The sequence below is a fragment of the Chryseobacterium sp. RU37D genome (genome assembly GCF_900156075.1).
Taxonomy (GTDB): Bacteria; Bacteroidota; Bacteroidia; order Flavobacteriales; family Weeksellaceae; genus Chryseobacterium.
Window position 1 is genome coordinate 1 of record NZ_FTMM01000024.1, and the last position, 50,631, is coordinate 50,631.

At 35.3% G+C, this 50,631-nt stretch carries 40 protein-coding genes, 2 tRNA genes and 1 pseudogene; 24 read left to right on the plus strand and 19 right to left on the minus strand.

What is annotated here, in order from left to right; translation table 11 throughout:
- Positions 1-414: 414 nt before the first annotated feature.
- Entirely contained in the window at positions 415-1,647 is a 1,233-nt protein-coding gene (locus BW926_RS11335) for an ABC transporter permease (RefSeq protein ID WP_076447233.1), read from the minus strand.
- A 4-nt stretch (positions 1,648-1,651) separates the two neighbouring features.
- Here BW926_RS11335 and BW926_RS11340 point away from each other — a divergent pair, with 4 nt between their 5' ends.
- The gene (locus tag BW926_RS11340) at positions 1,652-2,848 is read left to right on the plus strand and encodes an exo-beta-N-acetylmuramidase NamZ family protein (protein ID WP_076447177.1); all 1,197 of its coding nucleotides are present in this window, start codon (positions 1,652-1,654) and stop codon (positions 2,846-2,848) included.
- 71 nt (positions 2,849-2,919) lie between these two features.
- Here the strand turns inward: BW926_RS11340 and BW926_RS11345 are convergent, their stop codons facing one another.
- The 4 genes from BW926_RS11345 to BW926_RS11360 all read right to left on the minus strand — a co-directional run bounded on the left by BW926_RS11345 (position 2,920) and on the right by BW926_RS11360 (position 5,835).
- Positions 2,920-3,123 carry a hypothetical protein gene (locus BW926_RS11345; RefSeq protein WP_076447178.1) on the minus strand — a complete coding sequence of 68 codons (204 nt, stop codon included), beginning with the start codon at positions 3,121-3,123 and terminating at the stop codon, positions 2,920-2,922.
- Positions 3,124-3,127: 4 nt separating this feature from the next.
- Positions 3,128-3,751 (minus strand): DUF3575 domain-containing protein, encoded by a 624-nt coding sequence (locus BW926_RS11350; protein ID WP_228403440.1) that lies wholly within the window; start codon positions 3,749-3,751, stop codon positions 3,128-3,130.
- Positions 3,752-3,756: 5 nt separating this feature from the next.
- A complete protein-coding gene (locus tag BW926_RS11355; protein WP_076447180.1) occupies positions 3,757-4,932 on the minus strand; it encodes a thioredoxin family protein in 1,176 nt (391 codons plus the stop codon).
- A gap of 240 nt (positions 4,933-5,172) precedes the next feature.
- Positions 5,173-5,835: a BON domain-containing protein gene (locus BW926_RS11360; RefSeq protein ID WP_076447181.1), complete on the minus strand. Its 663-nt coding sequence runs from the start codon at positions 5,833-5,835 to the stop codon at positions 5,173-5,175.
- Positions 5,836-6,184: 349 nt separating this feature from the next.
- Between BW926_RS11360 and BW926_RS11370 the strand changes: the two genes are divergently transcribed.
- The 8 genes from BW926_RS11370 to BW926_RS11410 all read left to right on the plus strand — a co-directional run bounded on the left by BW926_RS11370 (position 6,185) and on the right by BW926_RS11410 (position 17,991).
- The gene (locus BW926_RS11370; protein ID WP_076447184.1) at positions 6,185-7,567 is read left to right on the plus strand and encodes a L,D-transpeptidase family protein; all 1,383 of its coding nucleotides are present in this window, start codon (positions 6,185-6,187) and stop codon (positions 7,565-7,567) included.
- Between the two features lie 7 nt (positions 7,568-7,574).
- Positions 7,575-8,450, plus strand: a complete 876-nt coding sequence (locus BW926_RS11375) for a universal stress protein (RefSeq protein WP_076447186.1) — start codon at positions 7,575-7,577, stop codon at positions 8,448-8,450.
- 140 nt (positions 8,451-8,590) lie between these two features.
- Positions 8,591-9,799 carry a PAS domain-containing sensor histidine kinase gene (locus BW926_RS11380; protein WP_076447187.1) on the plus strand — a complete coding sequence of 403 codons (1,209 nt, stop codon included), beginning with the start codon at positions 8,591-8,593 and terminating at the stop codon, positions 9,797-9,799.
- A gap of 5 nt (positions 9,800-9,804) precedes the next feature.
- Positions 9,805-10,857 carry a response regulator gene (locus BW926_RS11385; RefSeq protein WP_076447189.1) on the plus strand — a complete coding sequence of 351 codons (1,053 nt, stop codon included), beginning with the start codon at positions 9,805-9,807 and terminating at the stop codon, positions 10,855-10,857.
- A 79-nt stretch (positions 10,858-10,936) separates the two neighbouring features.
- Positions 10,937-11,299 (plus strand): Rossmann-fold NAD(P)-binding domain-containing protein, encoded by a 363-nt coding sequence (locus tag BW926_RS11390; protein WP_228403441.1) that lies wholly within the window; start codon positions 10,937-10,939, stop codon positions 11,297-11,299.
- Positions 11,300-11,860: 561 nt separating this feature from the next.
- Positions 11,861-13,228 carry an MBL fold metallo-hydrolase RNA specificity domain-containing protein gene (locus BW926_RS11400; RefSeq protein ID WP_076447192.1) on the plus strand — a complete coding sequence of 456 codons (1,368 nt, stop codon included), beginning with the start codon at positions 11,861-11,863 and terminating at the stop codon, positions 13,226-13,228.
- A gap of 100 nt (positions 13,229-13,328) precedes the next feature.
- Positions 13,329-15,833, plus strand: coding sequence for a cation-translocating P-type ATPase (locus tag BW926_RS11405; RefSeq protein ID WP_076447193.1), 2,505 nt, complete (start codon positions 13,329-13,331; stop codon positions 15,831-15,833).
- 658 nt (positions 15,834-16,491) lie between these two features.
- Entirely contained in the window at positions 16,492-17,991 is a 1,500-nt protein-coding gene (locus BW926_RS11410) for a hypothetical protein (protein WP_076447195.1), read from the plus strand.
- 805 nt (positions 17,992-18,796) lie between these two features.
- Here the strand turns inward: BW926_RS11410 and BW926_RS11415 are convergent.
- From BW926_RS11415 to BW926_RS11430, 4 genes are all read right to left on the minus strand, one after another.
- Positions 18,797-18,869 (minus strand) — tRNA-Phe (locus BW926_RS11415).
- A 112-nt stretch (positions 18,870-18,981) separates the two neighbouring features.
- A tRNA-Phe gene (locus BW926_RS11420) sits at positions 18,982-19,054 on the minus strand.
- A 98-nt stretch (positions 19,055-19,152) separates the two neighbouring features.
- The gene (locus BW926_RS11425; protein ID WP_076447196.1) at positions 19,153-20,994 is read right to left on the minus strand and encodes a lysophospholipid acyltransferase family protein; all 1,842 of its coding nucleotides are present in this window, start codon (positions 20,992-20,994) and stop codon (positions 19,153-19,155) included.
- Between the two features lie 23 nt (positions 20,995-21,017).
- A complete protein-coding gene (locus BW926_RS11430; protein ID WP_076447198.1) occupies positions 21,018-22,256 on the minus strand; it encodes an aspartate kinase in 1,239 nt (412 codons plus the stop codon).
- Between the two features lie 315 nt (positions 22,257-22,571).
- Here BW926_RS11430 and fbp point away from each other — a divergent pair, with 315 nt between their 5' ends.
- From fbp to BW926_RS11450, 4 genes are all read left to right on the plus strand, one after another.
- Positions 22,572-23,588, plus strand: coding sequence for a class 1 fructose-bisphosphatase (fbp, locus tag BW926_RS11435; RefSeq protein WP_076447200.1), 1,017 nt, complete (start codon positions 22,572-22,574; stop codon positions 23,586-23,588).
- On the plus strand, positions 23,589-24,593 hold the full coding sequence (locus BW926_RS11440) for an o-succinylbenzoate synthase (protein WP_076447201.1): 1,005 nt from the start codon (positions 23,589-23,591) through the stop codon (positions 24,591-24,593).
- A 587-nt stretch (positions 24,594-25,180) separates the two neighbouring features.
- Positions 25,181-26,854, plus strand: coding sequence for a glutamine--tRNA ligase/YqeY domain fusion protein (locus BW926_RS11445; protein ID WP_076447203.1), 1,674 nt, complete (start codon positions 25,181-25,183; stop codon positions 26,852-26,854).
- Between the two features lie 187 nt (positions 26,855-27,041).
- The gene (locus BW926_RS11450; RefSeq protein WP_076447204.1) at positions 27,042-28,268 is read left to right on the plus strand and encodes an MFS transporter; all 1,227 of its coding nucleotides are present in this window, start codon (positions 27,042-27,044) and stop codon (positions 28,266-28,268) included.
- 397 nt (positions 28,269-28,665) lie between these two features.
- On the opposite strand, the gene BW926_RS14760 is transcribed toward BW926_RS11450, so the two are convergent.
- The gene (locus tag BW926_RS14760; protein ID WP_143756543.1) at positions 28,666-28,869 is read right to left on the minus strand and encodes a transposase; all 204 of its coding nucleotides are present in this window, start codon (positions 28,867-28,869) and stop codon (positions 28,666-28,668) included.
- Positions 28,870-29,125: 256 nt separating this feature from the next.
- On the opposite strand from BW926_RS14760, the gene BW926_RS11460 reads away from it, so the two are divergent.
- The 8 genes from BW926_RS11460 (at position 29,126) to BW926_RS11495 (ending at position 37,067) form a co-directional block, all read left to right on the plus strand.
- On the plus strand, positions 29,126-29,689 hold the full coding sequence (locus BW926_RS11460; protein ID WP_076447206.1) for a hypothetical protein: 564 nt from the start codon (positions 29,126-29,128) through the stop codon (positions 29,687-29,689).
- A gap of 115 nt (positions 29,690-29,804) precedes the next feature.
- On the plus strand, positions 29,805-30,854 hold the full coding sequence (locus tag BW926_RS11465; protein ID WP_076447207.1) for a glucokinase: 1,050 nt from the start codon (positions 29,805-29,807) through the stop codon (positions 30,852-30,854).
- 148 nt (positions 30,855-31,002) lie between these two features.
- On the plus strand, positions 31,003-31,569 hold the full coding sequence (locus BW926_RS11470) for a YceI family protein (RefSeq protein WP_076447209.1): 567 nt from the start codon (positions 31,003-31,005) through the stop codon (positions 31,567-31,569).
- A gap of 78 nt (positions 31,570-31,647) precedes the next feature.
- Positions 31,648-32,283, plus strand: coding sequence for a YceI family protein (locus BW926_RS11475; protein ID WP_076447210.1), 636 nt, complete (start codon positions 31,648-31,650; stop codon positions 32,281-32,283).
- Positions 32,284-32,540: 257 nt separating this feature from the next.
- Positions 32,541-33,323, plus strand: a complete 783-nt coding sequence (locus tag BW926_RS11480) for a hypothetical protein (protein ID WP_076447212.1) — start codon at positions 32,541-32,543, stop codon at positions 33,321-33,323.
- A gap of 62 nt (positions 33,324-33,385) precedes the next feature.
- Positions 33,386-34,027 carry an alpha/beta hydrolase gene (locus BW926_RS11485; protein WP_076447213.1) on the plus strand — a complete coding sequence of 214 codons (642 nt, stop codon included), beginning with the start codon at positions 33,386-33,388 and terminating at the stop codon, positions 34,025-34,027.
- A gap of 107 nt (positions 34,028-34,134) precedes the next feature.
- The gene (locus tag BW926_RS11490; RefSeq protein WP_076447215.1) at positions 34,135-35,478 is read left to right on the plus strand and encodes an ammonium transporter; all 1,344 of its coding nucleotides are present in this window, start codon (positions 34,135-34,137) and stop codon (positions 35,476-35,478) included.
- 170 nt (positions 35,479-35,648) lie between these two features.
- A complete protein-coding gene (locus BW926_RS11495; RefSeq protein ID WP_076447216.1) occupies positions 35,649-37,067 on the plus strand; it encodes an L-serine ammonia-lyase in 1,419 nt (472 codons plus the stop codon).
- Between the two features lie 113 nt (positions 37,068-37,180).
- On the opposite strand, the gene BW926_RS11500 is transcribed toward BW926_RS11495, so the two are convergent.
- The 9 genes from BW926_RS11500 to BW926_RS11540 all read right to left on the minus strand — a co-directional run bounded on the left by BW926_RS11500 (position 37,181) and on the right by BW926_RS11540 (position 46,806).
- Positions 37,181-38,026 (minus strand): prephenate dehydrogenase, encoded by an 846-nt coding sequence (locus tag BW926_RS11500; RefSeq protein ID WP_076447218.1) that lies wholly within the window; start codon positions 38,024-38,026, stop codon positions 37,181-37,183.
- 186 nt (positions 38,027-38,212) lie between these two features.
- On the minus strand, positions 38,213-40,501 hold the full coding sequence (locus BW926_RS11505) for a cation:proton antiporter (protein ID WP_076447219.1): 2,289 nt from the start codon (positions 40,499-40,501) through the stop codon (positions 38,213-38,215).
- A 109-nt stretch (positions 40,502-40,610) separates the two neighbouring features.
- A complete protein-coding gene (locus BW926_RS11510) occupies positions 40,611-41,321 on the minus strand; it encodes a LytR/AlgR family response regulator transcription factor (RefSeq protein ID WP_076447221.1) in 711 nt (236 codons plus the stop codon).
- Entirely contained in the window at positions 41,299-42,069 is a 771-nt protein-coding gene (locus tag BW926_RS11515) for a histidine kinase (RefSeq protein WP_083672311.1), read from the minus strand. The genes BW926_RS11510 and BW926_RS11515 overlap by 23 nt, the downstream gene beginning before the upstream one ends.
- Before the next feature lie 185 nt (positions 42,070-42,254).
- Positions 42,255-42,626 (minus strand): hypothetical protein, encoded by a 372-nt coding sequence (locus tag BW926_RS11520; protein WP_076447222.1) that lies wholly within the window; start codon positions 42,624-42,626, stop codon positions 42,255-42,257.
- Positions 42,626-43,819 (minus strand): alanine dehydrogenase, encoded by a 1,194-nt coding sequence (locus BW926_RS11525; RefSeq protein WP_076447224.1) that lies wholly within the window; start codon positions 43,817-43,819, stop codon positions 42,626-42,628. Before BW926_RS11525 ends, BW926_RS11520 begins: the two co-directional genes overlap by 1 nt.
- Before the next feature lie 69 nt (positions 43,820-43,888).
- Positions 43,889-44,296, minus strand: a complete 408-nt coding sequence (gene tsaE / locus BW926_RS11530; protein WP_076447225.1) for a tRNA (adenosine(37)-N6)-threonylcarbamoyltransferase complex ATPase subunit type 1 TsaE — start codon at positions 44,294-44,296, stop codon at positions 43,889-43,891.
- A gap of 107 nt (positions 44,297-44,403) precedes the next feature.
- A complete protein-coding gene (locus tag BW926_RS11535; RefSeq protein WP_076447227.1) occupies positions 44,404-44,985 on the minus strand; it encodes a T9SS type A sorting domain-containing protein in 582 nt (193 codons plus the stop codon).
- 42 nt (positions 44,986-45,027) lie between these two features.
- Positions 45,028-46,806, minus strand: coding sequence for a zinc metalloprotease (locus BW926_RS11540; protein WP_076447229.1), 1,779 nt, complete (start codon positions 46,804-46,806; stop codon positions 45,028-45,030).
- A 347-nt stretch (positions 46,807-47,153) separates the two neighbouring features.
- Here BW926_RS11540 and dnaG point away from each other — a divergent pair, with 347 nt between their 5' ends.
- The 3 genes and pseudogenes from dnaG to BW926_RS11555 all read left to right on the plus strand — a co-directional run.
- Positions 47,154-49,130, plus strand: coding sequence for a DNA primase (gene dnaG, locus BW926_RS11545; RefSeq protein ID WP_076447230.1), 1,977 nt, complete (start codon positions 47,154-47,156; stop codon positions 49,128-49,130).
- Positions 49,131-49,241: 111 nt separating this feature from the next.
- The gene (clpP, locus tag BW926_RS11550) at positions 49,242-49,928 is read left to right on the plus strand and encodes an ATP-dependent Clp endopeptidase proteolytic subunit ClpP (RefSeq protein ID WP_076447232.1); all 687 of its coding nucleotides are present in this window, start codon (positions 49,242-49,244) and stop codon (positions 49,926-49,928) included.
- A 151-nt stretch (positions 49,929-50,079) separates the two neighbouring features.
- Positions 50,080-50,373 (plus strand): annotated as a pseudogene (locus tag BW926_RS11555) (DJ-1/PfpI family protein); the annotation flags it as partial.
- Positions 50,374-50,631: the final 258 nt, after the last annotated feature.

The window sequence follows — 50,631 nt, forward strand, 5'->3', positions numbered from 1 at the left end:
TTAAAAGCTGGATCATAGATTTTTCGCCCTTGTTTCATACGTTAAAATTAAGGTTTTATGCTTAACTCTAACTGGAAGCTAAATTAGTATATCCAAAATAAAGTTATACCTGAATATTAAAGCTGTTGAAAATAAATAAAAATCAAAACTTATTTTGCAACTGAAAAACTCCATGGGAGTTTTATCTGTGTAGAAAATATATTTAAAATAAAGTGCGTTCTAATTTTATAGCAATCCTACGGATTGCACGTGGCTTTATTTCGCATTCGCCACACAGATTCTGCTCCTAAAGGAGCATTTTGTGACTTTTGTGATAATTTTTTTTAACTTTAAACAACTTTATTCTTAAAGCTTTAATAATACTTAGATGGTTTAGATTTTAAAAAGCAGATAAATTGCATAGAATAATCATCATTAATTATACTTTATCGCCTTCACCGGAGAAATCTTACTGATCAGATAACTCGGAATAATCAAAGCCAAAGCCGAAATAATCAAAATCCCAACAGAAATAGAAATAATGGCAATGGGATTAAGGTCTACAGGAACCGTACTTACATAGTAATTTTCGGGATTTAACTTAATAATTCCAAAAAATTTCTGGATAAGAATAAGTCCAAGGCCGATTGCATTTCCGTACAGAAGCCCAGGAATCATTATGATCAGGGTATAGTTGATAAAGGTCGCCCTGATCTGGGAATTACTGGCTCCCAGTGTTTTTAATAACCCGATGGAATTAGTTCTTTCAATAATCAGAATGAGAAGAACCATAATAATATTGATGACCACCACAATAAGCATAATAATGATAATCAATGCAATATTGGTATCAAAGATACTGATCCAGTCGGTGATTTGAGGATATTTTTCCGTTGCTTTTTCGGCATAGTTTTTATAACCGATAAGTTTTTCAATTTCAGGGAAATCGCGATCAATATCGTTAACATTTTTAAGGAATATGTCCAGTCCGCCCACTTCATCAGGCTTCATATCCTGGATCTTTCTTACATGGTTGATTCCGCCGATCACAAACTGATCATCAATCATTTTTATGTCAGTTTTATAAATGCCGACGACTTCAAATTTTCTATAAACCGGCTGCTTCATATCTGACCTTGAAAAAACAGTAACAATGCTGTCTTTCAGTTTTAAATGAAGGTCACTGGCGATTTTTTGGGAGATTGTAACACCGTTATTGTATCCGATTTCTGTTACTTTAGGAGTTGTTCCGGCAATCAGGAATTTTTTAAATCTTAGGCTGTCAAAATCCTTCCCAATACCTTTATAAATGATTCCCGCGAAATTATGTTCATTACGCATAATCCCCGTCACTGTGGCATATTTCTGAACGGCTTCCACATCGGGAAGTTCCTGAATTTTTTTAATATTCAGTCCCTGATTATCAAGAACTGATGTATTGTAGGAAGAATTTGAGCGCGTAGATTTTACGGTAATATGCCCGCTGAAATCTGCCAGTCTCTCTTTAATAGCCTTCTTAGAGCCGAATCCGGTGGAGACGGTAATTAAAGAAACAATGATTCCCAACGCCACAGAGAGTCTGCCGATGAAGATGATAACCCTCGAAAGGTTATTTTTATTATCTTTGGAAAATGCTATTTTTCTAGAGAAATATAAAGGAAATTTCAAACCCATGAATTTAGATTTCAAAATTAAAAATTTACTTCTTATTTGCCTAATTTTTTTAGGAGTATTCACCCAATATTATTCTCAGACTAAAGATAAAGCCGATTTTAGAACAGGAGCTGATCAGCCTGAGCTTTATTTACCTTTATTAAAAGGAAAAACTATCGGGGTGGTGACCAATCAGACCGGACTGATGAGTGATAAAACCCATGTGGTGGATTTTCTGGTAAAAAACGGAATCAAAATCAAATCGATTTTTGCTCCGGAACATGGTTTCAGAGGCGATGCGGATGCGGGTGAGAAAGTAAAAAACGGAGTAGATGTGAAAACGGGAATTCCTATCGTTTCACTTTACGGAAATAATAAAAAGCCAAAACCTGAACAATTAAAGGGAATTGATATTGTTTTGTTTGACATTCAGGATGTTGGAGTGAGATTTTACACCTATATTTCAACTTTAACTTATCTGATGGAAGCCGGTGCAGAAAATAATGTAGAGATTATGGTCTTAGACAGGCCCAATCCGCATGACGGCTATACCGACGGCCCGGTTCTGAAGAAAAAGTGGTCAAGCTTTGTAGGAATGCACGAAGTTCCGGTAGTTTATGGTTTAACAATTGGGGAATACGGGAAAATGGTCAATGGAGAAAAATGGCTAAAAAATGGAGCTCAGGCAAAATATACTCTAATTCCCATGAAAAATTATCATAAAAAATCACGTTACCCCATTTTGGATAAACCTTCACCTAATTTACCCAATGATAAGTCAATAAATTTATACCCAAGTCTATGTTTTTTTGAAGGAACGCAGGTGTCTGTAGGAAGAGGCACAGATTTGCCTTTTCAGATTTATGGCTCACCATGGACGTCAGGTTTACCTTATCAGTTTACTCCAAAGCCTAACTTCGGTGCAAAAGATCCATTTTTAAATGGAAAGCTTTGTTATGGAGAAAATCTATCTAATTATCCGAATGATTTAAGGGAAATAAACTTAGAATGGGTAATTAAAGCTTATAAAAATTATAAAAACCCACAGCTTGATTTTTTCCTGAAAAATTTATGGTTTGATACATTAGCCGGAAATGATGAGCTGAGAAAACAGATTATCGCTGGAAAATCAATTCAGGAAATCAAAACATCATGGAAGTTGGATCTTGAAAAATTCGAAAAGATTAGGACAAAATATGCTGTCTATGAAAATTAATGATGTTGAATTGTGAATTGTGAATTTACGTATTATGTTTGTGGTTAAAAAATTGATAATTTACTTTAAAATCAATCAAAATTTTGTGGGGTTTTATCGTTTTTACCTTTATTCAAAATAAATAATCCTATAGACAGACCGATTACACCTGCACCTGCTGTCATTAAAGCCCTTTCCAGCTTGTCAGACTCGTGGCTGCCAATGTAATTCATTAAAAAAAGAATGACAAAAGTAATGGCCGAAATAATAAGATGGTTCTTCCCGAATATTTTCATTGAATTATTTTAATTTATAAGAGATCATCACACCTCCTCTGTAAGGAAGGATTTCTCCGCTTTTGTTGAAGCCTATGGCCTCATCATAACGTCTTCCGGTTCCTCTTTCATAGCCTTTATAAAAATCTTGAGAAGTTCCTACTGTTGCGTATAAATCAATATTCCATCTATCAGAAATTTTGAATTGATATCCTCCGGTAATTCCAAATATAATAGAGAATCCTTTCTGATAAACATTTGGATAATCAAAGCTTTCACCTTTTTCATTAGTAAAAGTACCTCCGCTCCAGTAATTCCATTTTTGTAATTTGAAAACTGCAGTAGAGATATTTGCACCCAGATACCAGTGTTTAAAAGCTTCGTCAAAATAATACCTGCCTTCAAAAGAAGCGGAATAATACTGAAATTCATGCCCTGCAAATAATTTCCAAGGAGAAATTAATACATCACCCTGCAGCGTATATTTTTTACTTAACTGATGCTCCAGACCTACATTGACAACAGCGATCGGTAATAATAAGGCATTTCCTTTGAGATAAATGCTTGTTTTGTGATCTTGTTCCTGAGCCTTTAGATTTCCTAGAAATAATAAGGTAAGGAAGCTTATAATAATTTTAATTTTCAACATATGTGTTATTTGATTTGCTTTAATAGTTCATCAGCCAAAGTGGTATTTTTCTGGGCCTGAGCTGCTATATTTTTAGACATTTCGGCATAGGTTTTAGCCATGTCTTTGTTTCCTGTTAAGAAATATAGTTTTGCCAGTATATAAGTGTTTTCGGATGTTTCGCCTCTCATTACAGACTTTTCTGCCCATTCGGCGGCTTTTTTTAAAGATGCTGGAGTTTTAACATGATCTGAGAATATCCACGCTGCTTTTAATAATTCATTGGGCTGAAAAGCGTCTGGATCCTTATAGTAGGCCAAAGCTGCTTTTTCATATTCCGGGAAATCAGCATTTTGTTCGTAATAGCTTAATTTTGTTTGGTTTAGCTTTGCCTCTGCATCATGTTTTCCGACCAACGGCTCGGCTGTTTTCATGAAATATTCTTCATTGATCTTTTTATTTTTCTGATCAATAGACTGTTCTACAACTTTAGCTAGCTTTAGCTGATTATCAAACTCTTTATATGTATCCTCAGGCAAAAACTTTATGATTTCCACTTTTCTTTCGGCAAAAACTTTATAATTTTTATCTTCTGTGGATTTTAAGAAGTAAAGCAATAATCCTACATCATCTTTAGAAAGTTCTTCTGTTTTCTTTTTGTTTTCAAAATATCTTTCTGAAGCTTTTTTAGCAAAATCAAAATCTGAAGAAGAATTCAGCTTCATAATATTGATAAGGAATTCTGGATCTTTTTCGCCGTTTGCAAAACGTTCCTTTAATGAACCTTTTTTGTTGTTGGGTGAATTAATATCCTGAGCCATAGAAAGAAAAAGACTTTCTTCCATATAGCCGAAGTTTTGTGAAACAAGCTCCCCGTCACCATTCAGGAATAGATAAGTGGGATAGGAACGTACTCCATATTTAGCCGCAATATCTCTTCCTTCACCTTTTTCCATATCAAATCTTGCATTCACAAAATTTGAATTATAATAATCTCCGACTGATTTTTTAATGAAAATATTTCTTTCCATCATTTTGCAGGGACCACACCAAGAGGCATAAGCATCAATAAAAATAATTTTATTTTCTTTTTTTGCTTTTGCGATAAGATCCTTAAATGGTAGATCCTGAAACTGTATTGCTTCTTGAGAAAATGCAACGATGCTGGAAAATAATAATAACCCGGAGATGATCTTCTTCATTTTTCAAATAAAATTTAAAAAGCGAATATACTTATTTTAAACGTAAATGAGTGCCGGATATTATTGAAATAAGATTGGTTTTAATAGGTTTAACAAGATTTAACATTGTATTGGTGAATGGAACGGAATTTTTTTTAAAGAATTTTTATTAATAGCCTAATCTTAAAACAGTAATTTTGCTTTGTAATAAGCTAAATTCATAATAGAAAAGACTACCTCCTATTGTGGGATATCGGATAATTATAGATTATACTCGTAATCTACCTTCAGCTCATTATTTACATGGCTAATTCCGGGAGTTTTCCATACAATACGACCAGCTTCTTCTTTCTGATGCCATGTATGTACGGTTCCTTTTAAGGTAACTGTTTTTCCGGATATGGATACTTCAATCTCACTGCTGTCAATAGAGCTTCTGTCCAAAGCTTTTTCGATATCTTTTTTTTCAGGAGTACCTGAAATTTCTGAATCAATGGTAATATTGTTGTAGATTCCTTTTACTCCGGGAAGATATTTTATAGAACTTTCTGTAATGTCCCTCAGATAATCCCAGGATACCTCACCCTCAAGGTTTACCCAGCCATTTTCAACTTTTACGATTATTTTTTTTTCAGGAATAAATGAGTTTGATTTAAATGCAGCAATAATTTCGTTGGCAATCTCTTCGTCAGTTTTTGGTCTCGATATGGGTAATTGTACATCTATATGTACGACCAGGACTTTCACCCCCGAAACATTTTTTGCGGCATGCTCGGCCTGCAGTTTTTTTGCATAATTGTCAACAGTACCCGTAAGAGAAACGACTCCGTTTTTTACAATAACCCCGATTTCCGCTGAATGGAGCTGGGGTTCCCATTTTAGAGCATCCTGAACGTCTTTTTGTAATTCTGCATTTGTTTTCATTGCTGTAAATTTTTATTCTTCAAAGTTCCACAACCCTTATAAAAGATACGATGACCCACATCACAATGAAAGATGATCTAGATCAGATCCTATGGGAGCTTCTTACTTATTTTAAAGCATATCTTTTTATTACTCCACAATATAAGAATGTAAAAACCAAACCATTTTCTGACCTGAGTTTAAAAGCCTGTTATAAAATTGCTGGTCACAATGTCATGAAATTCATTTTTACAGCTTGTAATATGTTCCGGAGGATAATTAATTCATTATGGTATCATTTTTTTTAGTGATGGGTATCATTGTTCGGACAGAGCGCAATTTTGAAATTTACATTATTAAATGACAAGTCATGAAAAAGTTTATAAACTTCGCTGTTCTTTTTTTCTGTACTGTCTACAGTAGTATAGTAAGCGGTCAGAATACAAAAACAAATCCTGAAATTACTTTGTTTCTTAAAGATAATGCCTGTCTTTCTACACTGCATTTTCCAAAATCTGTCATACGGTTTTATACCCGCAATGATACTGAATATGCCTGGGTAAATGTTGCAAATAAACCCGATCAGTCTGAAGCGGCGGTGCTTCTGCTGGAATACTCTTATCGGTTTGGATTATCCTTGTCTGATTATTACCGTGATGTCGTTTCACTGGAAAAATTAAGAAAACTCGGAAGTATTTCCGCAGGAGCAGATATGAAAGGTCAAGCGATGTTTGATATTCTGATGACAGATGCACTTATAACTTTTATTAATAATTTGCATTTTGGAAAATATAATCCGTCTTACAGCCCCTCTTATATTGATACGAACTATATTAATAAGTTCCGGTCAGACGATGTGTTGCAAAAAGCCAAGAATGATGGAGACTTTGTAAAATCAGTTCTTGAAGTTCAGCCTAAAATTAAAGCTTATAAAGATTTCCAGAACTATTTAAATATTTTTTATTCTGAGAGTCATTGTACAGAAACTCAGGCCGGACTTGAGAAAATTATTATGAATATGGAACGCCTGAGATGGATCAGTATCCAAAATACACCTTATATTTTAATCAATATACCATCTTATACATTAGAATTTCATCAGAAAGATAAGACTTATGACTTTAAGGTGATTATAGGAAAACCTTCAAGCAAGACTCCTTTATTGGAAAGCTCTGTTAATTATTTCACAACTGCACCCGACTGGAAAGTTCCCCAAGACATATTCGTAAAAGAAATGCTGCCTAAGATATTGAAAAACAGTAGATATCTGGCTGATCATCACTATACTATTTATGATGAATATGGAAATGAAGTGGTAACAGTCTTATCCAAACTCAGCGAAATCCGCCGAAATCCTTATAGATATAGTGTGAGACAGTCGTCCGGATATGACAATGCTTTGGGAGCGGTAGTTTTTAGGTTTCCCAATTCTTATGGAGTATATCTTCACGATACTTCTCAAAAACAATTGTTTAATAAAAATGAAAGAGCGTTTAGCCATGGGTGTATCCGGATAGAAAATGCCAAAGAACTTGCATCGCTTTTATTGAAAAATGATGGTGCAGAAAACAACATACCCGTTTTAGAAGCTGCAATGAAAGATTATAAAAGAAAAGATTTTGTACTGAAGCATCCCGTCCCTATCATCACCGTCTACCTTACTTGTTTAATAAAAGATGGAAAGCCATTCTTTTATGAAGATATCTATCATCTTGATCCTTCGCTGGAAAATAAATTTAGTTTAAATAAATAATCACATCATGAGAACAATTGTAGTACCTACAGATTTTTCGAAACCAGCAAGAAATGCTGCCTTTTATGCGCTTCGTCTTGCCAATGTTATGAAATCCAATATTCACCTTTGTCATGCATTTGGTCTGCCTGTTGAAAACCCTATGCTTGGGCAGACTGCCTGGGCTGTGTATGAATATCCGGCCTTGCAGAAGGAAAACAGTAAGGAATTAAAGGCCTTGAGAAAGGAATTGGAATTTAAATCAAAAATATTATGGGGCGAAGAGGCTTTTCCTTTTCATCCTTCGATATATTATGTCTGTGAAGGGCGTGATCCTATTCGGGTCATCAATGATACTGCAGATAGTAATAAAACATTGCTTATTGTAATGGGAATGAAGGGTGCCGGAATGCTGACTCGTTTTTTATTTGGAAGCAACAGTATTAAAATGATTAAAAAGACACATCATCCACTTCTTTTAGTTCCTCAAAAACATAAATATAATGGACTGAACAAAATTGCTTTTGCCACAGATCTTGATAAAAAGGATGTGAAAGTAGCACAGGCATTACTAAGGTTTGCCAAATACTTCAATGCTGAACTTCTGATTACCTACATCATTCAAAGTAATAATGATATAATAGAAGATGCGGAATATGAGCATAAAAAAAAGACATTCCTGAAAAACCTTGATGGCAAAATATGCTACAATTGTATTTACAGTGAGAATATTGATTACGGTTTGGATATCCTTAAAAGTAAAGATATTGATCTGTTGATCATGGGGCATCATTACCGGGGATTTTTCGAAAGCTTAGCAGGAAGCGGCCATGCCGTAAGGCAAGCCAACGAAATGGAAATCCCGCTATTGATCATCCCTGAAAATGAACATGTCTATTTTTAATTGTTTAAAATTTACATCTTTTAAATGTTTTTAATAAATATAATTAGCTAACGGTTAACTAATTTTGATATTTTTCTCTATTTAAATGCTCAGATTGCACTAAAATTCCTATCTTTAATATTGGGTAATATAAGCATTATATGGAAAGTGCCAAACTTTTGAAAGCTATTATAGAAACAGCTATCGATGGTATTATAACCATTGATGACAGAGGACGAATAGAAAGTATGAATCCTTCTGCATTGAAGATTTTTGGTTATGAAGAAGGAGAGCTTACCGGTAAAAATATTTCAATACTAATGCCAGAACTTGATAAAAGCAAACATGAGAGTTATATTATTAATTACCAGAATACCGGTGAAAAAAAAATAATAGGAAAGGGTAGGGAGGTAAAGGGATTAAAAAGAGATGGATCAATATTCCCTTTCAGGCTGGCCGTAAGTGAAGTACAATACCAAGATAGAATTATCTATACGGGTTTTATCCATGATCTTTCGAAAGAAAAGGAAGCCGAAGAACTTCTAAAAAAATATACCATTGAGCTCGAGCAGCTGGTGGAAGATCGGACCAAATCTCTGAGAAAAATGCTTCATGAGCTGGAAGAGGCGAAAGAAGAAGTTAACATTTCCTTAGAAAAAGAAAAAGAACTCAACCGCATGAAAAGCCGATTTGTGTCAATGGCTTCTCATGAATTTAGAACACCTCTAAGCTCCATACAGCTTTCCACAGTACTTATAGAAAAATATCTTCAGACTTCAGACACTCCCCAAATACTGAGACATCTTTATAAAATAAAAACAGCAATAAATAGTTTGATCGGCATTCTCAACGATTTTCTATCATTAGAAAAATTGGAAGCAGGAGTCGTATCGCCAAATGATGAAGTGTTCAACATTATCAAGTTTTCTGAAGAGCTTACGGAAGAAATGCAGCTTATGACCAAAGAAGACCAAATCATCATATACCAGCATACCGGATCCGAAAATGAGGTCTGTATTGATCAGAGTTTATTAAGGAATTGTTTAATAAATCTGATAAGCAATGCTATCAAATATTCCGGAGAGCGCACCCTCATAGAATTCTCTACCGAGATAAATGAAAAGGAATATTTTTTTACAGTGAAAGATAATGGAATAGGAATACCTGTGGAAGATCATGCTGCACTTTTTCAGCCTTTTTTCAGGGCACATAATACAGGGAATATTCCGGGAACGGGATTAGGGCTTAATATTGTGAGAAGATACATCAGCCTAATGGACGGAAAAATTCTTTTTGAGAGCAGTTCCGGCAAAGGTACCGGATTTACACTAATATTTGGAAAAAAAACTGATAATAATACTTCAATATAGTTCAGATGAACAAAGTTTGTATACTGATCATCGAGGATAACAACGATATCCGTGAAAGTACATCGGAAATTCTTGAGCTGGCCAAGTATGAAGTGCTTCAGGCCAGTAATGGTAAACAGGGCGTAGAGCTTGCCATCAAACATATTCCGGATATCATATTGTGTGATATCATGATGCCGAAGCTTGACGGGTATGGTGTACTGCATCTTTTAAACAAAAGAGAAGATACTGCGCTTATACCTTTTATTTTCATTACCGCAAAAACAGACCGGGTAGAAGTACGGAAAGGTATAGAAATGGGTGCAGATGATTATCTTACAAAACCATTTGATGATATTGAGCTTCTAAACGCAATAGAAAGCCGGCTGAAAAAGAAAGAACGTCAGGCGAGTATTTATAGCTCCAATCTTTCTAAGATGACCAGTTTATTTCAGGCTTCGAGTGGGCTTGATGAACTAAGAAAAGCATTTGATGAAAGAAAAATTAAATTCTATAAAAAAAAGCAGGTCATCTATTACGAAGGCGATGTGGCAAATGCGGTCTACCTTATTATTGCGGGATCAATAAAAACTACGAAGATAACGGAAAGTGGAAAAGAATTCATGACCGGGATTTACAGCAAGGAAGATTATTTTGGGATTACTTCATTGTTTACTGGGAAAGAATACAAAGAAACTGCTGAAGTGATGGAAGATGCCACACTATGCTCCGTTCCTAGAGATGTCATTGATCAGTTATTTTATAAATATCCTGATATTGCAGAAAAATTCGTCAAAATTCTTGCACACAATGTTCTCGCTCATGAAGAAAAATTACTACAGCTAGCCTATTTTTCTGTAAGAAAGAGAATGGCAGAAGTGCTTCTCAAGCTTCATACAAAACATCCTCATATAGAAGGCTTTGAAATTTCTAGAGAAAATCTTGCCTCTATGGCCGGAATGGCTATTGAAACCGTAAGTCGTATCCTCAGTGACTTCAAAGATGAAAATTTGATTGACAGAAATGCAGGAAAGATTACAATTCTGGACACTTTAAGGCTTCAAAAGATAAAAAACTAATATCTGTCACTTTTTATAATGATTTTATACACTGGCCAGTTCATTCAAGTTCAATACATTTGAATATTGAATTGCCATTATGAAAGTTATCGTTTATAATATAAATCAAAAAGATAAAGAATTTCTTGCATTAGCTAATCGTAAAAAGCACAAAATTACGATTATAGCATGTCCCTTACATGAAGGCACATTTCGTTTTGCAGATGAAAAGGATGCTGTCATTATCATTAATCAGGAAGATCAACTTTCCGATAACCTTATTCTAAAGCTTACTTCTTTCGGAATAAAGTATATCATATTCAGGATTCAAGAGAAACTTCCTATTGATACGTCAATTATGACGGATAAGGGAATAGGATATCTAATTGTTAGAGTCACAGATTCGCAACTAGCCGCTTCCCAAATGATTGATGCTCTTAATGTCTGGGAGAAAATTGATTAGGATCATACCAAAAACCAACCAAAGTCATTAGACAAAAATTATTTCCATATTACCTTTGATATATTAAACTCAAAATAATTTATTGCGAAAACTTTAAAACACTCTCACTAAAGAATGGAATAGAAGATTTTTTGGGATGAAGATGTATTGCTGGGTGAAACATTTAAAATGGAGCTCACTATTAGTATCATTGACAAAAATGGGTTCTACAAACTGAAAATTTCGGCTCTGGGGTTCAAGAAAAAGATTTAAAAAATATTAATAGGAGGATCATTAATCATCAATGCCGAAACCGGTACAAAGAAAAAATAAAAAATTATGTAAGACAAGAGTTTTCAGCTTCTTCTTTTTCCCGAGCTTCCATTTCCCAAAAAATATTGCGCTGGACCATCTAAAAGGCAATTACAAAAACGAATTATTAAATATCAATATCACCAAAACAAATCTTGATAAACAGGAAGTAAAAGAAATTAAAATCCGCTAAAAACATTATTGTGCATTTGGGAAGTACTCATTGCTATTAAACAACTCTTCCCATGCATACAAATTTATTATAAAAAAATGGAAACAATTACTCTAAAATCACTCGGAGGCGCAGGAACAGTTACAGGATCTAAGCATTACTTAAAAACACCTGAGCTTAATATACTCATAGATTGCGGATTGTTTCAGGGTATTAAAGCTTTACGTGAGCAAAATTGGGAGCCTTTAAATATTAATATTAAAGAAATAGACCTTATCATCCTTACCCATGCTCATCTCGACCACTGCGGATATATTCCTTTTCTTGTAAAAAGCGGCTTTAAAGGTAAAATTTATATGACAGAACCTACGAGGGAACTGGCAAAACTTATCTTACTTGATAGCGCCAAGCTACAGGAGGAGGATACTGAAAAGGCGAATTATCATCATTATACTAAACATCATCCTGCAAAGCCGCTCTATACAATAAATGATGCGGAAAGGGCATTTAAATATTTTTATATAATAAATGAAAATACGAATATCCAGTTAAGTGAACATATACAATTTAGGTTCAAACCTTGCGGGCATATTATCGGGGCGTGTTCTATAGAAATAGTATGTTTCGGGAAAACGATCATTTTTTCAGGAGATATAGGGCGTAATAAAAGCGCGATCTTACCTCCGCCGGATTTTTTCACTACAGCAGATATTATTGTAATGGAGTCTACATATGGTAACAGGCTCCATGACAATAGTAATTTATATGATAAATTAACATATTGGATCAATTCTACAATCAAAAATCACGGCAATATTATTATCCCCAGCTTTGCGGTAGGAAGAACGCAGGAGCTTATTTATATATTATATCAGCTGAAAGAACAAAATAAAATCCCCCGCAATCTTCCTATAGTAATCGACAGTCCTATGGCTGCCTTAGCTACAGATATTATGATAGATTTTGCAGAATATACTACTGTGAAGAAAGAAAAATGGCTGGAAATTATTCAACAAATTGATATCAACAGGGAATATTCTCGTACCGAAGAGATCGTCCGCAATAAAAAAAGTAAAATAATCATTGCCGGAAGCGGCATGGTAACCGGTGGCCGTGTACTCGAATATTTGAAACATGATGTAGGGAATAATAAAAATACAGTACTGATCGTCGGTTTTCAGGCAGAAGGAACCCGCGGAAGAGCATTACTAAACGATTCACACGAGCTGAAAATTCATGGGAAATATTATCCTGTAAAAGCTAATGTTGTAGAACTGACAGGCTTATCTGCTCATGCTGATCAGACTGAACTAATAGATTGGATCAGAAAATATGAAATTCCGCCACAGAAGATTATGCTTGTTCATGGTGAGCCATCTGCGTTGGAAGCATTGAGGGTAAAAATTCAGACAGAATTACAAATATCAGTCAAGATTTTAGTAAAGGATGAAGAAGTCATCTGCTAAATCGGATAGAAAAATTTATTAAAAAATTTTAAAAATAGAATTATAGGATTGTGTTAAATTCTAAACTCAATTCTTAACATTAAGGATGTATTTGTTTGTTATGGCATACAATATCCCAGATCACCTGAAAGGTCTTACAGAAGCAGAAGTTATTGCTTCCCGCAAACAATACGGATATAACCGGCTGGAACAGGCCCGAAAAAACACATGGCTGGAATTGCTTTTAAGTATTCTAAAAGAGCCTATGCTGATTCTCCTGATATCCGTAGCATTAATCTACATAATTATCGGCGATTATGGAGAAGCTTTATTTATGTTTTTAGCTATTATTACGGTTATAGCTATTTCCTTTTATCAGGATAACCGTAGCAGGAAGGCATTAGAAGAGCTTAAAAAGCTGAACGAACCGCTAAGTAAGGTGATCAGAAACTCAGAATTAATAAAAATACCAACATTTGAAATAGCTGTTGGAGATCTGTGCATCACAGAAGAAGGCAGTCTCATCAATGCTGACGGAAAGATTTTATACAGCAATGATTTTTCAGTAAATGAATCTTCGCTTACAGGTGAAAGCTTTTCAGTGTTTAAAGACAATACATCAGAAGATCATTCTGTATACAGCGGAACAATTACTGTTTCCGGGTTGGCTATTTTTAAAGTCGAGAACATAGGTGCAAAAACCCGTATAGGGAAAATAGGTGAGTCGATACTAAATATCAGGGAAGAGGTTTCCCCTTTACAGATACAGATTCGCAATTTTGTTAATGGAATGGCTGTGATTGGAGCTGTAATCTTTCTGACAATCTGTATTTTCAGTTTTATAGAAACAGGAGATATTATCAATAGTCTTCTAAATGGTCTTACATTGGTGATGTCTGTTCTGCCAGAGGAAATCCCTGTAGCTTTTACAACATTTATGGCCATTGGTTCTTGGAAGCTAATGAAAGACGGTATTATTGTTAAGCAAAGCAGCATTTTAGAAACATTGGGAAGTATTACAGTGATCTGCACTGATAAAACCGGGACAATTACTGAAAACTCCATGCGCCTGAAGTACTTGTATAATTATCGTTCCAACAGGATATACGGAGAGGTAGATTTCGGGATAGAAGAACTCCGTGAACTTATAAGCTATTCTATGTGGAGCAGTGAGCCGGTACCTTTTGATCCTATGGAAAAAAATTTGCATAAGGTGTACGAACGGGCTCAGATTAAAGATGAAAGAAAGGAATACAAACTAATCCATGAATATCCTCTTGAAGGCAAGCCTCCTATGATGACTCATCTTTTTGAAAATAAAAAAAAAGAAAGAATCATTGCGGCCAAAGGAGCTCCCGAAGCAATAATAAATATCTCTCAGCTTTCGGATGCTGAAAAAGAAAAGGTAAAAAAAGTAGTGGAAGAATTCGGACGGCAAGGATATCGAGTGCTTGGAGTTTCAAAATCATATTTCGAAGGAAATCTTTTTCCTGAAAAGCAACAGGATTTTGTATTTGAATTTTTAGGCTTGGTCGTATTTTATGATCCTCCTAAAAAAAATATCGAAAAAGTGTTTCAGCAGATTTATGACGCAGGAATTAAAGTAAAAGTGGTTACGGGAGACAATTCAGATACCACGAAGGCTATTGCTTTAGAATCGGGTATAAGAAATAACAGCCCGACCATTACGGGAAATGATATTACTGAAAGTTCAGAAAAAGAACTCATACAAATCACAAAGAATACAACATTATTTACCAGGATGTTTCCTGAAGCAAAGCTTAAAGTGGTGAATGCTCTGAAAGAGCAAGGGGAGATAGTGGTGATGATTGGCGATGGCGTAAATGACGGCCCTGCTTTAAAAGCAGCTCATATAGGCATAGCAATGGGCAATAAAGGTACGGAGATTGCAAAATCAGCGGCATCCCTGGTGATAACTAATGATGATCTGGAAAAGCTTGTCACTGGAATTGCAGCAGGAAGAAGAATTTATGCAAATGTTAAAAAAGCAATACAATATATTATTTCAATTCATATTCCAATAATATTAACGGTCTGCCTTCCTTTGTTTCTGGGGTGGATATTTCCCCAGATATTAACTCCGGTCCATGTTATCTTTCTTGAGCTTGTGATGGGACCTACATGCTCTATTGTGTACGAAAACGAGCCTATAGAGAAAAATGCAATGAAGAAGCCTCCCAGAGTGCTTACAGATACATTTTTGCAGTGGCGGGAATTGATAATAAGTATTATTCAGGGAGTTGCTATTACTATTGGAGTCTTATTTATTTACCAGCATTCTGTTCGGATTGGAAGTACCGAACAGGAAGCCAGGGCAATGGTTTTCAGTACCCTCATTTTTGCCAATATATTACTAAGCTTTGTCAACCGTTCTTTCTATTATAGTGTTTTGGAGACTTTTAAAAACCGTAATTTTTTACTTTTCGGGATTTCCGCATTGGTTATTATATTTTTGATTATGATTTTATATATAAATTCCGTTGCTCTATTTTTTAAGATTGCGCCTCTAAATCTTGGTGAGCTTAGCATTGCATTGCTTACAGCATCCATTTCTGTATTGTGGTTTGAATTTTATAAATTAATAAGAAGGAGCTTTTGCAAATGAAAAATTGCTTCCACCACTAACGAATAACCGCTTACTATTCAATTTTCTGTAGTTACAAGAGTTAGTATGCTTTCGTAGAAGCTTTAGAACAACAAATAGTGTGTGGTACCAGCGGGCAGGATAAGTACATTCGAAGTATTCAGAATAAGCAATTTTTTTAAGCTTGAGCTTGAAAAAGATTCCAGATAACTATTCAGTCAATTTTCTGCAAAATATTGTAAAATTAATTTTTACAATATTTTTTGTTTTATGCCTAATCCAAAAATGATTTATTTTAATCTTAAATAAAAGTTAATGCAAGTAAATTATTAACTAAAAATATTATTTATATTTTGCATGATTAAAACAATAACTCTAATATATAGATATATTGTATGAGATTTTGCTACTAAAATAAAAGAAGATTTTATAAAAATATAATATTGTTTATCAGTTACTTATATTAAAATAGTATGTATTTGGTATATGTTTTTTTTTGATTTTATAATGATTTTGTATTAGAATTGCACCGTCAAAATAAATTAGATAATTAGAGTTTTATATTTTAAACCAATTTACCTGTTTTGTATTAAAATTTTGTAAACTTAGTATTATCTGAAATTTGAAAAATTTATAATTTTTATAAACATTTTTAAACACAAAGAAGAATTTAAAACAAATGAAAAAAAATTTAATTATTACCGCAATGATGATTTCATCATTAGCCTTTTCCCAAGTTGGTATTAACACAGCCTCTCCAGCTGCTACCTTAGATGTAACTGCTAAGAATACTACGGGAAACAGCACAAGTGTAGACGGACTATTAGTTCCCAGAGTAAATAGACAAAGAGCTCAAAGCATGACAAATGTTCCTACCTCTACCTTAATCTATGTAAACAATGTTGCTACAGGGACGCAAGCTGGTACTGCTATAAACATAGACGCTCCTGGATATTATTATTTCGATGAGACAAATGTCTGGACAAAGCTTAGAACTCCTGCAAGTACTTCTCCTACAAATACTAATATTTATAATTCTGATGGCACACTAACAGGTAACAGAACTGTAACTCAGGCAGATAAAACATTGGCATTCACAGGTACTGCGACTAATGCATTTTCTGTAGATGGGAATACATTTTCAGCAGATGCAGCGAATCATAGAATAGGTATTGGTACAACCACCCCTAGTGACAAATTGAATGTATTTGGAGGTATTACAACTAGTGGAAGTACCACTAATAATAAAAACGCATCAGGAACCTTAGATTATGGCTTGTACCAAACCAGGCTTTTATCTTGGGGGCCAACTGCAACAGATAATGGTATTATATCATTTTGGACGGGACTAGGAGGGGCTCCTACATCTGAAAAGATGCGTATCCATTCTAATGGTAATGTGGGTATTGGTACAACAGCTCCTAGTGACAAGTTGCACGTACTTGGTGGAATTACTACTAATGGCAGGACTAGTATTGATAAGATGGCGTCGGGGACGTTGGATTATGGCTTGGACCAAACCAGGCTTCTATCTTGGGGACCAACTGCAACCAATAGTGGTGTTATATCATTTTGGACAGGACTAGGAGGGGCCTCTACATCTGAAAAAATGCGTATCCATTCTAATGGTAATGTGGGTATTGGTACAACTACTCCTACAAATTCCTTACATGTAAAAGCAGTTGCAGATCCTTTAAAACTGGAAGGATTGCAAAGCGGAAGTGGAGCAAATTTAGTTGTTGATGCCAATGGAGTAGTGAAAGCTGAAGCTAAATCTGTTCCTAAATTAGTTTTAGTAGTAAAACGTGGGACTGATTTTGTTGGATCTCCTGGAGGAGGCAATGTATTAACATGGGATGCTAAAGAATATGATCCAGAAAATGTTTTCACAACAGGATCAGACAACTATACTGTGACAAGAAGCGGATTACATCAAATTTTTGTGAATATTACATCAGCAGGCTCTTCATTTAATGTAGGAGATCCTTGGTTCGTAAGAATTTGGATTAATGGAGTAGTAGTAGCAGCTTCTGATGCAACAAAAGCAGCTGGTGCATCTACCACGGTTTTTTCAATCAATAATTGTAATGTGGGTGATAAGATTCAAGTTGATTTTGGGATCAAACCTGATACAGCTAAAGCTAATCTCACAAAACTGAGTATTTTTAGATTTGAATAATTAACTGGCTTATCATAGAATGAGGACGTTTCAAAAGTACCTTCTTAGCTCCATGCTTGACAACATATATTTAGGAGATTCCAAGATCAGTACTTTATCTTTTGGGACAGACTCATCTCTTTATTACTAAAGCCGTTATATTTTAGGTAGTGTTTCACTGACTTATAAAGTTAGTGAAACGCTGTCTTTTTATTGTATAGGATATAAGAAATGGTTTCTCTGCATTTTCCTTAATTCCTTTTCTCTTATTTATATAACTTCGATCTTTAAATCTACTTCAACCTTTTGGAAATTTCTTCTAATTGTAGCCTTTTGATTCGTAGCAGAATTTATTATAATTAACTATCTACCTGATATTTAGTGTTGATTATAAAATCATCTTTTACTTTAGAAACTAAAAGTAAACCAACCATCTCACATCCAAATTTGCAACCTCCTCAATACCAGATTTTCAATAATCTCCAAAAAGTTTAGTAAGCATATTTCTTTATACAACTCGTCTAAATTTATTATTTGTTTCGTTTTTATAATAGAATATACGAAATTATAAATTGTGATCTATGCAGGTTTATGGACTTTTTACTCATATAAAGCCCTTCGGAAGTACCTAAGATAAAAATATTTAGTGGAATTAGAAGAAATACTATAATCACAAGATTATTTTAATTTTATTTTCAGAAGTAAGTAGATTCAAACAAAGTCAATACAGGAGGGAGTTTCCGAGAAAGGTTGAGCATATAATTGAGCATTCGCGACTTTGAAAAGAAAAAAGCCCCTAAAATAGGAGCTTTACGACTGTTTGTTGTGGTTTCTCCAGGAATCGAACCAGGGACACATGGATTTTCAATCCATTGCTCTACCAACTGAGCTAAGAAACCATTGTTTACTTCTTTTTGAAGTGATGCAAAACTAATAATAAATATTAAATTTGACAATATGCTATAAAAACAATTTTGAAAAGAAAACCACCTTTTTACAGGTGGTTTTGTGTGGTTTCTCCAGGAATCGAACCAGGGACACATGGATTTTCAATCCATTGCTCTACCAACTGAGCTAAGAAACCATTCTTTTACTTCGTTGTTTTAAAGTGATGCAAAAGTAGTAAGTTTTTCCTATATGAAGCAAGCATTAATAATACTTTTTTTAACAAAACTTAAAAAGCTACTGATTTTCAGCCGAATTATTTTCCTGTTCTCTTCGGATCTGCTCGCTCATTTCCTCCAATACAGGCTTTATGGTGCTTTCAGGAAGGTCACTAATTCTGATGTACATTAACCCGTCAATTGCATCATTAAAGTTAGGGTCAACATTAAAGGCAATTACCTTTGCATTTTGCTTGATATATTTTTTGATTAAAACAGGTAATCTCAGTTCTGGCTCAAGATCGTCAATAATCTTATCTAGTTTATTAAGATCAGATTCCATTTCTTCGAAAAACAGATGCTTATCTCTGTCTCGAAGTTTTACCTTATATTCATTTCTTGGAGTAATGTATTGAGCAACGGCAGAATCATAATAATTTGAGCGCATAAATTCAATCATCAAAGATTTTGAAAACTCAGAAAATTTATTGGAAATGCTCACACCGCCCATCAAAAATTTATGATCCGGATTTCTAAGGCATACATGAACAATCCCCCTCCACAAAAGGAAAAGCGGAAGCGGCTTCTGCTGATATTCCTGGCAGATATATGCCCGTCCCATTTCGATTACTTTTTTAAAGAATGGGTGGATATCCTGTTCAAATTCAAATAGAGAACTGGTGTAAAAACCTTTGATGCCAAACTTTTTCATGACCTCCCTACCCAAAGCCATTCTGTAGGCTCCTACCAGCTTTTCTTCAGCATTATCCCAAAGGAAAAGATGATGGTAATGTTTATCATATTCATCCAGATCAAATGGTAGGTTGCTCCCTTCACCCACCGCACGGAAGGTGAGTTCTCTCTGACGTCCGATTTCCCTCATTATAGAAGGGATTTCTTCATAATTTGTAAAGTAGACCTCATAATTTCCGTTGCTGAAAAACATTTTATCCGTGCCTTTCAGCTTGCTGATATCTTTTAAAATATCCTCTTTCGGAGTTTCATCGATGATGTTCTGAACAATATTTTCTTCTTTAAGCAAAGGGAATTTTACCGATAAATTCTGAAGATTAATGCTTTGGGCTAATGACTTTCTTTTTTCATAGTAAGATTTCATCATATACACCTTACGTTTCAGGAATTCGCCCAATTCTTCAATGGTTTCCATATCATCCATTGCTTTTACGGCAATAGGCTTTCCGATCCTGATTCTGATAGGTTTTTCCCTTTCATTCATCATTTCCGCGGGGAGCATCAGGGTTTGTAAATTAGGATGAAGTTTGGCTACCTGATAAAAAAGTCTGCTGTTTTTGGCATGGAAATACATAGGAACTACCGGCACTTTTGCCATCCTGATCAACTTGAGCGCTGGTTTTTCCCATTCTTTATCTAAAATTTCGCCGTAAGGATTATTTTTATTGGAAACTTCTCCTGCCGGAAAAATTCCTACACAGCCTCCGTTTTGTAAATGTTTCAACGTTTCGCGCATTCCAGAAGAGCTGCTGTAAGCTTCTTTTCTGTTTTCAAAAGGGTTTACGGAAATTACATACGGTTCCATCGGTTTGATTTTTTCCAGAAGGAAATTACCCATTACTTTGAAATCCGGACGAACTTCAGATAAGACTTTGCACATCAAAATACCGTCTATAGCGCCAAGCGGATGATTGGAAACTAAAATAAACGGCCCCGTTTTCGGAATTTTTGCCAAATCTTCTTCAAAAGCTACATAGCTTAAGTTTCTCTCTCTCACAAATGAGTCGAAAAAGTCTTTACCTTCCTTGTCTTTTAGTTTGTCGTATAATTTATTTACTTCGTTTATTTTAGCAATGCTCATAACAGCAGATGCTACAGGATTCTTCAGAAATCCTATTTTGCTTAAGCCGGAAGCTTTTATTAAGTCGTTTTTCGAAATTAAACTCATATTGTGTTTAGTCGCAATTAGTTTTATTGTATTACCATTTGAAGTGTATTCTTCGAAATCTGCTCCAATAATACACTTTTTTCCTGGTAAAATTGATCAATATTCTCCATTTTTGCATTTCTTATCGTAAATAAAGATACATTTTTTACAACATCTGTTTTGAATACTTTTTGAAGATCGTCATTCAGCTCATCAATATGGAAGTATTTATCTTCAAGGCATAAAGCTAATGAAATTGCAGAATTCTGCATCAGGGAAACTTTAATTTTATACTTAGATAAATACCCGAAGATTAAGCTCATATGGTCTTCTGCAATAAACGAAAAATCTCTTGTTGAGATTTTTAACAACGTTTGATTTTCTTTTAAAATATAAGATTCTTCACTTTGATTTTTGTCTGAAGCACCCACTTTTGTCCCTTCTTTGGTAGGATCTACGAAAGATTTTACATAAAAAGGAATATTTTTTTGCTGAAGAGGTTGTAGGGTTTTTGGGTGAATGACACTTGCCCCGTAGTAGGCCATTTCAATGGCTTCTTCATAAGAAATATTCGAAAGCAAGGTCACATCCTTGAATTTTCTCGGATCTCCCGTCATTACTCCCGGAACGTCTTTCCAGATGGTCATTGCATCTGCATTTAAGCAATAGGCAAAGATCGCCGCAGAATAATCCGAGCCTTCTCTTCCTAAAGTTACCGTAAAATTATTTTCATCCGAACCGATGAAACCTTGAGTAACGTAGCAGATTTCTTTATTTAAATTAGAAATAAATTCTTCTGTTTTTGCCCAATCTACCACACCTTCTCTGTAAGAGTTGTCGGTTTTCACATAATCTCTTGCATCCAGCCATTGGTTGGTAAACTGGATTTCGTTTAAATATTCGCTCACGATTTTAGTCGAAATCATTTCCCCGCAACTCACAACCTGGTCGTAGACGAAGCTGTAGTTGGGAGATTTGTTTCTCCTTAAAAAAGAATCAATATCATCAAAAAATAAATTAATTTCCGCAAAAACAGCATGATTTTCAGGGAATAAGCCTTCCGCGATTTCGATGTGTTTTCGTTTTATTTTTTCGATCTCAGTTTGATAGTTATCCCTATTGAAATAAAGTTCCACCACTTTTTCCAACTCATTAGTTGTTTTGCCCATGGCCGAAATCACCAGTAAACATTTGGCAAATCCCTGGCTTTTTAAAACCATAGATACATTTTTTACACTCTCTGCATCTTTTACTGATGCTCCACCAAACTTGAAGATTTTCATTAAATTGTTAATAATAAAATTGTTAGATAAAATTTGTGGGAATATTTTACGGGGCTCAAAATTATAAATTTACAACGAGATATGAAATAGGCTTGTGTAATATGATAGGCTTAAGATTTTATTAAAATTAAAAATTATCTGGAATTATTCTGAACGATTCTGTAGATTGGGGAATTTTTTTTTACATTAAAAAGTAAATTTGACTATAATCATATTTGTATCTATTTGATAAACAATATATAATGTCTTTTATTGATAATTTTTTTTAATTGTGATAAATTTTACGAAATTTGGAGAAATCGTAAAAAGAAAAATATGTCAGAGCAACCATTACAGACGTTAGGAGAGTTTCTTATTGATAGACAGGATGATTTTCAGTATTCTACGGGAGAGTTTTCCCGCCTTCTGAGCGCAATAAGGCTGGCTTCTAAGGTGGTAAACAGAGAGGTAAATAAAGCAGGAATTGTAGATATTGCGGGGGCTGCCGGAAACCAGAATGTTCAGGGTGAGGAGCAGCAGAAGCTTGATGTGATTGCCAATGAAATTTTTATTACGGCTTTATCTCAAAGAGAGGTTGTATGTGGTATTGCTTCAGAAGAAAATGATGATTTTATTGATATTAAATGTGGTGAAAATGGTCATTTGAGTAAATACGTTGTATTGATTGATCCCCTTGACGGTTCTTCTAATATAGATGTGAATGTTTCTGTGGGAACTATTTTCTCAATTTACAGAAGAGTAACCGAACCAGGGACTCCCGTTCAGCTGGAAGATTTCTTACAAAAAGGAGTTAATCAGATTGCGGCAGGCTATGTAATCTACGGTTCTTCCACAATGATTGTGTATACCACAGGAAATGGTGTGAACGGATTTACCCTTGATCCATCTTTAGGAACATATTATCTTTCTCATCCAAATATGACTTTCCCAAAAACAGGTAAAATTTATTCTATCAACGAAGGAAATTACATCAAATTCCCTCAAGGCGTTAAGAATTACCTTAAATATTGCCAGATGGAAGAAGGCGACAGACCATATACATCAAGATATATTGGATCATTAGTGGCAGATTTCCACAGAAATATGCTAAAAGGTGGCATTTACATCTATCCGTCTTATTCACAGGCACCTAACGGAAAGTTAAGATTGTTATATGAATGTAATCCAATGGCATTCTTGGCAGAGCAGGCGGGTGGAAAAGCTACCGATGGTTTCAGAAGAATTCTCGAGATTGAGCCTACAGATCTTCATCAAAGAATACCTTTTTTCTGTGGAAGTATCGATATGGTAGAAAAAGCTGAAGAGTTTATGCGAATTGATAGTGTAAAATAAATGAAAGCAAAATATTTCAGATATTTATTAGAATTCAAACGCCCGAGTGGAACATCTCGCGGCGTTTTGCATGAAAAAGAAACCTTTATTCTTGAAATTTCCGAAAATGAAAAAAAGGGAATAGGAGAATGCGCGGTTTTCAGAGGATTAAGTTTTGATGACAAGCCGGATTATGAAAAAAAGCTGCAGTGGCTTTGTGAAAATATTCAGCAGGATTCTAAATTTTTAAAAGAGAATTTAAAGGAATATCCATCCATTTGGTTTGGGTATGAACAGGCGGTTCTTAATCTAAAACATGGTAAAAATTTTTATTTTCCAAGTGAATTTACTGAAGGTAAAATGCCTATTATTATTAATGGTTTGATCTGGATGGGCGATATCAATTACATGGAAGAACAGATTCAGGACAAGCTGAAAAAAGGCTTTCATTGTATAAAATTAAAAATCGGAGTTGATTGGAAATCTGAACATGAAATTCTTCAAAAATTAAGACAAAAGTTCTCAAAAGAAAAACTGGAACTTCGCGTAGATGCAAACGGAGGATTTACAAAAGAAGAATCAAAGACTGTCCTAAAGCAGCTGACAGACCTGGATATTCATTCGATTGAACAACCGGTAAAAGCCGGAAACTGGAATGATATGGCGGAATTATGTGCAGAAACCCAAACCCCGATTGCTTTAGATGAAGAATTAATAAGTATTGTTAATTTTAATGAAAAAGAAAAGCTTTTAAAAGCAATAAAGCCTCAATATATTATTTTGAAACCATCTTTGATAGGAGGTTTTTCCGGTTCGGATGAATGGATTTCGCTGGCAGAAGAACAGAATATCGACTGGTGGATTACTTCTGCTTTGGAAAGCAATATCGGGTTGAATGCCATCGCTCAATATACTTTTACCAAAAACAGCAAAATGCCTCAAGGTTTAGGAACAGGATGCCTATTTACTAATAACTTCGAGAGTCAATTGGATCTTCGTGGCGAACAATTATTTTTTAAGGGGTAATGTATTTATAGGATCGAATAATTTTTTGGATAATATGGTCAAAAATAGCTGTTAAATTACATCTTTTACAAAAATAGCTTTCTTAAGGCATTCAAGCCAGTAAGAAAACTTTTTTCTTATTTTTTTCATGCTAAAAATTTTAGTGTTTATTACCATAGAATTTTGCAATCTTTATGCCAACATATACAATTGTTTTTGGGTTTGAATAAGGTTTTGTTATATGATTAAAATTAAAATATTGTTGTAAGTTATTTTTGAAATGTATCAGTTGTATTCAGATGTATTGATGATAATATTACTATTTTATACATAATAAATATAACTTGGGGTCTGTGTCAAAATAGGTTGGATGCCAAATTAAAACGTTAAATAAAGTCAAAAGATTCTGCTTTTTTCATCTTTATGAAATGTATTGATTAATTGCCAGGAGATAGGTTAGTATGCTTGTTAATTTTAAGTAATTTCTCAATTAAATAAAAATACTGAATTATTAACGATTATAGTTTTTAATTATAATTTCCATAAACCCTTTAAATTTCTTAAATTTGCAAATTGTCGTATAATAAGGCATTTTAAAGTGAATTTTAATGGAAGAAGAAAAAAAATCACTCAATTTCATTGAGCAAATTATCGAAGATGATTTGGCAAACGGTCTGAGAAGAGATCAGATCCGTTTCCGTTTTCCGCCTGAGCCAAACGGTTATCTGCATGTAGGTCATACCAAAGCGATCTGCATCAACTTTGGTCTAGGTGAAAAATACAATGCTCCCGTAAACCTTCGTTTCGACGATACGAATCCTGAAAAAGAAGAGCAGGAATTCGTAGATTCTATCATGAAAGATGTTGAATGGCTAGGTTTCAAATGGGATAAAGTTTTGTACGCCTCCGATTACTTCCAGCAGCTTTATGATTGGGCGGTTAAACTCATTAAAGAAGGAAAAGCTTATGTAGATGAGCAGCCGTCTGAAGTAATTACTGAACAAAGAAAAAATCCTGCCGAGCCGGGAATTGAATCTCCTTACAGAAACCGTCCTGTTGAAGAGTCTTTAGATTTATTTGAAAGGATGAAAAACGGTGAATTCGAAAGTGGTTCAATGTCTCTTCGTGCAAAAATCGACATGGTTTCGCCAAATATGAATATGCGTGACCCTGTGATGTACAGAATTTTGAATAAACCTCACCACAGAACCGGTACAGCATGGAAAATTTATCCAATGTACGACTGGGCGCACGGTGAATCCGATTATATCGAGCAAATTTCACACTCGCTTTGTTCTTTGGAATTTGAAAACCACAGACCGCTTTATAACTGGTATTTAGATCAGGTTTATGAAGAAGGAAAGGTGAAAAATAAGCAAAGAGAATTTGCTAGAATGAATGTTTCTTACATGATTACTTCCAAAAGAAAACTGCAAAGGCTGATTGCTGAAAATGTAGTAAACGGCTGGGATGATCCAAGGATGCCTACCATTTCTGGAATGAGGAGAAAAGGATATACACCGATGGCTATCAAGAATTTTATCGAAAAAGTGGGGGTAGCCAAAAGGGAAAATTTAATTGAGCTTCAGCTATTGGAATTTTGCGTTCGTGAAGATTTGAATAAAGTCGCAAAACGCGTGATGACGGTTGTTGATCCCGTTAAATTAGTCATTGAAAACTATCCTGAAGGAAAAGAAGAATGGCTGGAAACTGAAAATAATCCTGAACAAGAAGATGCAGGAACCAGAGAAATTCCTTTCTCCAGAGAATTATATATTGAGCGTGAAGACTTTAAGGAAGAAGCTAATAATAAGTTCTTTAGACTGAAATTAGGTGGCGAAGTCCGTCTAAAATCTGCATACATCATTAAAGGTGAAAGAGTAGATAAGGATGAAAACGGAAATATCACAACTATCTACGCATCTTATGACGAAAAATCCAAGTCCGGAAGCGGAACTGAGGAAAGCTTAAGAAAAGTAAAAGGTACAATTCACTGGGTGTCTGCAAAGCATGCCATTCCTGTGGAAATTAAAAATTATGATAAGTTATTCACTGTGGAACAACCTGATGCTGAGAAAGATGTGGATTTCTTAAACTTCATCAACCCGGAATCCGTAACAACAGTTCAGGGATTTGCGGAACCAAGCCTAAAGGATGTGGCAATTGGAGAACCTCTTCAATTCCAGAGAATTGGCTATTTTACAAAAGATCAGGACTCTACGGATACGCATTTGGTGTTCAATAGAACAGTGACATTAAAAGACTCTTATAAGCCGGAGTAAAAAATTATTTATATCAAAATAAAAAAACAGGGCTTAATTTTTTAAGTCCTGTTTTTTTGTTTTTAAACACTAATAGTACAAATAATCGGTACAAATTTTACAAATCATAATTGTGTTATTTGTGAAAACAATTCGTGTTTAAAAAAAGCTGGCAATAAGTAAATTATTAATTAAAATTTGAAAAATTATGAAAATTATAAATATATATACCAACTCATTCAAGGGGCTATCGCGAGAAAGCTGGATGCTAGCTTTGGTAATGCTTATTAATCGTTCGGGATCAATGGTACTTCCTTTTTTAGGGGTTTATATGACAAATTATCTGCATTTCAGCATAGAAAATACGGGTATTGTATTGAGTTTTTTCGGTATTGGATCAGTTTTGGGATCATGGCTGGGGGGATTTATTACAGATAAAATTGGTGAATATAAAGTTCAGTCTTTCAGTCTGTTATTAAGCGTTCCTTTATTTTGCCTGATTCCTGTTTTCAAAACTGAAGTTGGAGTGGCGGCTATCATTTTGCTGCAAAGTATTGTGAGTGATACCTTTCGTCCTGCAAACTCGGTTGCGATTACAAAATATGCAAAGCCCGAAAACATCACGAGAGCATTTTCTCTAAACCGGATGGCGGTCAATTTAGGATTCTCTATTGGCCCGGCGTTAGGAGGGATATTGTCTGCCATTTCCTATGAATTTCTCTTTCTCAGTAACGCTTTGGCAGCATTATCGGCAGGAATCATCTATATCTGGTTTTTCAGAAAACGTAACAAACTGGCAAAATTAAAAGCTAAAAAAGTAAAAGAAGTTATAGAAATCAAGAAAGAAAATTCGCCCTACCGAGATAGTAAATTCTTGATCTATTGCTTCTTTTGTATGCTGTTTTCAATTTGCTTTTTCCAGTTATTCAGCACCCTGACAATCTTCTACAAAGACGTAGCCCAATTAAGTCAGCAAAATATTGGTTATATTCTAGGATACAGCGGATTTCTCATCGTATTGCTTGAAATGGGATTCGTACAAATTGCAGAAAAATATTTCAATTTAGCCATTACAATGTTATTGGGAACCTTTATTTGTGGGATTTCATACACAATGATGGCATTCGATTACAGCATAATCACATTAGTAATTTCTATGACGATACTTTGCATTGGAGAAATATGGACACTACCTTTCATGTCGACTATTACGGCATTGCGGTCCGGAGAAAACAATAAAGGCGCCTACATGGGACTGAACGGGATTTCGTTCTCCATTGCGTTTATCATTACTCCATATCTGGGGACTTTAATTGCTGAGAAATTTGGGTTCAATACCTTGTGGATTGGGACAGGAGTTTTGGCGGCAACAATTGCCGTTGCCTTTTACTTTATCGTTCCTTGGATCATTGATGCAAAGAAACTTGAAAAATAATTTTTTTAGGGCGTGTCCCGGGAGATTTCACGGCTTTACTCATTCCTGAAATCACCCGGGCCGGGCTGCTCTGGGGTACGCTTTGCTTCCGTGCTCATTCGTTTCTCATTCGCACCGGCTCCTTTGTCGCCGCCCTCTGTATCCCTCACGCAGGAGAAGTCTGCAAAAGAAACGGATGTGAGTAAAGAAGATTCACAAAATATTAATCGTTAATAAATAAAAAGTATAGTTTCAATATGCTTTCTGATTTGGATTTTATCCTTGAAAACCCCACAAAATTGTGTTGATTTTTCCACATTAGAACTGAAAGATTAATAATAGAATAGTTGAATAATTCTACTTGAAATTCTTTGCTTATATATCCTCTATGTCCTATCAATAAAAAAAATTAAAGATTTTATTTAATGTCATTAAAATAATTTATATCATGAATATTTGCAGACGGAAAATCAGATGAGTGAAAGATTCCATTTTTATCACATACCGCATGAAGTTTGTACCCGAAATATCTTGTTTTCTGTTCAGCACAATATCCAGATGCAGGTTTTATTTCTTCTGAAGAACAAATTCCGGAAAAATTAGCCCTGCTGATTTTATAGATTTAACAGGTGTAGAATCTACAATAAAAATATTGGTAAAAGATGAAGTGAACAATCTTTTTATTCTATAATTCTTAAATGCATAACGGGTAAAACTTATCTTAGAATAAGTTTTTAAACAACCATTTAAATTATGTTTGAAATTAATTAATTGATTGTCATTAAATTGAGGATTTTATCAATGTTAAAGTAAGAAAAAAGCCGGTGCCTGGCACGATTTTTACATTTTCGAGGTTAGTAAAATTAAAAATCAGAGTTATGAAAATTTTTAAACAGGCAATTCTGCTGTCCGGAATTCTTACAGCCAGTGTTGTAAGTGCACAAAATGCTAAGATGAACAACATGATCAAGGTAGGTGCTAATGCTGGTTTAGCGGTTCCTTCAGATAATGTTTCTGCTTCTGTAGGAGTAGATGTGGCTTACCAGAACCTTATTACTCCAGGATTCGGATTAGGTATTGCGACTGGGTATACTCACTATTTCGGAAAAAATAACAATGGATATAATAATAATGATGTGGGATTAATTCCTGTGGGTGCTTTGATCAGGATTTACCCTAAACGGTCAGGATTTTATTTCGGAACGGATTTAGGATACGGATTCCTGATAGGTGATGAGAAAGTGGCGTCCAATACTACACTTAATAGACCGAACGGCGGTTTCTATATCAAGCCTGAAATAGGATATCACAACCGAGATTGGAATTTCTTTGTACAGTATCAGAAAGTATTTGTAGGAGATAAAGGAGATTTGCCGAATCAGAATTATAATGTGGGGAACATTGGGGTAGGATTTTCTTATAATATTCCATTAGGAAAGTAGTTAGATTTAGATATAAACAATTATTAGCCAAACCTTTTCAAAAACTTGGAAAGGTTTTCTTTTTCCGCTGTGGGATTTACAAAAACTATTATTATATTTGATAAAATTTGAGATTATGATTTTGAATCCAAAATTTCCACTTTATTTACCAGGAGTAAAAAATAGCAGCAATGATAATGTTTCTATCATTGGGGCAAACCTTCGTGAAGATATTACAAGTTTAGGCTTTTTTGTTTCCAGTAACGGAGGTCTTGAGATTAAAATCCAAAATATTTATCCTACCAAAGAATATGCTTCTTTTACTGATATATTGAAGAAATTCATTGAGGATAACCAACTGGAGAATGTGAAAAGATTAGCAATGGCTGTTCCGGGACCTGTGATCAACGGGAAAAGCCACCCTGCAAGACTGGGATGGGATCTTGATGTAGAAGAATACAAAAGAGACTTCAAATTCGAAAAGGCAGACATGCTGAATGATCTTGAGGCGTCTGCTTATGGCATGGCGCTTTTGGAAGACAGCGATTTGGATCCTATCTACACAAGCGGGCATCTTGAAAATGGAAATGTGACAATTCTTGCTCCTGGAAACGGGCTAGGGGAAGCTGGATATTTTTTCGACGGAAAATATTTAAGGCCTTTTGCAACAGAAGGTGGTCACTCAGAGTTTTCTCCGAGAACCAATGTTGAGGTAGAATTTTATCAGTTCTTAAACAATATTTATGGTATTGTAAGCTGGGAAAATGTACTTTCCAAAACAGGTTTATTTAATATTTACAGATTTTTGAGGGATGTAAAAAGACATCCTGAACCGGAATGGCTTGCTGATAGATTTTCAAATGGAAATTTTGTAGAAGAACTGTTCAAGGCTGCGGTGGAAGAAGATGTATTGATTTGTAAAATCGCTTTAGATACCTTTATCGAGTTTTTAGCGAGAGAAGCCAATAACCTTACTTTAAAGCTGAAAGCAACAGGTGGTTTATTAATTTCAGGAGATATTCCTCAAACTATTCAGACTTATATGGATAAAGATAAGTTTTATGAAAAATTCAAAATAAGTGATAAAATGGAAGAGATGCTTAGAAATATCCCTATCTATCTTATTAAAAACAGTAATACAGGCTTAAATGGTGCTGCACTCTATACTGCTTATTATCAAGATTAAAAAAATGGCTCCGAAATTATTCGGAGTTTTTTAATGATATTATTAATAGAAATAATTGTTTTTATTGATATATATCAATAGAATCTATCATAGGACTTAGCTACATTTGCATCAGTAAATAAAAAACAAGTAAATAAATTTTATTCAAATGAAAAAAATATTTTTATTAGCAATTTTAGCTGGTGGTTTAGCATTCGGACAATCAAAAAAAGTAGTAGCTTCAGACGTGCACTGGTGGGGATACAAGATTGCAAAATCTGAGGCAAGTTCTCATGACGGTACCGTAAAAGTAAAATCAGGCGAAATGGTAATGAAAGGAAACCAGCTGCTGGGAGGATCTTTCGTTTTAGATATGACTTCTATTAATTCTACTGACCTTACTGGTGAATATCAGGGAAAATTGAACGGACATCTTAAAAACGGAGATTTCTTCGAAGTTGAAAAATATCCTACAGCGACTTTCAAAATTACAGGAGTAAAGAAAAATAATGATAAAATCTACAACTCCTTAGTAACTGGAAACTTAACGGTAAAGGGAAAAACAAACCCTATTTCTTTCCCTGCAAAAATTTCTTACAGTAAAGGAGTGGTAAGCTTGGTCTCAAATAAATTCACTATAGACAGACAAAAATTTGATGTTGCTTATAAGTCTACCATGCAGGATGTTCTTGTGAAAGATGATTTTGATATGCTTGTAAAAGTAACAGCTAAATAATTTAATCAAAAAAAAATTGTTAAAAGTGTAGAAGTTCTACACTTTTTTTTATTTTTGTTAAATTGTAAATAAAAAAGAATGAAAAGATTACTATTGTTTGCTGTGATGTGTGTAAGCATGTCATTTGTTTTCGCGCAAAAGAAAGGAGATAAAGTGGTAAAGGTAACATCATCAGAGATCAGATGGTGGGGTTACAAGGTTGTAAAAACGCTTCCTACAACACATTCCGGAACGGTAAAGCTGAAAAGCGGAAAGTTCACATTCGATAAAACGGTTTTGGTAGATGGGGAATTTGTGATTGATATGAAATCAATCATGGCAGGTGATATTTCAAACCAGGATGAGGATATGGTAAAGCTTACCAATGACCTTAAAAGTACTAATTTCTTTGAAGTAAAGAAATTTCCTTTGGCAAAATTCCATTTGACGAAAATTATTCCTTTGGCAAACAGTGAGTACAATTCTACAGTTTATGGCGATGTTACCATCAAAGGAGTGAGAAAAACGATTACTTTCCCTGCAAATGTTTATATTACTCAGTTTACAGTAGTAATTGAATCTGCAAAATTCTCTCTAAACAGAAGAGATTTTAAAGTATTCTACCAGTCTTCACTTAAAGATTATTTCATCAAAAACGAAATGGATATACAGTTCAAGATTTCAACAGCAGTATTGGATAACGAAAACAGAACTCCTGCAAAAAAGAAAAAATAAGGTTTTAACTTTTTTTGATAAACTTAAGAGTGATTTCTCAGGAAGTCACTCTTTTTTATGGATTTATTTTAATTGATAATTATATTTTTATTTTACATTTAAACTTAAAAATATTTTTGTATTAAAATTTTACTAAATATCAACTAATGTAATGTAAATGGTGAGTTATTTTATTAAGTTAAAAATATTTACTGCATATTTGTAATACTTAATATCAATGAAGATGTGTGTTTGAGCAATTAAATAAATACACATCTATGACAAACAAAATCATTATCGTAGTTCTTGCAATATCTGTAAGATCGTACTCTCAGGTGGGAATCAATACTACCAAGCCGCAAGGTGTTCTGGATATCGTTTCCACGACTTCTACAATGGTCATTCCCAGGCTGCCTGATCCCAATGCCATTACCTCGCCGGTAGCAGGAATGCTTGCCTATGACTCTACCAATAAAACAATTCGCTATTATGACGGTGTACAATGGTCTACCCTGATGTACAGTAAAGAGCAGACAAAATCTAACGAAGGTGTGGTGAAAATAAGTGGCAGCGGAGTAGGTGGTTCTGCAGGAACAAAACCCAGCTGGGCCAATGTTCCTCCTGATACCACTAAGCAGGTGACTTATTCCGCACCTCTGAATTATGCATCATCACCCACTACCAGCTGGCCGGATAATTCTCCGGCTTCAGACGATAAGATTTATAAGAACGGTCGGTTTTTAGAAAACAATGTGCTGGGGCAGGTTCACCAATGGCGTATTATTGTTAATTATACCAAAAATGCCAATGCTTCAAGCCAGGAGATCAGATTTATCTTAAGAAATCCTTCATCAGGCTTCAGATCAGAAATGAACGCGGTCATTCCTACAGGTAAATCTAGTGGGATTCTGGTGTATAATTTTACTACAATTGCTGATAAAGTGAGTCTTCCGCCGCCCTTAGGAACGGGAAATGGATATATAATAGAATGGGAATCATCGGATAAGGTTACCGCATTATCTATCGATAGTATTACCAGGGTTTCTGCTCAGAAAAACTAAGAAAATACATAATATTATTAACGGGGAAAGCATCATTAGATGCTTTTTCTTATTTTAGTATGATGAAAATTTATGTAGTAAGCGGCTTAGGAGCAGATTTTAAAGTATTGGAAAAACTACAGTTTCCAGAACACCATAAGGTTGTTTTTATTGAATGGCTTGTTCCTTATCAAAACGAAACTTTTTCCGGATATGTTCAGAGAATGGTCGAGAAAGTGGATGATTCTGAGCCTTTTTATCTTTTGGGATATTCCTTCGGAGGAATAATGGTCCAGGAAATTAATAAGTTGAAACCGGCAGACAAAGTAGTGATATTGGGAAGCATTAGATCCGATAAAGAAAAATCCCGGCTGATAAAAGTAGGGCAGTACACCGGAATTCCCAGGATGCTTCCGTTGAGGTTTTTTAATGATAAAACGACTAATGCATACGCTGTAGTAAGAAAACTATTCGATCCTAAAAATCCCAGGCTGCTCCAATATTTCCGTGTACGCGACCCTTACTATTTGAAATGGTCTATTGAAAAAATCTCCGAGTGGAAGTTTGAGGGTACACCGGGTGTGATCCAGATTATGGGTGACAGAGATATTGTTTTTCCGATAAAAAACTCAAAACCTGATTTTATCGTAAAAGGGGGTACTCATCTTTTTCCAGCTACAAAATTTAAAGAAGTATCTGGTATTTTGAAGGGTGTTTTTGTTTAAATATAAATTAAAATTAAATTTAGGTTAAAATTTATGGGGTATTATTAAAAAATATATTTTTTGTGAAAATTTATTTTTAAATTTGAAAAGGTTTAAATATAAATTGTATGACTGTAGGCCTGAAATGGATTGTTTCTTTTGCTATCATTACCCTTGTTGCTGTCGGAGGATTATTCTGGAGCTCTATTGTAGATTTTCCGAATACGGGAGAGTTTTTACCGGAAGATAATATCGTAGGTGCCGATGTAGCATGGATATTGGCTGCGGCCGGCCTTGTACTTCTAATGACGCCCGGGCTATCATTCTTCTACGGAGGAATGGTAGGTAAAAAGAATATTATTTCCACAATGCTTCAGAGCTTTATAGCGTTAGGAGTGATTTCTATTTTGTGGGTAGTGGTGGGCTTTTCGCTTTCTTTTGGAGATTCTATAGGCTTTACCATTAATGGAGAACATTACGGTGTTATTGGAAATCCCTTAAGTTATCCTTTTTTCAACAGGGTAGGGGTATTGCCTCATAAAGCGATGGCTTCTACGATACCTTTTATTCTTTTTGCCCTGTTTCAGATGAAATTTGCGGTCATTACACCTGCCTTGATCACTGGTTCTTTCGCCGAGAGGGTGAGGTTTATTTCTTACCTGCTGTTTATGGTGCTTTTCAGCTTGTTTATTTATTCGCCGCTTTGCCATATGGTCTGGCATCCGGATGGCCTTCTCAATAAGTATTTTGGAATTAAAGATTTTGCGGGTGGTACAGTAGTGCATATGAGCGCGGGATTTGCAGCACTGGCGGGAGCGATTGTTCTGGGAAACCGGAAAAACCCTCATCATGAGCCTTCTAATATTCCTTTTGTGCTTCTGGGGACGGGGATGCTTTGGTTCGGATGGTTTGGCTTTAATGCTGGTTCTGCTCTCAGCGCCAATGCTACAGCAGCCAACGCGTTTGGAACGACTACCATTGCTTCGGCTTCTGCCATGATGACGTGGATCTTTTTTGACCGTCTTAACAGGAGAAAAGTTTCTGCGCTGGGAGCCTGCATCGGAGCGGTTGTTGGTCTGGTTGCCATCACGCCGGGATGTGGCTTTGTATCGGTTTCCGAGAGTCTTTTTATAGGATTTATTTCTGCAATTGTTTCCAATATCATGGTAAACTGGAAAGCGTTAAAAAAAATCGATGATACATTAGACGTTTTTGCATGTCACGGTGTGGGAGGTATCATGGGAATGATCCTTACGGCGATTTTTGCTCATGGAGAGAATGCAAGTCTTCTGCATGGAGGTTTTGAAGTATTCCTGCATCATATGATGGCTTTAATACTGGTTTCGTTATTTGCTTTTTTCGGATCATTAATTTTATATAAAATAACAGATAGCATCATTACTCTAAGAGTTTCTGAGGAGTCTGAAAATATGGGGTTAGACATGTCTCAGCATGAAGAAAGCTTTTGTTGAAAGATAATCGTGAATTATCAGTTCGTTTTGAGAAATTTTTAAAATAATAATTCACATCAATAATATTCTCGTGTTCATATAGTTTTAATAAAAGCCGGAGGTGATTTTCATCTTTGGCTTTACAATTTATCGTGTATCTTTGTGTTAAAGAAAAGGTTGAATTGTCAATTATGGAATCAATATCAGTTTTTGAGATTATTAAAGTAGGAATAGGTCCGTCAAGCTCCCATACAATGGGCCCTTGGAATGCGGCTTCTGCGTTTATCAGGATTATAAAAAGAGAAAGATCAATTGCTGAGGTAAAAGAAGTTTTTCTTGAATTTTTTGGTTCTCTGGCGAAAACAGGCATCGGGCATGGTACCGATATTGCCGGAATGCTTGGCCTGAATGGAGAAGACTTTAAAAAAATCGATACCTCAAAAATTGATGAAAAGATTGATACCATAAAAACAAACCGAATCCTTAATCTTGGCGGCGAAAAAGAAATTCCTTTCATATACGGGCATCATCTGGTGCTAAATATGCAGAAATCTCTCGATTTTCATCCAAACGGAATGATTTTTAAGGCCATTTTCGAAGACGGAACAGAGCTCGTTCAGGATTTTTATTCTGTAGGAGGCGGATTTATTATGAGCCAGGAGAAAAAATCTATTGAAAAGCATTGCATTAGAACTCTGTACCCATGTCATCATTCTTCAGATATCGTGAAATATTGTGATAAATTGGGATTAAACAGAGTATCAGATTTAATTTTAATGAATGAAGAAAGCTGGAGAACCCAGGAGGAAACAAAGCAGGAAGCGCTTTATATCTGGCGGCAGATCAAAGAATGCATTTACAAAGGGGTCAATAAAGAAGGTACTCTTCCCGGAGGGCTGAATGTTTCCCGAAGAGCAGCCGGAATCAACAGAAAATTGTTAGGCGATAAAATTTATAAAAATATAGATGAATGGTTCCAGCAGGTTGTAGATGCTGAAGAAAATTTCACTAATATCAATAAATGGATCTCTTGTTTTGCCTTAGCCGTAAATGAAGAAAATGCAAGCTTCGGAAGAATCATTACAGCTCCCACAAACGGTGCCAGTGGCGTAATTCCGGCAGTTTTGATGTATTCTCAGGCCTTTACGGAGTTTGTTACTGATGATGATATCGTAAGATTTTTATTGGTAGCCGGTGAAATAGGAACTTTGTTCAAAAAAAATGCAACTATTTCCGCTGCAATGGGCGGTTGTCAGGCAGAAGTAGGTGTTTCATCAGCGATGGCCGCAGCCGGGCTTACCGAAATTTTGGGAGGAAGCGTAGGACAGGTTCTAATGGCCGCCGAAATTGCTATGGAACATCATTTAGGTATGACCTGCGACCCGATTAAAGGCTTAGTTCAAATCCCTTGTATTGAAAGAAATACAATGGGAGCCATCAAAGCAATCACCGCAGCCAATATTGCCTTGGAAAGTGATCCTTCAAAGGCAAAAGTGAGCTTAGACCAAGTAATTCAAACCATGTGGGAAACCGCACTTTCCATGAATGACCGCTTCAAGGAAACCTCTGAAGGCGGATTGGCCATCGCAGTGAATGTTTCGGAATGTTAATATAAATAATGGGTGAGTAATACTTTACATTTCCTTTTTCAATATTGGGGAGCCACGAAGTGGCGACATATGAATAGCACAGGGTAAAACCCTGTGAACAGTTCATAATGAAATTATTTATCAAGAATACCTCTGATTTTATTAGCATTAGAAATTAGTTCTCCAAGGTATTCAAAGTTTTCTTTCTCCAAAGCAGCCTTAAATTTTCTTAATTGAGAAATATGCTCATTCAGAACATCCAGAACATTTTCCTTATTTTGCTTGAAAATAGGAACCCACATTTCGGGATGGGATTTCGCGAGACGAACCGTACTTGAAAAACCGGAACTGGCCAACTGGAAAATCGTTTCCTCTTCACGCTCTTTTTCCAGAACAGTATTCGCTAAAGCATAAGACGTAATATGCGAAATGTGTGAAATATAAGCTGTATGAACGTCATGGTCTTCCGCATTCATGTAAATCAAATGCATATCAAGGTTTTCAACGATTTTTTCAACCAATTGCAATGCATCTTCTGCAGATTCTTCTTTGTTGCAGATTACCCCCGCTTTTCCCGTAAAGCTTTCAGAAACAGCAGATTTTGGACCGTTGTTTTCCGTTCCCCACATCGGGTGGAAGGCCACAAATCTGGATCGTTTCGGATGATTTTTCACAGCATTTACAATTCCGGATTTTGTAGATCCTGCATCCATTACCGCTTGATTTTCAGATAGTAAATCTAACACCTGCGGCAGCAATTTTCTTGCAGCATCCACAGGAATGGCAATAATAATAAGATCAGAATTTTTGATCCCGTATTCCAGGTCGACTTTAGCGTCAATTATTTTTAGGTTTAAAGCTTCGTTGAGGTGCTCATTATTATTGTCAATTCCATAAATAAAATCAACAATTCCTTTTTGTTTTAATTTTAATGCCATCGAACCGCCGATCAGTCCTACACCAATAATACTAATTTTCATCTTTTAAAAAATTTAAAATAAAAAACCTCGCCCAAGGACGAGGTTCATGTATCTATATAAGAAATCCTTATCCCAGATTTGAGGTAAAAATTCCGTAATAATATGTTCCGTTGTTTGTAATCACGAAACGAAGATAGATAATTTTTTTTACATTGGATTAAAAAATGAAAATTTACAATTCATTTATCAGGGGTTGCTTATGATCAACGTTGATGGAATGTCTGATAACCAGAGACTTTTCGTATCAATCAGATTTTTCCAGCTTTTACTGCTGATCAGCATCACGTCCTGTGAATTAAGAAATTCTTTCTCAATCTTTTTTTCGTTGTATAAAGTGATGTGGTTGGGTGCAACCTGTTCAATACTTCTGATAAGTTCCTTTACCTCAATATTGTTTCTGATCTGTCCTGCCACATCGAGGATAATGATCTGCGAATTATTGTTGTTAATCAACCTTTTCGCATATTCGAGAAGATAAAAGTCACTTAAATTAAATATCGGGATGAAAACTTTATCGGCAGAAGTAAATTCTTTTTCAACTAAAACCCCAACCGGGATGGTGGCTCTATCCAATAATTGAAATGTCAAATCATCAAAAGGCGAATTGTTGAAAATATTTCCTTTTCCTTTTACTGTTTTTAAAAGCTTTTCAGGATTAATGATCTTTGTTGTGAAGCCTAATAATCTTCCCAGCAAGCTTCCTTCATACATCGATTTTCCGAGCATGATCAGAAGGAGATCATAATTGCCCTTATTGGTGATGCTGGCGAGATCATTTTCAACGTCTGTAGATGCCTTGAAAAGGGTAGTTACCTTTAAATTTAAGTCATGGGATGTTTCGATAACATCTTTAAACTGTTCTTTTTCAAAATCATCAATATCAAACGGATGAAGCTCATCTACAGGGGTAATATTCATTGCGGTAATGCTTTTATTACCGTTCATTTTATGGGTAAAATTGTCTGCAAGCTTCAGCAGCTTACTTCCGGCTTCAGCAGTTTCAAAAGATAAAAGAACTCTGTATTTCGTATCGCTGTCATGCTGATCATCGTCTTCTATCATTGATTTTTTTCCTTTAAAAAGGTAGTTGATAAGGTCTAGGCAAGGGCCGGTCATGAAAGTGGTAAATAAAGCCATAATGACAAGCATCGCAAACAATTCAGGGCCTAAAACACCCAAATCATATCCAATATTCAGTACAATAAGCTCGGTAAGTCCACGGGTATTCATCAAAGCACCTATTGTAAGGCTGTCTTTCCAGCTTATTTTTAAAAATTTTGCCGTAAGAGCACTTCCTACGAATTTTCCTGTAACAGCGGTGAGGATGATAAATCCGCCAATTTTCCAAAGATGGGGGTCATTCAGCAGCCCGATCTGGGTTCTTAGTCCCGTGAATACAAAAAAAAGCGGAAGCAATAAAACCAATGCAACATCTTCAACTTTCTCAATGAAAAGATTTCTGAATTTTATATTTTCAGGCATGACCGCCCCAGCCATAAATGCTCCGAAAAGCGCATGAATGCCGATAACTTCCGTTGCATAAGATGAAATAATCAGGATCAGAAAAAATATAGCAACCAAGCCTTTGCTGATAAAGCCTTTTCCTTTTTGTGCCTCAGCAATCCTGTTTAGAAAAGGCCTCACTGCTTTAATCATAATGAAAACATACAAAATCGCCATTAAAATAACGAATATTGATCCTGAGAAAGACCCGGCTTTTACTACGGCAATTACGGCGGCTAAAATACACCAAGCAGTAATATCATCTGCTGCTGCGCAGGTAATTACAACGGTCCCGATTTTTGTTTTATGAAGATTTCTTTCCTGAACAATTCTGGCTAATACCGGAAATGCAGTGATGCTCATTGCAATAGCAATAAACAATGCAAATGAGCTGAACTGGATTCCGTCTGGAGCAAATTCCTTATAGATAAAATAAGACAATCCCACCCCAAGAGCGAAAGGAATAATAATGCTTGCATGGCTGATCACAACGGCATCATGTGCTTTTTTACGAAGAACGCTCAAATCAAGTTCCATCCCGACAATATACATGAATAGGATAAGTCCTATCTGGCTGAGAAACTGTAAATTGCCCAAAGATTCTTTCGGAAAGATAAATGCGGAAAGTTCAGGAAAGTATAGCCCGAAAAGCGATGGCCCTAAAACAATACCTGCAATCATTTCCCCAATTACAGAAGGCTGTTTCAGCTTTATACAGATCCATCCGAAAAGCTTTGCTACTAAGATAATAGTAATGATCTGGGCAAGAAGAAGCGCCAGGGGGTGATGAAGGTTCACCATAAATGAATCCATAAAATTCTCCCACATAGTAGAACCGGAAGTTTTTGCAGGAGGTATGTTTTCTCCTATTTCCAAGGTTTTGCCTTCAACAAAAAACCAATACATCAGGAATGAAAAAAAAACAATTGTTGCGATATAGAAAATTAAATTTCTGTATTTCCCCAAATTCATAACTCCAAATAATTTCTGCAAAATTGGCAAGAATAAATAGATGATAAATACTATTTCTTTTAAAATGTAATGAAATGGATAAATTCTGCAATAAAAGGGTAATAGGCTTCTATTTTCCGAACATTTCCATTAATGAATTTTTATAAGCATCACCGATCTGCAGTTTTAAGAAGTTTCCTTCTTCGATGGGTATGGTAGTGATAATTTCGTGGGTAGAAAATATTTTAACAAAAGATAAAGCAATAATTTCCTTTTTATTGACCTGCGCAAAATCTTTTGAAGGAAGCATTTCCAGAAGATGCTTAAAGCTGAGGTTTTTCAGAACTATGGTTGTTCCATCATTAAGGATAATGTCTTTATCCCGGCTGTCGATTTCTGAAGTTTTGATGTAGCTGATCTGATGAGTAAAAATAGTGGTTTTGCCAATATTGGTATTCCATTCTATGAAGTCTTTTTTCTGACGGGTTTGCAATAAAGCGGCTGCCTTTTCAAATGCCTGGATTAGCCTCTCTTTTTTTATAGGCTTTCTTACATAATCTACCACATTCAGGTCATAGGCTTCAGCTGCATATTCCTTGTAAGCAGTGGTAAAAATGATTTTTTTTGAATCTGAAATGCTTTCTGCCACCTGGAGCCCGTTCATACCTGGCATTTCAATATCTAAAATACAGAGATTGCAATCTACATTTTCGATCTCTTTTAAAAAGATTTTAGGATCATTAAAAGCTTTTACAACTTCGACGTTATCAATTTGTTCACATAGAAGTTTTAAATAGCTTATGGCCAGCAGCTCATCATCAAGAATAACACATTTTATCATAGAATTCTCCTAAATTGATTGTTAATTCTGCCGTGAAGATACCGTTTTTTGAAGTTTTATGAAGTGTATAAAAAGTATTGTAGATCATTTTGAGACGTTGGTTCAAAGACTGACTTCCGAAGCCGCTTTTTTCCTTTTCAAGAACATTCTTTAAGGAAGCTTTGTTGCTTACTTTCATCATGAAAACCCTGTTTTCAAGCTCGATATGAACAGAAATGAAAGAATCCTGAGCGAGGAAATCTGTATGTTTGAAAGCATTTTCAATAAGATCAACGGAAAGCAGCGGAGCAAAAACTTTCTCTTCGTAAACCGCATCTGATTTGTTGATTTTTGATTTAATTCTAAAATCAAAAAGAGGATTTATCTTTATTTTATTAATCTCAATTAAACTTAAAGCGAAATTCAATTCTTCCTTAGGACTGACAAATTTATTATTGCTTTCATATAAAATATAGTCTAAAACATTCGCCAGCTTATCCAAAGACATATAGGTTTGGTAGGCATGGGACTGCACGGAGTTTAAAATATTTTTAAATAAATGAGGATTCAGTTTTGTACCGATATGCTCGAGCTTTACTTCGTTTAATCTTTGCTCAGTTATTTTATTGGTTTCGGAAAGCTTTGTATTTCTTTTCTTGATTTTTTGATTTTGACTGAAAAGATAAACGCTTACTGTTAGAAAAAAGAAAATTCCGAATACTCCAATGAATATCAGGTAATCTTGAATCATGTAGTAATTGCCTTCCATTGGTTTTAAAATATTTTTGTCTTACTTTTTAAACAAATAGCATTAGTAAAACGTCAGGCTGACCTTGTCGAAGCACCTTTCTATTTTATTTAAACGCAAAGTTTTTAATAAAGATAGTTCTAATTTTAAGGGACCAAAAGCATAAATGCTTCGCAAAGCGGGCCGATTTTTTTTGGTTAATTTATCTATTTCAATTTCTTCAAAGAATTCAGTGTCACACGCTCTTCGCATTTCTCGTAAGTGATTTCATAAGTCGGATTTTTATCCGGATAGGTCAGGAGATAATCCGGGCAGGGCTTTTTCTGAGCATGGCTTTTATCGAAATCAATTTTTCCCTTTGTAATGATACTGTCTTTAAGGAATTTTTCATCAATTTTTAAAGCAGTCATTTCCTTTTTAAAAGCTTCCGAATATTGGAAATCTTTGGAAAGAGTTTCTGCTATTACCCGGCTGTTCGGAAGATACCCGCTGCAGCTTGCGCCTTTTTTGTTTAATATAAAAAATACAATAATAAGCCCTGGAATAAGCCCAATTATGTAAAATTTCAGTTTTTTCATTAGAAGATTAAAAGATTGATATCATGATATGTAAGTCCGAAACGATCGCAGATGATTTTCTTGGTGTGCCTTCCTTTGTACATATAAAGGCTCTGTTTCATTTCGTTTTTGCGTACCAGCATATTTTCGAAGCCGCCTTCTTCGTCATAATTTAAAATATAGGAAAGGAAGAAATTGGAGATAGCTTTTGTGGTTGTTCTCGGCATTCTTGAGGTAAGGTTTGGAAGTCCGCAATGAATTACTCCATGTTTGATAACGTAAGGATCTTCCATCGTGGTAAGCTCTGATGTTTCGATTACTTTTCCGTTGTCTATAGTAATATCGATTATAACGCTGCCTTTTTTCATTTTCATGACCATATCTTCAGTTACGATAGGCGTCATGTTCAGCCTTGGAAGGGCCCCAATCACTACATCTGCTCTTCTGATTGATTTTCCTAATTCTTTTGGATCTATTATAGAGGTAGGAACACGGCTGTCAACTAATGTGTGAAGCCTTCTTAATTTTGAAAGTGAATTGTCAAAAACCTTTACACTTGCGCCTAAACCAATGGCTGCTTTTGTAGCAAATTCTCCTACAATTCCAGCTCCTAAAATTACTACTTCCGTAGGTCTTACCCCTGTAATTCCGCCAAGCATTAATCCGTTTGACAGGGCTAATAATTCTGAGGCATAAAGAATGGAAACGGTTCCTGCAATTTCGCCCACCAGCCTTACCAAAGCAAGCTGCTTATATTCATCAACAATGAATTCAAAAGCGATGGCATTTACTTTTTTTTCTGCAAGTTTTAAAAAATAATCTTTGTCTCTTAGATTGATTTGTAATGCTGAAACCAGATAAGTATTCGCCCGCATATAATCGATTTCTTCTTCTGTAGGCGGGTTTATTTTTAAAATTAAGTCTTGCGAAAAGGCTTCTTTAGGGTCTTTAGTAATTTTTGCGCCTGATTCAGAGTATTGCAGATCTGTAAAAAATGAACCTTCTCCGGCGCCTGATTCTATAATGATTTCGTGGCCGTGTTCTACTAGAACCTGTACTGCATCTGGTGTAATGCAGGTTCTTCTTTCATTCAGCGAGGTTTCTTTCGGGATTCCTATGCTGAATTGTTTTCCTTTTTTGATTACTTCCAGTTTTTCATCTTTCGGCATCAGTTCTTCTTCGGTAAAAGGAGTAAAAATATTTGTCGTACTCATCCTTTAAAATGTTAGGTTCTTACAGATCGTTATTTTACATTCAAATTCAATAGCAAAGATACATAATATTTACTCGAAAGTAATTTCTCTGCTGTCTCCTTTGTTGATAATACTCATACTGTGGTACTTAAGCCCGTAAAGCTCGTCTTCATATACTTCCGGCCATTCGATGATACAGAGAAAAGCATTGTCTAAATATTCCTCAATGCCGATGTCATATGCTTCTTCTATATTTTTAAGGCGGTAAAGGTCAAAATGATATACTTTTCCTTTGGATGTATTGTATTCATTCACAATAGAATAGGTGGGGGAGCTTACTTCGTCTTCACTACCCAGGTTTTTCAGCAGAAATTGGGTGAAAGTAGTTTTTCCGGCCCCCAGGTTTCCCTTTAATAAAAGGATGTTATGTATAAGCTGAGAAACGGTATGGTCTGCTATTTCCTGCCAGTCTTCAATCGTATTAATGTTGAATTGCATACAAGTTATTTATTGCAAAAATAAAGAATGAGTTTTTAGGTTTAATCAATTTTTCTAAATTTATACTAAAAACTGCCCTGGATTCAGAGCAGTTAAGGTTTAAAGAATTATGTTTTGAGAATAGAGTAGGATTTCATCTCGCCGGTATTTGTGTTTTTAAGCATTAAAATATAAGTTCCTGTCGGTTTGTCTGAAAAAAATATTTTGAGGCATTTGTTTTTGATTGTGTTTTTATGGATGATCTGGCCCAAAGCATTGTAAATCATGATTTCGTGTTCGTGTTCAGAATTTGTATCAATTGTGAAATCATCCTTTACAGGGTTGGGGTAAATGTTGATCCCGCTATTGTTTTCTTTCCAACTAATAGTTCCATCTTTTGAACTTACTAATCCGGTAAAATGATTTTGATCTGAAGTGATTTTTCTTACATATTCCGTACTCATGTTTTCATTCCCGGAGACTGTATGTCCTATTTCTGTTTTTAAGAGGGAAATATTTGCATTTCCCTCTGGCTGCTCGAAAAACTGATGATCCGCTTCCGGCATTTGTGTTTGGTTTTTACTTTGTGCATAGCTGTAAACTAATGAAAAATAAATAATTAGACATAGCCATCTTTTGAAAGGAGATAGATTTTTTTTCTGAAACCTTTTGTTTTTACCTTGTGGTAATAAATTTTGATTTGTAGTCATAATCTTAATGTTTTAATGATTTGAATTTTCTTTTATGCATACTTATTGCTTGATAATGCTGTGTGAGACATTTAATCCGGACTTTAGATTTTTCAGTACAATGAAATATTTTCCCGGAGGTTTGTCAGAAAAAGAAATCTGCGTGATCTGATCAGATAACAGGTTGGATTGTAAAAGCTGCCCTGCGCTGCTGAAAATCTTCATTTCGTATTTTCCGGTATTTTTTGTATCCACTGTAAATTCGTTTATAACAAGACTTGGGTATACGATCGTGCTTTCTTTTTCATCCAAAATCTTTTCTCCTGTCGCTAAAACTCCTATTTTCGGGATATTCCCAGAGATGCTGTATATTCCGAGGGAGGAGTAGCTTGTGTATCCTGTATCAGGAGTTCCTTCCCCTGTTCCGCTTATGGCCAGATAATAATCACCGGCTGCAAGATTGATATTAATAGTAATGGGATCACTTAAATTTGTAGTATTTCCCATATATGAAGCTACCAAAAGATGCTGGCTGTTGTATAATAATACTTTTAGGAGAAGATCGCTATGTCGTTCCGCGGCCTGTACTTTTAGGTTGATATTTCCACCATTGGCATGAAACATAAACATATCAATATCATCAGTATGATCGATCACGCTTTGATTCTGTGCTGCATTCACAACTTCTCCGGCAGTTACAAGTATATTGGCAGTAGAAAATGTGTCCCCAATATTATCTTGCCTGTAGCCAACTCCGTTTGTTGATGTATTGGAGATAATAGCCAGGTCATCCTGATGGTTGGTACCGTTTGAATATTCGCCTTTACTCCATTGGGTAACGTTTTTATAATAGCTTATTCCCATAATAGGAGCCCAGTTTCCATTACCTCCGTAGTAGGTGTACGGTCCCTGGCCGTCATGGTAAAGACCGAATGTATGCCCGAGTTCATGAGAGGCGACCTCACCTACTATTTTTCCGTAGACTCCTGCTGATAAGGTAAATACCCAGCAAGGCAGATCACTGGAAGAAGAAAAGCTATTGATAAGTGAAGTTCCCGTACCTCCGGGAGACGGAAGGTCTGTAGGAGTAATGACACATCTTCTTCTTTTATTTTGCGGGTAAGTGTTAAAAACATTTTCATCTGTAGTTACATTAATATTGAATGGTCTGTAATCTTCCGCAACAATCTCCCATGCTTCCTGAATATTGGCGTCTGTCATTCCTGAAGGTAAGGCTGTGAAGGTATTCCCGGCGTTCCATCCGCTTCCTGCCGGAACTACATAGCCATCAAAGTCCAGAAGCAGACAGCCTGCAGCACCGGGAAAACTTTGTAAGCTGGTGATATTAGTAACAGTAGCGTTTTTATGAGCTGTATTTTTTCCTTGAAAAAAGCTTTTAGGAATGTGGAAATCTACACAGATAACTTTATTGATATCCTCTTCTTTTATGTAAGCATTTCCATTTTGAGAATAATAAACATAGGCCTTTTTGCTTTGAGGAAATATAATGTTGCCTTCCAGCTTGCTGTCATTTATTTTAATGTTGAAGCTTCCATGTGGCTGATCCTGTATTTCTCCTTCAATGTGTAAAATTCCATCTTTGTTTTGCTGATAATTAATAATACCGTGCAATGTTTCCTGGGTTGAAACAGAAAGATTTAACTTAGCTTTTCCATTATTTTTTTCTGCTGTTTTCAATTCAGACTGAAGCTGATTTAAAAAGCTGATATTGTTTCCTAACGGATGATCTCGCATACTCTTTTGGGCATCGATACTGTAAACAGTGAAAAGAAAAATAATCGAAAGTGCCCATTTACTGAAATTAAATGTAATTTTTTTCATCTTACTTTTTTTGATGGGTTCAAATTTTAAATTCTTAAAAAATAATTTGTGTTTTTGGTAATAATTATCAATTATGTTTCAATAATTAAAAATTATACAGTGAAGATAAAATAAATTTAAATATCTGAAAATCAGCGCAATTTGGGATGCGTAAGCTTTTTTTTTCTAAAGTTTTGGATATTAATTATTTATAATTTTTATTGATTCCGTAATATGCCCGGATAGACATTCTAAATTATTTATAATTAGCTATTTATATTTTTTATGACTAAATTCTAAGGTTGTTGAATTATTTTTCCGGAGCTTAATTTTCTGAGAGTAATAAAAAACATTCTTATTTTTACATCATGATTTCTAAACAGACCATTGATAAAATATTTTCCACAATCCGAGTAGAAGAGATTGTTGGAGAATATGTGCAGTTGAAGAGGGCAGGGTCTAATTTTAAAGGACTAAGTCCGTTTCATGAAGAAAAGTCTCCCAGTTTTGTAGTTTCACCAAGTAAGCAGATTTGGAAAGATTTCTCAACAGGAAAAGGAGGAACGGCGATTTCTTTTTTAATGGAAATAGAGAATTTTACGTATCCGGAAGCTTTGCGTCACGCAGCAAAAAAATATGGCATTGAAATCGAAGAAGATCAGAAAGATTTTTCCGAAGAAGCCAAGCTGGCACATACGGAAAGGGATTTGCTCTACAAAATCCATGAGGTGGCCAATAATTATTTCCAGGAAATACTTTGGGATTCGGAAGAAGGAAAGAGCATCGGCTTAGCCTATTTCAAAGAAAGAGAATTAAAGGATGAGATAATAAGAAAGTTCCAGCTGGGCTATTCCCCGGAGCAGAAAAATGCCTTTACAGTCTATGCTCTGGAAAAAGGCTATACTAAAGAAATCCTTGAAAAATCCGGACTTTCCATTTTCCCGGAAAATATGCCGGCTGGTGTTGACCGATTTCGGGAAAGAGTAATTTTCCCGATTCACAGCTTTTCGGGGCGTGTGCTGGGGTTTGGAGCAAGGATCCTTAAAAGCAATGTCAAAACAGCCAAGTATCTTAACTCCCCGGAAACGGAAATCTATCATAAATCAAATGTTCTTTACGGATTAAACCAAAGCAAGCAGGCGATTTCGAGAAAAAATGTCTGTCTTTTGGTGGAAGGATATATGGATGTGATCTCCCTTCATATGTCCGGGATTGAAAATGTAGTGGCGAGTTCGGGGACTTCGCTTACGACAGAGCAGATTAAGCTTATTAAAAGGCTTACGGAAAATGTTACAATACTCTTTGATGGGGATAATGCAGGGATTAAAGCCAGTTTCCGAAGCATAGACATGCTGTTGACAGAAGGAATGAACATTCGCGTCCTGCTGTTTCCGGACGGTGATGATCCGGATTCTTTTGCAAGGAAGCACCCACAGGAATATGTGGAGAAATTCATTGAAAATGAGGCAAAAGACTTTATTGATTTTAAAGCTGAAATTCTTTTAAAAGAAGTAGGAAATGACCCGATAAAAAAAGCAGAGGCCATTAGGGATATTGTGAAATCCGTTGGTTTTGTTCAGAATGCGCTGAAAAGAGAGGTTTACCTTAAGGAAGTCTCCAATAAATTCGGCTTGTCTGAGCAGAGTTTGTTTAATGAGTTGGGTGTTCAGACACAGATTATTCAGAATCAGGCACAAAAAGCACAAACAAGGACAGATTCACCGCCCACAAAGCTGGAAATTGTAGAGGAAAATAAAGAAGAAGTTGATCCTGTTATTTTTAATGTTACCAAACTTGAAAATGACCTAATCAACCATATGCTAAACTATGGGGATGTCGTCCTTAAAAGAACAAGCCCGGACCAGCAGCCTTATGATATTACAGTAATTGAGGAAATTTTACATCATTTTGAAGAGGATGGTTATGAATTTCAAGTTGAACTCAATAAAAAAATCGTTGAATACATTAAAGAAGGAATTGAGAAAGACGAATTGAGAAAAGGTAATTTTTTCTTTGGCTTGATGGATGAAGAATTGAGCAAAGCCGCCGTCAATTCAATGAATATCTATAGCGAGCTAAACGACTGGACGACCAAGAATATTTTTTCACCCAATTACGGAGACAAAATCCCTGAGCAGGTGGCTGGTGATATTTTAATTCATAAATTCAGATACGTTAACTATTTAATTTTAAAGACAAAAAAAGAACTGCCCGATTTTGCTGAATCTGATGAAGAAAAATATTTTGAGCTACTGAAAAAAATTCATATGCTAACCCTCGTTTCGGTAGAGCTGGCAAAAATCCTGAATTATTCTGCAATTACAGGGATTTATACTGACAGATAAATTGATATTTTAGTTGTAAAATAAGCAAGTCTGTGACAAAAAGTCCTATAAAATTTTAGGAATAAAAATTGTAATTTAAACTTCGTAAAATTTAATATACACAATAGAAATATGGACATTAAAAAAGAATTCAGAGACTTCTCTGTAAAGCATTTAGGAAACAACGGTTTGGTAACCGATCAGTATATGGGGATGTATGGCCCAACGAACCTTACACCGTACATCATGGAAGAAAGAAGGCTTAACGTAGCTCAGATGGACGTTTTTTCCCGTTTGATGATGGACAGGATTATTTTCCTGGGGACAGGGATTGATGATCAGGTAGCCAATATCGTTACTGCGCAGCTTTTATTCTTAGAAAGTGCAGATCCTTCAAAAGACATCCAAATCTATATCAACTCTCCGGGTGGAAGCGTTTACGCGGGATTAGGAATTTATGACACCATGCAGATCATCAAGCCTGATGTAGCAACCATCTGTACAGGTATGGCTGCTTCGATGGGAGCTGTATTGCTTGTGGCAGGAGAAAAAGGCAAGCGTTCTGCGCTTAAACACTCAAGAGTAATGATTCACCAGCCTTCAGGAGGTGCTCAGGGGGTTGCTTCTGATATGGAGATCAATTTGAGAGAAATGCTGAAATTAAAGCAGGAGCTTTACGAAATCATTTCTCATCATTCAGGACAAACGTACGAGTGGGTTGAAAAATCTTCTGACAGAGATTACTGGATGACTTCCGAAGAAGCTAAGAGCTACGGAATGGTAGATGAGGTTTTACAGAGGTCTACGGGCAAAAAATAATTTCTTTTAAAAAAGAAGAAGCGCATCAATTAATTTGGTGCGTTTTTTTTTGTTTTAAATTAAATTTATCCGGGTTTTTATTCAGTTTTAATTCATATTATACCAAAAAATCATTTTAACAATTTTTATTAATTAATATTTAAAAGTTGGTAACGAAACAGCGCTATCTCTCGTAAGAGACTTTTTTGAGCAGCAAAAACCTGTTACAGCCATTTGTCATGTCCCACAAATTCTGATTAATGCAGAAGTGGTGGATGGCAGAAATATGACTTCGGTAAATTCCATCAGTAAAGATCTGAAAAATGCTGGTGCAAATTGGGAAGACAGCGAAGTAATCGTTGACAACGGGCTGGTAACAAACCTTACCCCGAAAGATCTTCCGGCTTTCAATGCTAAAATGGTCGAAGAAATCTTGGAAGGTAAGCATGAAGATCAGACCATATAAATTTAATATTCAGTTAGTCCAAATAAGGATTAGATGTGTTTAAGCTTTTTTTGTGATAATTAAGTTTGAAGATGGGTGCTGGAAGAGGGAAGCTCGATGGTGATTAGTAATATTGAGCTATTTTTTACTTAGATGATATTTAGACCTTTCAATATTTATTATTGAAGTTGTTTAAACTTATTTAGACAAAAAAGTTCCAAGAAAATTAGCAATTTTGGATTGCAATTTAAAAAACTAATAATCTGGAACTCATCAGTA

Coding starts and splice junctions, on each gene's coding strand:
- BW926_RS11400 (WP_076447192.1), top strand. CDS start 11,861: ATGGAAACAATTACTCTAAAATCACTCGGAGGCGCAGGAACAGTTACA.
- BW926_RS11515 (WP_083672311.1), bottom strand. CDS start 42,069: ATGGAAGGCAATTACTACATGATTCAAGATTACCTGATATTCATTGGA.
- BW926_RS11425 (WP_076447196.1), bottom strand. CDS start 20,994: ATGAGTTTAATTTCGAAAAACGACTTAATAAAAGCTTCCGGCTTAAGC.
- clpP (WP_076447232.1), top strand. CDS start 49,242: ATGGACATTAAAAAAGAATTCAGAGACTTCTCTGTAAAGCATTTAGGA.
- BW926_RS11540 (WP_076447229.1), bottom strand. CDS start 46,806: ATGAAAAAAATTACATTTAATTTCAGTAAATGGGCACTTTCGATTATT.
- BW926_RS11430 (WP_076447198.1), bottom strand. CDS start 22,256: ATGAAAATCTTCAAGTTTGGTGGAGCATCAGTAAAAGATGCAGAGAGT.
- BW926_RS11380 (WP_076447187.1), top strand. CDS start 8,591: ATGGAAAGTGCCAAACTTTTGAAAGCTATTATAGAAACAGCTATCGAT.
- BW926_RS11495 (WP_076447216.1), top strand. CDS start 35,649: ATGGAATCAATATCAGTTTTTGAGATTATTAAAGTAGGAATAGGTCCG.
- dnaG (WP_076447230.1), top strand. CDS start 47,154: ATGATTTCTAAACAGACCATTGATAAAATATTTTCCACAATCCGAGTA.
- BW926_RS11440 (WP_076447201.1), top strand. CDS start 23,589: ATGAAAGCAAAATATTTCAGATATTTATTAGAATTCAAACGCCCGAGT.
- BW926_RS11505 (WP_076447219.1), bottom strand. CDS start 40,501: ATGAATTTGGGGAAATACAGAAATTTAATTTTCTATATCGCAACAATT.
- BW926_RS11525 (WP_076447224.1), bottom strand. CDS start 43,819: ATGAGTACGACAAATATTTTTACTCCTTTTACCGAAGAAGAACTGATG.
- BW926_RS11480 (WP_076447212.1), top strand. CDS start 32,541: ATGACAAACAAAATCATTATCGTAGTTCTTGCAATATCTGTAAGATCG.
- BW926_RS11520 (WP_076447222.1), bottom strand. CDS start 42,626: ATGAAAAAACTGAAATTTTACATAATTGGGCTTATTCCAGGGCTTATT.
- tsaE (WP_076447225.1), bottom strand. CDS start 44,296: ATGCAATTCAACATTAATACGATTGAAGACTGGCAGGAAATAGCAGAC.
- BW926_RS11370 (WP_076447184.1), top strand. CDS start 6,185: ATGAAAAAGTTTATAAACTTCGCTGTTCTTTTTTTCTGTACTGTCTAC.
- fbp (WP_076447200.1), top strand. CDS start 22,572: ATGTCAGAGCAACCATTACAGACGTTAGGAGAGTTTCTTATTGATAGA.
- BW926_RS11500 (WP_076447218.1), bottom strand. CDS start 38,026: ATGAAAATTAGTATTATTGGTGTAGGACTGATCGGCGGTTCGATGGCA.
- BW926_RS11405 (WP_076447193.1), top strand. CDS start 13,329: ATGGCATACAATATCCCAGATCACCTGAAAGGTCTTACAGAAGCAGAA.
- BW926_RS11360 (WP_076447181.1), bottom strand. CDS start 5,835: ATGAAAACAAATGCAGAATTACAAAAAGACGTTCAGGATGCTCTAAAA.
- BW926_RS11410 (WP_076447195.1), top strand. CDS start 16,492: ATGAAAAAAAATTTAATTATTACCGCAATGATGATTTCATCATTAGCC.
- BW926_RS11450 (WP_076447204.1), top strand. CDS start 27,042: ATGAAAATTATAAATATATATACCAACTCATTCAAGGGGCTATCGCGA.
- BW926_RS11510 (WP_076447221.1), bottom strand. CDS start 41,321: ATGATAAAATGTGTTATTCTTGATGATGAGCTGCTGGCCATAAGCTAT.
- BW926_RS11470 (WP_076447209.1), top strand. CDS start 31,003: ATGAAAAAAATATTTTTATTAGCAATTTTAGCTGGTGGTTTAGCATTC.
- BW926_RS11345 (WP_076447178.1), bottom strand. CDS start 3,123: ATGAAAATATTCGGGAAGAACCATCTTATTATTTCGGCCATTACTTTT.
- BW926_RS11490 (WP_076447215.1), top strand. CDS start 34,135: ATGACTGTAGGCCTGAAATGGATTGTTTCTTTTGCTATCATTACCCTT.
- BW926_RS11465 (WP_076447207.1), top strand. CDS start 29,805: ATGATTTTGAATCCAAAATTTCCACTTTATTTACCAGGAGTAAAAAAT.
- BW926_RS11445 (WP_076447203.1), top strand. CDS start 25,181: ATGGAAGAAGAAAAAAAATCACTCAATTTCATTGAGCAAATTATCGAA.
- BW926_RS11475 (WP_076447210.1), top strand. CDS start 31,648: ATGAAAAGATTACTATTGTTTGCTGTGATGTGTGTAAGCATGTCATTT.
- BW926_RS11355 (WP_076447180.1), bottom strand. CDS start 4,932: ATGAAGAAGATCATCTCCGGGTTATTATTATTTTCCAGCATCGTTGCA.
- BW926_RS11340 (WP_076447177.1), top strand. CDS start 1,652: ATGAATTTAGATTTCAAAATTAAAAATTTACTTCTTATTTGCCTAATT.
- BW926_RS11350 (WP_228403440.1), bottom strand. CDS start 3,751: ATGTTGAAAATTAAAATTATTATAAGCTTCCTTACCTTATTATTTCTA.
- BW926_RS11485 (WP_076447213.1), top strand. CDS start 33,386: ATGAAAATTTATGTAGTAAGCGGCTTAGGAGCAGATTTTAAAGTATTG.
- BW926_RS11385 (WP_076447189.1), top strand. CDS start 9,805: ATGAACAAAGTTTGTATACTGATCATCGAGGATAACAACGATATCCGT.
- BW926_RS11535 (WP_076447227.1), bottom strand. CDS start 44,985: ATGACTACAAATCAAAATTTATTACCACAAGGTAAAAACAAAAGGTTT.
- BW926_RS11375 (WP_076447186.1), top strand. CDS start 7,575: ATGAGAACAATTGTAGTACCTACAGATTTTTCGAAACCAGCAAGAAAT.
- BW926_RS11460 (WP_076447206.1), top strand. CDS start 29,126: ATGAAAATTTTTAAACAGGCAATTCTGCTGTCCGGAATTCTTACAGCC.
- BW926_RS11390 (WP_228403441.1), top strand. CDS start 10,937: ATGAAAGTTATCGTTTATAATATAAATCAAAAAGATAAAGAATTTCTT.